This is a genomic window from Cognatishimia activa (assembly GCF_001458335.1).
Classification (GTDB): domain Bacteria; phylum Pseudomonadota; class Alphaproteobacteria; order Rhodobacterales; family Rhodobacteraceae; genus Cognatishimia; species Cognatishimia activa.
This window is the reverse complement of record NZ_CYTO01000010.1, coordinates 21,156-78,419: the sequence shown is the minus strand read 5'-3', so window position 1 is coordinate 78,419 and position 57,264 is coordinate 21,156. Positions and strand designations below refer to the sequence as shown.

The window sequence follows — 57,264 nt, the reverse complement described above, 5'->3', positions numbered from 1 at the left end:
GCCACCACCTCTGCCGTCATGGCAATGGTGCAGACCGAAGTGCTCCCTCAGACGCTCGGTATGGGCCTAAACCACCCCGCCACTTGGGCCATCACCATTGTCGTTGGCCTCGCTGTTGGCACACTGGTCGGCGCATTTCACGGCTGGATGGTTGGCTACCTAGCGATCCCGGCCTTTATCGTTACTCTGGGCGGCTTCCTCGTCTGGCGGAACGTGGCTTGGTACCTGACCGATGGTCAAACCATTGGCCCATTGGACGGCAACTTCCTGATGTTTGGCGGCACAAACGGTACGCTCGGCACCACCTGGAGCTGGATCATTGGCATCGTCGCCACCGTGCTCGCACTGCTGACACTTTGGAATGCGCGCCGCGCGAAAGCCGGTCATGGCTTCCCCGTGAAACCCATCTGGGCAGAAGTCACCTTTTCCTTGGTCATCTCTGGTACAATTCTGGGCTTCATCTGGATCCTGAACTCTTACAACATCCCATCCCGCCGTTTGGCACGCATGTTTGAAGCACGCGGCGAAACAATGCCGGAAGGTCTTGTTGTGGGCTACGGCCTGCCACTGTCCGTGTTCATCTTGATCGCCGTTGCGGTTGTGATGACGGTCGTTGCACGCCGCACCCGCTTTGGTCGCTACATTTTCGCAACTGGCGGCAACCCAGATGCAGCTGAATTGTCAGGCATCAACACTCGCATGCTGACAGTGAAGATCTTCGCTTTGATGGGCTTCTTGTGTGCACTGTCTGCTGTCGTGGCCTCTGCCCGTCTGGCAAACCACTCTAACGACTTGGGCACATTGGACGAACTTCGCGTGATTGCGGCGGCTGTTATCGGCGGCACGGCACTCTCTGGCGGTATCGGCACCATCTATGGCGCCATCCTTGGTGCTCTGATCATGCAAGCGCTGCAGTCGGGTATGGCGATGGTTGGCGTGGACGCGCCGTTCCAGAACATCGTTGTTGGCTCAGTTCTCGTTCTCGCGGTTCTGATCGACATCATCTACCGCAAACGTCTTGGTGCGAAGTAAGGGAGGGCAGAGATATGACCAAATCACCCAAAGAACTCCGTGCTGAAGGCGCAACGCCTCTGGTGGAAATGGATGACATCTCCATCTCTTTCGGCGGCATCAAAGCGGTAGACAGCGTTAGTGTTGATCTTCAACCGGGCGAAGTTGTGGGCCTTCTGGGCCACAACGGGGCCGGTAAATCGACACTGATCAAGATCCTGTCTGGCGCATATCAGAAAGACTCCGGCGAAATCCGCATTGACGGTAAGCCGGTCGAGATCACCAACCCGCGGGATGCCAGATCCCACAATATCGAGACCATCTACCAGACCCTAGCCTTGGCGGATAACCTCGATGCGGCGTCGAACCTCTTTTTGGGACGCGAGTTGGTGACCCCCACAGGCCTGGTGGATGACTCTGCCATGGAAGCGGAATGCCGTAAGATCTTTAAGCAGCTCAACCCGAACTTTCAGAAGTTCAACGAGCCGGTATCCGCCCTTTCTGGGGGACAACGCCAATCTGTGGCCATTGCACGCGCTGTTTATTTCAACGCGCGCATCCTGATCATGGACGAGCCAACAGCGGCGCTTGGCCCGCATGAAACGCAAATGGTTGCAGAGCTTATTCAGCAACTGAAAGCGCAAGGCATCGGCATCTTCCTGATTGACCACGACGTGCATGCAGTCATGGAACTTTGTGACCGCGCGAGCGTTATGAAAAATGGCCAACTTGTAGGCACGGTGGACATCGAAGATGTCACCGACGACGACCTTCTTTCCATGATTATTCTTGGAAAAAAACCAGGAGAAGCAGCGGCATAACGCTGCTTCCAACCCTTAATCTTGCCACCCACAGCATCCCGTGGGTGGCAAGAGAGCTGAATTCATCGCAGCTCGAAACCCCGGAGACTTAAGATGACTATGTTCGAAACTTTTCAGACGGTGACCTATGAAGGGGCCGATAGCGACAATCCCCTCGCCTTCCGTCATTACGACGCGAAAAAGCAAGTCATGGGCAAATCGCTTGAAGAGCACCTGCGCTTCGCCGTGGCCTATTGGCATTCCTTTGCTTGGGAAGGCGGCGATCCATTTGGTGGGTCTACGTTCCAGCGTGATTGGCATCCGCAAAACAGCATGGAAAATGCATTCAAAAAGGCCGATGCCGCATTTGATTTCTTCCGTGTTTTGGATGTGCCTTATTTCTGCTGGCATGACCTGGACCTGCGCCCAGACCAAGGCAATTTCGCCGACAACCTGGCAACCCTTGATCAGATCACCGACTATCTGGGTGAGAAGATGGAGCAGGTTGGCACCAAACTGCTCTGGGGCACCGCGAACATGTTCAGCGAGCGTCGCTGGATGTCTGGCGCGTCCACTAACCCTGACCCAGACGTATTCGCATTCGCTGCGGCAACGGTGAAAAGCTGCATGGACGCGACCCACAAAATGGGTGGTGAGAACTATGTGCTTTGGGGTGGCCGTGAAGGGTATGAAACCCTGCTGAACACCAATATGGGCCAAGAACTGGACCATATGGGCCGCTTCTTGAACATGGTTGTGGATTACAAACACAAGATCGGCTTCAAAGGCGCGATCTTGGTAGAGCCAAAGCCACAAGAGCCGTCCAAACACCAATATGACTTTGACGCGGCAACCTGCATTGGCTTCCTGCGCAAATACGGTTTGGAAAACGAGGTCAAACTGAACCTTGAACAGGGTCACGCGATCTTGGCGGGTCATAGCTTTGAGCACGAAATCGCTGTGGCAGCGGCGGATGGTATGCTGGGGTCCATCGACATGAACCGCAACGACTATCAGTCCGGCTGGGATACCGACCAGTTCCCGAACAACACCCCTGAAGTTGCGCTGTGCTACTACCATATCCTCAAGGCCGGCGGTCTGGGCTCTGGCGGGACCAACTTTGACGCCAAAGTGCGTCGCCAGTCCCTGACTGCAGAAGACCTGATCGCGGCACATGTCGGCGGCATGGACATCTGTGCCCGTGGTCTGGAAGCCGCGGCGGCAATGCTGGAAGACGGTGGTCTAGAGGACGCCCTGTCCGAACGGTATGCCGGCTGGGAAACCCCAGAAGCGCAAGCCATGTTGGAAAGCGATTTCGAAAGCATCGCGGCGCGGGTTGTGGCGGAAGATATCCGTCCAGAGCCGAAATCTGGTCGCCAGGAAATCCTTGAGAACTACGTAAACCGTTTCGTCTAGATCCTAAATTTAGACTGGTGAAATGGGGCCCTTTCGGGCCCCATTTTTTTGTGCCGTCCACCGGCGGCAGACCACAAATGTTTTCCTTTTGTTCTCACCAATGGTAGTCTCATCCAATGATGCGCGCTGCCCTGCCATTTTTTCCGTTAAGCAAAGGTCGCACCCATGAAGTCTGCGGTGCGGGTGCCTATGGCTTTGCCTTCTCGCTGGCAGCACATCTAGGTGAGAATTTCCTTTGGATCCGAGAGACTTGGGAGCCGACCCAGCTCAACCCAAATGGAATCACCGCCTTTCTCGATCCTTCCAAGATCCTGCTGGGGCACACCAAAGATCAGCTGGAATCACTGGCCGTGGCGGAAGAAGCACTGCGCTCTGGTGCCCTGCCCCTTGTGGTGATTGCGCTGAGCAAACCCATTGGCCTGACTGAGGGACGTCGCCTGCAACTGGCTGCCAGAGATGGAAAATCCGTCGGCCTCGCCATTATCCCCGAAGGCATGGGCAGCAATGCAGCAGAGACCCGGTGGCAATGCCGGCCGGCGTTTTCGCCCCATGCCTCACCCTATGACTCGACTCTGAACCGGTGGGAACTTATAAAGAACAAATCAGGAACATTGGGTGTCTGGCATGTTCGATGGGATACAGCGTCGCGTCGTCTCGATCTGGTTTCCGCGTCTGGCGAGTGACCGGTATCTGAGGGCTTGCCCGATTGAAGCCCCCTTTGCGCTGACCCTGAAACAGAACAATGCAAACCGGATTTATTGCCTCAATCAAGCGGCCACAGATCAGGGGTTGGAACGGGGCATGTCCTATTCAGACGCCCGCGCCTTTTGCCCCAGCCTGCAAAGCTCGCAGGCCAAACCCGAACAGGATGCAAGGTTTCTCAATATTTTGCGCCGTTGGGCTACACGCTATTGCCCTTGGGTGGGGCTCGAAGGCGAAGACGGGCTGATTTTGGATGTCACCGGTTCCACCCATTTGTTTGGGGGCGAAGAGGCACTGGTCGCCGATCTGCGCGCGCGGCTCGGCAAAGCCGGGCTGGGGGCGCAGATCGGCCTTGCGGATACCCGTGGGGCCGCTTGGGCGCTGGCCCATTTCGGCGAGGGTATCGCTCCAACGGGTGACATGCTGAGCGCGCTGAAATCCCTGCCCATTGCAGCGCTGCGATTGCCGGACGACACCTCCGTTGCTCTTCAGCGCCTCGGCCTGCGCAAGGTGGGGGATCTGGCCGACACGCCCCGCGCGCCTTTCGCTCGGCGCTTTGGGCGCGACCCGCTGATGCGGCTTGATCAAGCGCTTGGAAAGCAACCGGAAGAGATCACACCCCTTGCGGAACCACCCCATTACGGGGTGCGGATCACTTTGCCAGAACCTATTGGGCTGCTCAGTGATGTCATGTCCGGCACCGAGCGACTGCTGACGCAACTCTGCGCCAAGCTGAAATCCCAAGAGATGGGGGCACGGCAGCTTTGCGTGACCCTCAGGCGGGTGGATCAGGGCCACCAGCAAGTTGAACTCCGCCTGGCGCGACCCTTACGCGATGCCCAGCGCATCCTGCCTTTGTTTGAGCGCGGCATGACCGAAATCGATGCCGGTTTCGGCATTGACCAATTGCGCCTTGAAGCCACCCAAGTGGAACCCCTGCCCGTTCAGCAGATCAGCCATGTGATTGGCAAGGATAAGAACAAGTTAGACGATCTGGTCACCCGCCTTGGCACCCGCATTGGGTTGGAAAACATCACCCGGCTTTTGCCCGCTGACAGCCATATCCCTGAGCGGAGTTTTATCACCTCCCCCGTGGCCTATAGCGAACCAGACAGCAGCTGGCCTCATACCCATCCACGCCCGGTCTGCCTGTTTCCCCCGGAAGCCATCGCCGCATCAGGCAATCAACCACCGGAACGCTTCCGGTGGAGGCGCATGTCGCTTGCCTTGGGCCGTGCCACAGGTCCCGAGCGCATCGCACCGGAATGGTGGTTCTCTGATGACAACTGGCGGGCGGGCGTGCGGGATTATTGGCGCGTGGAAACCACTCAGGGCCGCCGCCTGTGGATGTTTTATACCCCCCAAGACCCGGGTTGGTATGTGCAAGGGGAGTTCGCATGAGCGCCAAACACAAACATCCCCCCGCCTATGTGCCCTACGCCCCTTTCGCGCCCACAGAGCCCTATGCCGAACTCTGTGTGACCAGCAATTTCACCTTCCTTACCGGGGCCTCCCATCCCGAAGAGCTGATGGTGCGCGCTGCCGAACTGGGGTTGTCGGCCATTGCCATCACCGACCGCAACTCCCTTGCAGGGGTTGTGCGCGCATGGAGCGCCCTGCGTGAACTCAAACGCGAGAGCCAAGACGCCTTGCAAATCCGGTCTCAGCAGCAAATCGACTCTTCCTCGCGTCAGCCGATTGGTCCCAAAGACGACATCGCCAAGCCCGACATCCTCAGCCTACCCAAACTGATCGTCGGCAGCCGTTTGGTGCTGCAAGACAGCCCGGTCCACTGGGTCGCCCTGCCCCGGGACCGGGTGGCCTACGAGCGGCTCACCCGCCTGTTGACCCTTGGCAAACGCCGGGCCGAGAAAGGCCAATGCACGCTTTACACCAAAGACTTGCTTGGCGGCTGTAAAGGTATGATCCTCATCGCCCTGCCCCAAACCCGGCTGACGGCGGCCACAGGCGATATCCAAACCATGCGCCGCACCTTCCCAAACCACGTTTTTCTGGGGGCCGCGCCGCGCTATGATGGCAGCGATCAGGCATACCTGACGGCCTGCGCCAAGCTTTCGCAAAAAACCTCTGCCCCCATGGTGGCGGTTGGCGATGTCTTGATGCATCGCGCCAATCGCCGGCAGGTGGCCGATGTGCTGACCTGCATGCGTGAACACATCACCATTGATGAAATCGGCACCCGCGCCCTGCCCAATGGCGAACGCCGCCTGAAATCCGGCGCGGACCTTGCGCGGCTTTTCCGCAAACACCCCGCCGCCCTGCGCCGCACCGTCGAAATCGCCGATCGGTGTAGCTTTGATTTAGGAGAGTTGTCTTACGAATACCCCCACGAGGAAACCGAAGAGGAAACCCCGCAGGACCGGCTAGAGCGGCTCGCCCACGAAGGATTGCAGCGCCGCTATCCTGATGGTCCAACACCAAAGGCGCTGGAACTCATGGAGAAGGAGCTAAAGCTCGTCAAAGATCTTGATTTTCCAGCCTATTTCCTCACCGTGCATGACATTGTGCAATTCGCGAAATCCCAAGGCATCCTCTGCCAAGGGCGTGGATCTGCGGCCAATTCCATCCTGTGTTATCTGCTGGGTATTACGGATGTCAGCCCGGACATGATCACAATGGTCTTTGAACGGTTCGTGTCCAAATACCGTGGTGAGCCGCCGGATATCGACGTGGATTTCGAACATGAACGCCGCGAAGAGGTCATTCAGTGGATCTATCAAAAATACGGCCGCCACCGCGCCGGGCTTTGCGCCACGGTCACCCATTTTCGCTCGCGCGGGGCGATCCGTGAGGTGGGCAAGGTCATGGGCCTGTCCCAAGACGTCACCGCCGGGCTGTCCAGCCAGATCTGGGGCATTGGCAATGGGGGCGTCGAAGAAGAACGCATTCGCGAGCTGGGCTTGGACCCGAGCGACAAGCGCCTGATGCAGACCATTCACCTGATTAAAGAGATCATCGGCTTTCCCCGGCATCTGTCTCAACATGTGGGAGGCTTTGTCATCACACGCGGGCGGTTGGACGAACTTTCGCCCATTGAAAACGCAGCGATGGAAGACCGCACGGTCATTGAATGGGACAAGGATGACATCGACGCGCTGGGGATTTTAAAGGTCGATATTTTAGGGCTTGGGATGCTCAGCTGCATCCGCAAGGCTTTTGCACTGATGTCCGAGCATGATGGCCAGAACCTGAGCATCGCCAAGGTCCCGCAAGAGGACAAAGCCACCTATGACATGCTCTGTCAGGCGGATGCGGTTGGGGTGTTTCAGGTGGAAAGCCGCGCGCAGATGAACTTTCTGCCCCGCATGCGCCCCCAGACCTTTTATGACTTGGTAATTGAAGTGGCGATCATTCGCCCCGGCCCGATCCAAGGCGATATGGTGCAGCCCTATATTCGGCGCAGGAATGGGTTGGAAAGCCCAGAACCTTTTGGTCCTGAACTGGAAAAAGTCACGGAACGCACCCTTGGCGTACCGCTGTTTCAGGAACAAGCCATGCAGATCGCCGTGGTCGGGGCCGGTTTCACGGCGGAAGAAGCGGACCACCTGCGCCGGTCGCTGGCATCATTTCGGCGCATGGGCACCATTGGCAGTTTCCGTGATAAGTTCATCCAAGGCATGCTGAAGAAGGGCTACACCCCGGAAATCGCCGACCGCTGTTTTTCCCAAATCGAAGGTTTCGCCGATTACGGCTTCCCGGAAAGCCATGCGGCGGCCTTTGCCATGCTGGCTTATGTCTCTGCTTGGATGAAACGCCACCACCCGGCGATCTTTTCCTGTGCTTTGCTGAACTCCCAACCCATGGGGTTTTACGCCCCCGCCCAAATCGTGCGTGATACGCGCGAGCATAACGTCGAGGTCCGCCCGATCTGTGTGAACCATTCCACTTGGGACAATACACTTGAACGGCGCACGGACGGCGCTCTCGCCCTGCGCCTTGGGTTTCGCCAGATCAAAGGGTTCAAAGAAGAGGATGCCGGTTGGATTGTCGCCGCCCGTGGCAATGGCTATCCCGACCCCGAAGCGCTCTGGCTACGTGCAGGATTGCGCCCCGATGCGCTGACCCGTTTGGCCGAAGCGGATGCGTTTTCTGATATGGGACTAACCCGCCGGGATGCGCTTTGGCAGGTGAAAGCCATTCGCAGTCAGAAACCCCTGCCGCTGTTTAACGACCCAATCGATGGCGAAGGCATCCATGAACCCCGCGTAGATCTGCCCACCATGCAGCTTAGCGAAGAAGTGGTCGAAGACTACGTCTCTACCCGCCTGACCCTGCGCAGTCACCCGATGGAGCTGCTGCGCCCCCTGATCCCTGACCTCACCCCCCACGCGGCGCTGTTTGATGTGCCGCTCGGCCAACACAGCGTCTGCGGCTTGGTGATCACCCGACAACGACCCGGCACGGCCTCTGGGGTGATCTTCATCTCATTGGAAGATGAAACCGGGGTCTGCAATGTGGTTGTCTGGCCGAAAATATATGAACAATTCCGCCGGATGGTTATGGGGGGACGGCTGCTGAAAATCTCGGGTTACCTGCAGCGGGAAGGCATCGTTGTGCATCTGATTGCGCAACATGTGGAGGATCTGTCTTATAAGCTCTCAGAGCTGGCACACCCGATGCCCGAGGCGCTGAGCACCGAAGCCGCTCGCACGGATGACACGCCCAAAACTGCGCGCTATCCAGCACGTGCAATGCATCCAAGAGAGCAAGCAAAACGGCTCTTTCCAAGCCGAGATTTCCATTAGATCCTGCGCCCATGAAGGACCTTATCTTCGCCGCATTTGGCCGATAGGGAAAATCCAAGCTAAAATAGCAAGAAACAAATGCAGAGCAGCTACGGATAAACAGCGAAAATGGTCATTCGTTTTCAAACACTTGCAGGCCTAAGATGAGCGGTGCCTCACCCCAAGCCTACCGCCCCGAAATCGACGGGCTGCGCGCCATCGCGGTGATCTCGGTGGTGCTTTACCATTTCGGGGTACCGCTACAGGGCGGCTTCACTGGGGTGGATGTGTTTTTTGTGATCTCTGGTTTCTTAATCGGCGGCATCCTTTGGCGAGAGCACCGCGATACCGGCCGCATCCGTCTAGTCGCATTCTACATCCGCCGCTTCCGCCGCCTGGCACCCGCGTTTTTCACGATGCTTTTTGCAACATTTGCGTTGGGATGGTTCATCCTTCTCCCCTTTGAGTATCGCGAATTTGCGAAATCCGCGATTGCGGCCACGGTTTATCTGTCCAACGTGCTGTTCTTCCGCAGCGCCGGGTATTTTGACACGGTGTCCGAAGAAAAGCCCCTGCTCCACACGTGGTCTTTGGCTGTCGAGGAACAGTTTTACATCGTCCTGCCGCTGCTCTTTATTGCCCTCGCATGGGCGCGCAAAAGCTTCCTTCTCACGCTTGGTATTGTGTGGATTGGCTCCCTGATCGCATGCATTGTCTTAACGCCAAACCACCCCACAGCGACGTTCTTCCTGTTCCCATTCCGCGCATGGGAACTGCTGTCAGGCGTTCTATTGGCAATCTATGTGGCAGAGCGGCGAACCCCGATTGAACTTCCAGCAAGCGTTTCAATCTTGGGTCTTATCTGCCTCATCGCATCATTTGCATTGATCCCCGCCGGCGAAAAATTCCCAGGATACCTCGCGGTCCTGCCGGTATTTGGCACCGTGCTTTTGTTACTCAACGGGGCTTCAAACAACGTCGTAAACGCAACTCTTTCGCGCGCGATTCCGGTCTTTTTTGGCAAGATATCTTATTCGCTTTACCTCTGGCATTGGCCAATCCTCGTCCTCGCACTTTATCTGCGTGGCGAATTCGGCGGCCCCATAGAAATCGCTGCCTGGCTGCTGGTGTGCCTTGTCATCGCAACGCTCAGCTGGCGCTTTGTCGAGTTGCCGGTACGCAAAAGCCAATCCATCAGCGGCAGAATGATCTTTGGTGGGACGGTCGTGGCCTCTGGCCTCGCGCTCGCGATTTCCGCGGGTGTTTTCAAACAAAACGGCATCACCACGCGTTTTACTGAAACCGCGCAGACCCATATTGGGGCAACCGCGGACTTCTTGCAGGATTGGAGCAGATGCGAGGTGCATGCAGATGGTCCATTCAAAGGGTTGGAGCTTTGCCCAATTGGACCCGAAGGTGCGCCAAAACTGCTCGTCTGGGGAGACAGCCATGTGCGTGCTTTGCGCGAGGGGCTAGATCTTGCGAGCCATGAAGCGAACACCCCCGGTGTCATCATCTGGCGCGCAGGGTGCCCACCACTCTTTGGGCTTGAGAAAGTCGAAAACAGCGCGACCCCGTCTCAGAATTCTGCCTGCGGTGAAGCGAACAGACAGATTGATGTCGCTTTGTCTCAGATGCCTTCGCTCGAAACCATCCTACTTGTCGGGCGCTGGACCTATTATTGGTCCGGAACAGGTGACGGTCTGGACGAGCATAATGAGATCACGGTCATGGCAAGCGCGGATCCGAACCAACCGCAAACCGAAGCGCTGCACGAAGCCGCCAAGACAACGGTCGAACGGCTCATGTCTTCCGGCAAAAAGGTCTTTGTATTTGAGCAACCTCCAGAGGTCGCCGGATATGACAGCCGGCTAGCAGCGCGCCACCATGCGCTAAGCACTGTGCCATTTTCGAATACGAAAACCATCGACACAGACATGAACCTCAGCGACGTGGCTGACAGGCAGGATGGTTTCAACGGTGTTTGGACTGCATTGGAAGCAGACGCAAAAATCAAAATCATCCGCAGCTGGGAGCAATTCTGTGACGATGCAACCTGCTCGGCGATACATGACGGTATCGGCCAATATTTCGACAACAATCATTTGACCAACAGCGCCGCTCTCAGAATTCGCAACGTTTTTGAGCCGATCTTTGAAAGCAACGCGCAATGACGCATCCATTTGCACAGCAGAAATGGGACGTCATCGTGATTGGCACTGGAATGGGCGGCGGCACCATTGGCCGAGCCTTGGCCGAGGCAGGGAAAAAAGTGCTTTTTGTCGAGTTCGGGCGCGCGGGCAAGCGGTCTGAGGCCAACGGCCTCTCCGAAACCATTTTACCCAACGCACGATTGGCACGTGGACTGTGGCCGCAGCCCATGTCGGTTTCCCTGAACGGAAACACTTCAGAGTTTTTTGCGCCAATCGGGGCTGGCGTTGGCGGATCGTCTGTCTTTTACGCAGCAACTCTAGAGCGCCCCGAACGTCACGATTTGGAAACCACCGAAGCCATGGCTCACCCGACCGGGGGATGGGCCGTTGGATTTGATGCCATGCGCCCATGGTATGATGAGGCCTACAAACGATTTCAGGTGTATGGCGCACCGGACCCACTTTCAAAGGAACCCGCTGCCGCACTTAGGACGCCACCCGCTTTCAATGACACTGAAAACGCGCTGGTTGATGGGTTTCAACAGGCGGGCGCACATCCTTATCATGCGCATACAGCTCTGGTACCGGGCTCAAACTGTCGCGATTGCTTGGGCCGTAAATGCGCAAACCCCGAATGCAAGATGGATGGGCGCTCTGCAGGCGTGGAACCGGCCCTAAAAACCGGAAATGCCGCGCTTTTGACCGGCGCTAAAGTGACCCGTTTGTTGGGATCTAACCCCTCGATTGAGGGTGTCGAGGTCCTTCACAGCGGTCAAACCTTCAATCTAACCGCCGATCAATATGTGCTTGCCGCCGGAGCGTTGAACTCTCCCCGTATTCTCCTCGCCTCAAAGAGCGAGGCTTGGCCCGACGGCCCTTGTAACGAGAATGATCTGGTTGGACGGAACCTTATGTTTCACTTGAACGAGCTCTTTGCCTTTTGGCCTAAGGGCAAAGTCGAAACCCCAAAGCCGACCAAAGCGATTTCCGTACGTGATTTCTATGCCAGAGATGGCCAACGCTTTGGCACCCTGCAAGCCATGGGCATCAAAGCGTCCTATGGGGAAATCCACCACTATCTCTGTCTGATGATGGCACGCAGTCGGTCTGGGTCTTCTCGGTTGACCCGCGAACTTGCACGCATTCCTGCGGCGCTTGCGGAAAAACTCTGCGGCCACGCGCAAATCTTTGTGGGATTGATGGAGGATCTGCCTTACCCCGAAAACCGGGTCTTGTTCGACCAAGCTGCCCCGGATCAGATCAAGGTCGAATACCAATTTCATGATGAGCTGCTGAAACGTCGCAAAGCCTTTCGACGCGCCATTTTGAAGGGCACGAAGGGTATGCGTCGCGCGCCAATCAGCTTGGGAGCGGACCTAAATTACGGGCATCCAAGCGGAACGTTGTGTTATGGGACCGATCCAAAGAACAGCGTCTTGAACCGTGATTGCCGCGCTCATAACATCAAAAACCTATGGGTTGCCGACGCCTCTTTCATGCCCACATCGATGGGCGTAAATCCGAGCCTCACGATCGCCGCAAACGCTCTGCGGGTGGCTGATCGGCTGATGAACACCAAGGAAGACTGACATGAGACTATCACCTGATGAGGGAATTGCCGTTGTCACCGGTGGCGGATCAGGACTTGGACGTGCGTTGGTGATTGAACTAAGCCGTGCGGGCTTCACGGTGGTGGCCATCGGCAGGCGCTTGCCGGCAATTGAAGAAACCGCCAGCTTGGCACCGGGGTCAGTGCTCCCAGTCCAACTTGATGTGGCCGATGCCTCTGCCGTCACTAGCGCCTTCGAAAAAATCATCGAGGAACATGGCCCCATCGCGCTCTTGATCAACAACGCCGCCGTATACCCACAACAGGACATTTTGGACGAAACGACCGAGAGCTACTTTGAGACCCAAAATGTCAACTTTGGCGGTGTCGTGGCCTGCAGCTTAGCGGCGCTGAAAGACATGACGGAACGCGGAAAAGGCCGCATCCTCAACGTCGCCACATTTGCCGACCTGAACCCACTTCCCGGAGCCTCTGCCTATTCAGTTTCAAAAGGCGCTGCGCGCATATTTACCCGGGCGTTGATCGCCGATCTTAGTGACCGGTTTCCGGGCATCGTCATCAACGACTGGATGCCCGGTATGCTCGCCACCGAAATGGGCATTCCCAATGGTCTCGCCCCCGATGCGGCCGCAAAATGGGGCGCAGAGCTCGCGCAGAGAATGGAACCGTCCTACACTGGAGCGACTTTTGAGATGGATACAGAGATCCTGCCGCCTCGGGGATTGAAACAAAAACTCAAAGACCGACTGTTCATGCGCGCGCGGGCACCTCGCCGGTTGAGCTAGCTTCCAAACCGATTGTCCTCAAGCCGTTTGAGGCGACGGGAACGCATCAATCACATCTTTGGCTTTGACCAAACTGCGGCCTTCGCAAATGACGGTACCATCTTCCAAAATGCAGCTCGCCCAAAGATCAACGAGGTGTTTGTCGGCGCGTAAATCGGTGATCTCGACCTTTGCCGTGAGCGTCGCATCCAAAGGCGCGGGAGCTATAAATTTCAACTCTTGCTTGAGGTAGTTTGTGCCGGAACCCGGCAGTTTCACCCCTAATAAGTAGGAGAACAGCGCTGCAATGAGCGGTTCTGGAATCTCGGTGACCCGAACGCCACTAAGCTGTTCGTAAGTTATGAAATCGCGTTCTGAAAACGTGCGCGTAATCTGCGCAGATTGTCCGACCGTTAGCATAAGATCTCAGCCTCCCCGACAAGACATTCCGCTCCATCGTGCATCCGCGTGACACGCATCTCAATCACATGAGGCGTCTTTTGAATAAGCTTTAGAATAAGTTTCTCTTCAGCGAAGGCTGGGTTGGGGAACATGAGTTTTTGAGTCACAAATTGGGCCTGCGGCATGTGATGTTTCAATACGCCCCAAATCTTCGTGTAAATCAGCATTCCATGGCTGACTGTCCGACCAAATGCGGTGGTTGTGGCAAATGCAGGGTTCACGTGAATTGCGTTATCGTCGCCGGAAACCTCTGCAAAGCGATCAAACTCAGACTGGGTTGGGATCCAGAATTCTTCCAGGTCAATCATTGGAAAATGCCTCTCTGAGATCGGGTTTGCACACTTTACCTGCTGCAGTCCTAGGGAAGTCATCAACAATGCGAAGATGCGCGGGCACCTTGTAGGCGGCCAATCGCTCTCGACACCACGGGCGCAGGGTTTCTAGATCAACTGTCTCACCCGGGCGCAGCATCAGATAGGCCGCGCCAGTTTCACCCCATTTTGCATCGGGAACACCAATGACAGCGGTTTCTAAAATCGCCGGGTGGACATTCAGGACGCGTTCGACCTCTGCAGGATAGACGTTTTCGCCGCCAGAGATGAACATATCTTTGATGCGGTCCACGACGAAATAATATCCATCCCCGTCACGCCGCGCGACATCGCCAGTTGCCAACCAACCGTCATCCGTGAAGGTTTTGGCGGTGGCTTCAGGATTGCCAAAATAGCCTGGAGTGATCCCGGGACCGCGAAGCTGGACTTCGCCCGCACCTTCTTGACCATCTCTCACGCCATCTAGGCGCACTTCGACAAGGCTGCGCGGTTTGCCAATGGAGCCAATCTTTTTGGTCGCGTTCTCAGGGTCCATTAGGAATACCGTCGGTCCAGTTTCTGTCATGCCCATACCGTTGAGCACCTTTGCCCCCATGCCAGAAAACTGCAGGATCAAGGGTTCAGGCAGTGGCGCGCCACCACAGCCACAGCGGATGTTGGTCCAATCAATGGCCTCGATATCTGGCCAGAGAGAGAGCGCCTGATAGACCGCAGGAACCGCAAAGAACTGACTGATCTTGCCGGACGATAATAGTGCAACCATCGTCTCGGCATCAAAATTTGGAATAATTGTCGAGGAGCCACCCGTGAGGAACAAAGGCATGGTGTAGAGATTTATTCCTGCGGTATGGAACAATGGCAGGAAGCAAACACTCTGGTCTTTCGATGTGATCTCAATTGCTTGACCGATATTGACCAAATTTGCCCATGCCATGCGCGCGGTTTGGATAACTGATTTCGGGAGGCCGGTGGTGCCAGACGTGAACAATAGATACCAAGGCCGTTCGGCAGGTATCGCTTCATTCAAAGAGGGCCCGCCCGTTTCGATCCAACTAGCAAAGTCTTCTGCAAGGCTCACGAGCGGCGACCTGATGGCTTCAGCAACTGCCTTTGCGGTTTCCTGATGTGCAGCATCTGTCAGCAATAGCGAAACCCCAACCTGTTTCACTGTCTCGATCAACTCAGCAGCGGGTTGGCGCCAGTTGAGTGGACACAGGATCACGCCGGTCTTTTGGCAGGCAAAAAGCGCGACGAAAAATTCTGCGCAGTTGTGGCAAAGAATGGCGACACGATCCCCATCCGCAAGGCCAGAGGAAGTAAACCCGGCTGCGACCGCGTTTGCGGCATCGTTGATCTCAGAAAAAGTCCAATCCCGCCTCGACGTCGTATCGTGAAACGCCAAATTGCTTGGCGTCAGCTCCGCTCGTTTGGCGGCCATATCTGGGATTACATCAAACATCACACCTACCCTGCCGTTTGCAGAAACCCTTCCATGCGAGAAAGTGTTTCCTGGCGACCAATCAGGTTTTCAAATGCCGAAGTCTCTGCCCCTAGCCCCTGCTGTACCTCCGCAAGCGTGCGTGCGTTCCAAAGCAATGATTTTGTTGCCAAGGCAGACCCGACATCCAATTGATCCAGCAATGTGAGCGCCTGAGCATCGGGATCACTATCCACCGCCTGCACCAATCCCAACTCATGTAATTTGGCCGCGTTGTATCGATGGTTAGACATCAACCACCCTCTGGCATGACCGGTGCCGATCAACTTTGGCAACACGGCTGTCCAGCCTCCATCTGGCGCAAACCCGACGGCACTGTAGTAAGGTTGCATGAATGCGTCGGGAGCAGCGGTCGCCAGATCAGATCCAAAAACCAGGCCAGCGGCACCTCCGGTTACGGCCCCACGTATTGAAACAGCAATAATAACGGGCATTGAAAGCATTCGAAGAACAAGATCTTGCAGCGCCGGAACAACGGATTTGGCGTATTGTTCAGCATTGCCATTCTGCGCGGCCTCATAAAACCGACCAACGTCACCACCTGTAGAAAAGTTGCGGCCACTGCTCAGCAAAACTTTGGTGACCCCAGACCGTTCAATCGCATCAAATGCGCCGCGCAATTCCGACAGCAATCCCGGCTCTAATGCGTTTGAACGTGGCGCATTCATCTTGATGCGAAAACACGGCTCAAGCCCCGGTAAGATCATCTGTTCGCACGCGACCCCGCTCATGGTGCCAGCCCCTTGCAAATGAACCGGTGAGCCTCTTCCACTACGTGGTCTAGATCAACATCATCGTCCCATAGGACAAACCGTTCGCCCAGCGCTTTCGCAGCCCCCATCAATGCCCATGCGCGAACCTCGGCATCGCCCGGAGAGATCTCGCCTTTCTCGACCGCTTGATCAAGTTGATCGGCATAGGCCTTTCCAAACTCTGTGTAATACTCACGGTATGCGTCAGGGTCGACAAAACGTGCTTCCTCAACGATGCGATATTGCATTGGGCGATCACGCACGACCGTAAGATAGGCCAATAGCCCGGCTCGTTCCGCTTCCAGGCGGTTCTTTGCGCCCGCAACTTGCTCCGCAGCTTGGGAACGCGTGGCGTGCCCCATATCCTGAACCAACTCGCGGAACAGTTCATCTTTGCTAGCGAAATAAATGTAAAACGTTCCCAGCGCCGTTTGAGCAGCGCGTGTGATATCGGCAATGGATGCCGCCGCAAAACCTTGTTGACCGATCACTTGCTCTGCTGCCGCAAGAATTTGGGCGCGTCGTTCAAGTCCACGTTTGGTTTTTGGTTTGGCGGATGCTGGTTTGTTCATGACTTCACTTCTTGCTTTGGCGCGATTGCCGCCAAGTTATTTTCCTTAACGAAGTCACACAGGGCCTCGCAAAACGCATCGGGCTCTTCCAAATGAGGCGAGTGCCCGGAATGTGCAAAGCGCTTTGCAGAAGCATATCGCGCCCGTTCAACCAGCCATGTCGACGTTTCATCAGCATAAAGACGGCTCTGCGCACCGGAACAGACCAGATACGGGATGTCAATTTTCGCGATTGAAGCGCGCATATCCATCGCCACCATGTCGTCCCAGAGTGGGCGCAGATGGGCTGGGTTCTGCGACAGCAACAATTGGAGCGCTTCGCTGCGGCTCATGACGGGGGCACTGCCCGGCGCGAACATTGTATGGGCGATGCTTTCAGCCAGGCGTGGCCACTTGGGAATTATTTTCTCTGATGTCGCATAAATATGTTCCGCTGATTGGCCGCGCAGGCCCAGATCCCAGTCCGTATCCGGTACCATTCGTGGACTCATATCGACCGTAACAAGCGCACGAAGTTTGGCCGCGCCATGTTTCGCCAAATAGCTCCAGGCCACCGCCGCTCCCATCGACCAGCCGACAAGAATCGGCTGATCTAAGCGATCAATCCAATCTTTGGCCAACGCCACACATGCATCGATTGACGCGTCGTCCTCACAGCGAGCACCATGACCCGGAAGATCGGGCATATGGCACTCAAATGCAGGGCCAAGACGCCGGGATAGGTCGTTAAAGACTGCTCCTTGCATGGCCCAGCCATGGAGAAAGAGGACCGGCACACTCATGCGCGGCGGCTCTCGCGCAGTCGACCTACAATTCCGGTTGGGAAAAAATACACGCTGAGGATAAACAAGATACCCAGCCACATCAGCCAACGATCCGGATCTAGTAAGTCAGGGATCAATGGCAGTGCCGACGTCGCCTCTGACGCGCTGCCCATCAGGTTTTGCAGGTATGTCTGCGCCAGAATAAACAAGGTCGCCCCAATCACTGCACCATACATTGTCCCCATGCCGCCGATGACGACCATCAACAGGATGTCTAGCATAATCTCAAAGCTCAGCGTTGTATCGGGACCAACGTAGCGCAGCCAAATAGCAAACAAGCTGCCTGCAAGCGCGGCAGTCGCCGCAGAAAGGCATGTCGCTGCTGTGCGATACCAGACCACGCGGTAACCGATGGCCTCAGCGCGGAAATCGTTTTCACGGATCGCTTGCAGCACCCGCCCGAACGGTGAGTTCACGATGCGCAGAAGCAACAAGAACAAGATCAAGGTCGCCGTGAACACAAGGTAGTAGTTCAGGATCTTGCCGCTGATCTTCGTGCCCATGAACTCACCCATCCGGTTTGCGGATGTCAGCACGCGTGGGATTTTGTAGGTTAGCCCGTCTTCCCCCCCGGTAATGGCAGAGAATTGCGAAACAAGAACAGCCACCGCAGAGGCCACAGCCAAAGTGATCATCGCAAAGAAGATCGCGCGAACGCGAAGACTAAAGAGGCCGATCAGCAGCGCCAAAACAACCGCGGCAAGCGCTCCTGAGATCGAGCCCACCAAAAGCGCATCAAAGCCGCGCCCCATGTGGATTGATGCAAGGGCAACCCCATAGGCACCGAGGCCAAAGAACATCGTGTGGGCAAAGCTGACGATACCGCCATAGCCCAACAAAAGGTCATAACTGGCGACAAGCAGAATAAAGATACAAATCCGCGCAGCTGTATCCAGCGGTCGCACCCCGTCAAAGATGAACGGCGCGCCAGCGAGGCAAATCAGGATCACCAAAAGGATCGCAGTAAGGATTGCTGAGCGAGGTTGATCGCCAGAGAGGAGTTTCACAATCATCTTATTTCGCCTTCACCACGGGCATCATGCCTTGCGGCCGCCACATCAGAATTGCGGTCATCAGCGCGATGTTGGACACAAGCGCCAGTTTTGGTTCCAAAAAGGCGACGTAGTTCTGCAAAAGGCCAACCAGAAGCGCCCCGATGAAGGCGCCCTCGACGGAACCCAGCCCACCAATAATGGCGACGATAAACACCAGAACCATCATCTTCTCGCCCATACCAGCAGTGATGACTTCTTGATAAAGCCCCCACATGACACCGCCCAATCCAGCCAACGCCGAACCCGCGATAAACACACCCACGAAAACCATGCGCAAGCGGTAGCCGAGCGCTTCGACCATCGGTCCATTCTCGACCCCTGCCCGTACGATTAGGCCAATTTTAGTGCGACGCAGCACCATGCGCATGGCGATGAACAGAACGAGGCCGATACCTACTGCGAGCAGACGGTATTTTTCCATTGCGGCCCCAGCGAAGGTCACCGCGCCTTTCAGCGTCTCGGGGCGGTTGATGAAAATCTCATCAGGTCCCCAGACCACGTGGATCAGCTGTTCGATGACGATCAAGCCACCAACGGTTACTAGGATTTGCTTGAGGTGGGCCCCGTAAACGGGTTTCACGATCACCCGCTCAAAGCCCCAGCCAAGTGCCCCGGTCACCATCATCGCGGCGACCACTGCTAGAAAAATCGCCGACATGTTCAACAGCAGCGAGGCTGCGCCAGTCCAGTCGCCCAGCGCAATCAGCACTGAAACGCCTACGAATGCGCCCACCGAAACAAACGCTCCGTGGCCAAAGTTAATGACATCCATCAAGCCGAACACCAAGGTCAGCCCAGAGGCCATGATGAAAATCATCATACCCATGGCGAGCCCTGATACGGTCAAAGTCAGCCAAGATGACGGCGATCCAATTGCGAGGAAACCAAGCACCACAAGGATCGGGATCAAGAGCATCGGCATGGCTTCGTCCAGCCGTTCCGTTAGGCTCAAATTGCTAAAGGTGGGTTTATGATCAGGAGCTGCGGTCATGTTAATGCGCTTCCATGCTCAGACCCATCAGACGTTCCTGAAGGTCTTTGTTTTCAGAAAGTTCAGCCATAGCGCCGGTCCAGATCACCTTGCCGTCGTCCATAACAGCGGCGCTATCGCCAAGCGCTCTGGCGACAGAGAAATTCTGTTCTACCAATAAGATCGATGCCCCTTGCGCTTTGAGCTCGCGCAGGGCCTCCGCCATGGTTGAGACAATCGCCGGTGCGAGACCTTTGGTCGGTTCATCGATCAGATAAAGACGGCGATCCTCAGCCATCGCACGCGCGATGGAGAGCATTTGTTTCTGGCCACCCGACAGGTTTCCTGCCTCGCTGTGCCAGAACGTTCCCAATGCAGGAAAGGCGCTTAGCAACCAGTCTTTACGTTTGGGATCAAGCGGCCCTGAGCTGCAGCCCAAGACCATGTTTTCTTCAACGGTCAGATCACGGAAAATACCCATGTCTTCAGGAACGAAACCGATCCCGGCCCGTGCGCGAGCCGAAACGGGCATGCGCGCAATGTCTTGACCGTCGTATAGAATTTCCCCGCTTTTGGCCGTCCATTGGCCCATGATGGTTTTCAGCGTGGTCGTCTTGCCGACCCCATTTCGCCCCAACAGCATAGTGACCTGTCCGCGCGGCACGTTGAGGTCGACCCCTTGCAGGATGTGGTACTGCGCAATGTCAGTGTAAACTGCGTTTAACGACAGGATCGGGTCAGACATGGTCCAGCTCCTTACCCATATAGGCTTCTTGGACAACGGCAGACGCCATCACCTCTGCAGGAGGCCCATCCGCCGCCAATGCGCCGTTGTGCAGCACAATAATTCTGTCAGCCAAACTGCGGATCACGTCGAGTTTATGTTCCACCAGCAAAACGGTGCGACTTGTGTCGGCTTTGATTTCGGCAATCAGATCCAGAATGACTGGCGCTTCATCGACGCTCATCCCTGCAGTCGGCTCGTCAAACATGTAAACTTTGGGATCAAGCCCAATCAAAAGCGCCACCTCCAGCTTGCGTTGGTCGCCATGAGACAGCTCGGAAACGAGTTGTTCTTTTTGGCTCGCCAAACGAACACGCTCTAGGATTTCCATCGCGGCATTGGTGAGTTCAACGTGACTGTCGGCCATCGAAAACAGTTGAAACCCTTTTTCGGCGCGCGACTGTATAACCAAACGCAGATTTTCGAGCACCGAAAGGTTCGGGAACAGGTTGGTCAATTGAAACGCCCTTCCCAACCCGCGGCGGCAGCGTTCTGCGACCCCCAATCGTGTGATGTCTTTTCCCAACAAGGTCACGTTGCCCGCACTCGCGGGGATCTGGCCAGAGATCAGATTGAAGTAAGTTGTCTTACCTGCGCCGTTCGGCCCCACAATCGCGGTCAGCTCACCGGCTTTGAAACTACATGACACGGCATCGACAGCCACATGGCCACCAAAGCGCACGGTCAGTGCGTCTGTTTGTAAAAGCGTTTCTGTCATTTGTATATTTCCCAAACTCCGGGGCAGCATCCCTTGCCCCGGAGCGGTGAGGGAACTTTCCGAATGCTACTTGTTGCGAACCGGAATGTTCATCTCATCCATGGTAATTTCACGGACGAGAACAGGGACACCGTAGTCTTTCCCGTCCTGAATCTCAGTGCGGAAGTGGTACATGCTCTGCATGGCTTGGTGATCGTCAGCACGGAATTGCATAGGACCTTTCGGGGTCTCCCATGTCATCCCTTCCATGGCAGCCACCAATGCTTCTGTATCATCCGCGCCGCCGGCTTTTTTGATCGCTTCAACGATCGCCAGCCCTGAGGACATGCCACCCGCAGTGAAGAAATCGGGTGGGCTGTCAAACCGTTCAAAATGGGTTTTTACCAGCCAGTCATTCACCGGGTTCTGTGGAATTTCATAGTAATAGTAAGTTGCGCCTTCCATTCCTGGCAGTTCTTTGTACGCCTTTAGCGCCGCCAGAATGTTGCCACCGGTCGCAATCTCAATGCCAAAGCGTTCTGGCTCCATCGCATTGATCTTGCTCATCGGGTTGCCGCCACCGGCCCAAATGATGAAGAGCTTCTTTTCGCCCTCGACGTCGCCCATCTTGGTAAAGATGCGCTCCGCCGCAGCCGTAAAGTCTGTCGTATCAGTCGGCACGTATTCTTCGTGCGCAATCGTCGCGCCGGTTGCTTCTAGCGCTTCTTTAAACGCTGCAACGCCATCGCGGCCAAAGGCATAGTCTTGCGCCAATGTGGCAACGGTCACGCCCTCACCACCCAAAGCAACCGCATTCGCAATCGCGTCTTGTGAAGAGTTACGGCCAGTCCGGAAGATATATGGGTTCCAGTTCTCACCCGTGATGGAATCCGCCACCGCCGGTTCAACAATCAGAACACGCTCATATTCTTCGGCGACTGGCAACATAGCTAGCGCAACACCAGAACTAACCGGACCCACAGCGATATGAACATCATCGTCGCCGTAAGCTTCTTCGAGCTGAGCGCGACCGATGTCGGGCTTAAGCTGCGTATCTTTTTCGATCAATACGATCTTCTCGCCGTTGATCTCCATGGTCCCGCCGGTGGCGTATTCCAGCCCCAGTTTCAAACCATTGTGTGATTGAGCCGCATAAGCCTCAAAAGGGCCTGTCTTACCGTAGACATGTGCAATTCGAATTTCTGCAACCGCCGCCGATGCCATCAATGCACCGACCGCCGTTAAGGCAGCAAAGCGTACCATTGGGGGATCCTCCCTGATTTTCTCCCTGCAAAATATGAAACATGAATCATGATTCATGTCAATAATGTTTCGTTTCGAGACTTAGAACGGGAAGAAACCGAAAGATCGCCAAACAAAAAACGCCGGTGAAACACCGGCGTTTTCTTTATTCTCAATTGGTTGGGGCGCGATGCCCAAATGTAATTTAGATTTTGTCCAAACCAAGCTGAGCTTTCAGACCGCCAATAAAGGTCGCGTCGTCCAGATTCTTGCGGTTGGTCAGCAGTTCCTCAGCGTCCGCGCCGGCGCGGTAACGCAGGGTGTCAGTGCCATCGGTTACAGCATTCCAGATCACTTCGGCCACAACGATTGGCTCAGAGCCCTGGATATCACCTGACCACGCACCGAACAGCGCCTGGACGACAGGTTGGTACTCAGTCATGCTCTCATCATTGACCATGTCAAATGAGCGACCCGCGAAATCAGTGTTGATCATGCCTGGCTCAACAATCTTGGTCTTGATACCTGCCGCTGCCAGCTCGTAATGCATTGCTTCCGAGATACCTTCGACCGCAAATTTGGTTCCGTGGTAGAGGGTACCCAGCGGGAAGGTCATCTGACCACCGATGGAGGAAATATTGACGATCGTACCAGAGCCCTGCTTACGCAGGTGTGGCAGTACCGCTTTGGTGGTTTCCAGCAGGCCAATCACATTGGTGTCAAACTGGCGACGGATACGATCCATTGGGAACGCTTCAAGCGGTCCGTATGCACCGTAACCCGCGTTGTTCAAAAGAGCGTCGATCTTGCCGAATTTCTCGATACCTTCGGCGACAGCCGCTTCGATGGACGCACCGTCTGTCACATCCAAACGAGTGACCAGAACGTTATCAAGCGCCGCAAGCTCGGCACCGTTTTCCGGTGTCCGCATAGTCGCAATGACGTTCCAACCGCGAGATTGGAATAGCTGCGCTGTCTCTTTGCCGATACCAGTGGATGCGCCGGTGATAAGAATTGTCTGTGTCATGGGATATTCCCTTTCGCGTTTATCGTTTCGTTGAAGTGGAGATAGGCCCCGGCTGGCACATTTTCATTAGCAGATGATGCCAACAAAATGGTGAAACGCGCCAATCACACTTCAACTATAACACGGCGGTTCAAAAAAAGCCGCGCCCCTGAACGGGGCGCGGCCGTTGGATCGGTTATTCAATTGAAATCGTTCAAAAATCCTTAGAGACCGACGCGGGTCCGTCCAACTTCAACCAGTTTCTTTGCCAAGCTCATATCGGTCGCATTTGGGTTCGGCGACTTCAGAGGCCATCCGCCATTGCGACATTCCTTGTCACGGTAGAGAACGCTGGACTGGCTGAAATAGGCACCGGAATGATTTGGCGCATCATCAGACAGCAGCACGTGAAGTGATGTCTGTGCAGACTCTTCATTGCTGTCGCTCATAGAGCGGGTCAGCGGACGCGCGAGCGCCATGACTGCGCGCATCCACAATGGGCCGCCTGACCCGAAGTTCGACCGCGCCCAGCCGGGGTGGATCGATGCGGTGGTTACGCCGGTGCCTTTCAGGCGTTCATCCAACTCCATTGCGTAAAGAACGTTGGCAACTTTCGCTTCGGCATAGGCCGCAAAAGCGCTGTAGTCGCGAGACTTCCAATCCAGATCATCAAAGTTCAACGCTGGACGGTTCTTCGGGCTGCCCGCATGAACAACGGAGGATAGGATACCGATCCGCGACGGCGCAGAGGCTTTCAAGGTGTCCAGAAGTAGTTCAGTCAGCAGGAAGTGACCATCAAAGCTTGCCGCCATAGTCAGTTCCAAACCGTCTTTGGTGTATTGCGCTTCCGAGCCCATGATCACCGCACCCGCATTACACATCAGACCGTCCAAACGATCGTGACGCTCTTTGAAAGTCGCAACAAAATCACGCACGGTTTGCAGATCGCCAAGGTCGCAACGGATCACCTCGTAAGAGCCCTTCAGCCCCGCGAAGCTCTTTGCGACGTCTTCGCCCGCCTCAGGACGACGACACGCCATGACAACGTGGCCCCCTTGGGTCACCAACTGACGGGTCGTCTCAAGACCAACACCAGAGTTTGCACCGGTTACGATGTAAATTTTGCCAGAAACGTCTTTGGCGCGGGTATCCGCGTCGATCCAATGCTTGTGCCGTTTTGCCATTTGCTTTTCCTTTCAGCTCTTGAAGTGGCGTCGGGCACCACTTCAGTTCCGTTGAAAACAAGTTAGTCAGCACGCGGCTGGCTTTAAATGACAATTGATGCCAATTGATTGCCAGATCGTGCCAAGCCTTAATTTAGCAACCGACTACGGACGTCGGCCGGTGTCTGACCGGTCCAGCCATGGAAAGCGCGATAGAAAGAACCCGGGTCCTGGAAGCCTAATAAATACGAAATCTCAACAACACTTACCTCGGGGCGCTTGAGGTAATGATGAGACAGATCCGTGCGCGTTTTATCCAAGATCTCTTGGAACGTCGCACCCTCATCTTTCAGCTTCCGCTGCAGCGTGCGCTTGGACACATAGAGCCGCCCACATACATCATCCACGGTGTTGTGCCCGGAAGGCAGCGCTTCAAGCAATGCATTGCGCACGCGGTCGCTCATTGTCAGCTTCGCACTGCGATCAGCCAATTTCTTGCGCAGGTCTTCTTCAAAGCCGGCCCACATTTCCTCATTCTGAGTGATCAAAGGCAAGGTTGCGTCCTGCAAAGAGAACGTCAGGTGGAACTCGTTGGCTGGTTCAGGGGGCACGCCAAGGAAATCATGCAATGGCTCCCAGTCTTCCGAATTGCCCAGCTGACCAATGGCCAGCGGCACAATATGTTCACCGGTAAAGATGCGAGAGCACTCTAGGAAGTAGACGGCTTCGAACCGTGCCAACAAAGGCGGGATTGAAATATCAGGATCCACCGAACGGTAGGTGACTTCGACCGCATCCTCACGGCGCACCACATCCAGCGTTAAGGGGCCCATCAACGGCTTGAACTGCGCCAAGCGCGAAAGGCCCATTTCGATATTCGGGCTGCAAGAGAATGCGAAGATCGGTGGCACAAATGGCCCCCGCGCCATCGCTTGACCCAGCTTCATTGCTATGTCCGGTTGGCCATACTCAGCCTCGCAAGCTTCCCAAACGGCAAACCATTCCCGCGCAGTAACACCACGAGTTTCAGAAGCCAAATAATCCGCAGGCAATCCTGCGCGTCTCAGAACCCGCTCGGTCGATATGTTCAGCATGCGGGCGCTGGCTTTTAGGCTGGCGCTGATCAGATATCTTTCTTTCGGTTTCATTGCAGACCTATCGTCTTCCTTCATGTTCCTGTCACAACCTCTTGGTTCGCGATCCGTAAATCTAGAGGCGCAGATCTCGTTGGCGCCATTAGGCACTACTTTGGCGCGGTTCCCCAATGATGCAAGGTGCTATCGGGGTTTAAATCACCAAAAAACAGCACATCGGAGAAAACAGATGCTGACCAAACTTGGGTTCACAATCCGCGGCGCAGTCATGACGGGTGCCGACCTTTTGCTCGTCACCGGTATCCTGCATATGGCGGCATTTGCTATCCACGAAGCAAACCCGGACACCATACGGTTGATCCCTTATGGCGCTATCTACTTCGCCTTGGGCGCACTGATCCGCTTCGGCCATCAGGCAGCGAGAACATGGTCGCTTATCGTTGTCGCCATCGGCCTGTTCGGCGCGCTGATCACTTTCGGAGGCAACATTCCCACGTTATTGCAAATTAGCTTTATCGTGATTGATCTCGCTATTCTGTTTTTCCTCGGTTGGGCTCGGCTAAACAGGCCTGAAGAGAGCTAAACTCCACTTGCTCCAAAGGTGCGGATAAGGCGGCTCCGCCCATCTAAGAAGCGGTGCCGGTTTGCCTGTGCGCAACGGGCTACGCGTGTCGAATGCTCGACCCGTTTTATGGCATCCATGAAGGCTTGCAGCACCGGCTCCAGCGCTTTGCCACAGAGGGTGCGACCACCCCAAAGCCCATGTCAAATCCATGTCCTTGAGGTGGTGGATGCGAGCCTCGTGGCCTTCGACAAACGCGGCCTTTCCCTAGGTATTTGCAAGACTGCGCGTTAGGGGTTCATCGGCCGGCGGCCATCCAAAGTCAGGATTTACGAGCCTTTTTTGAACGCTCCTTAAAGCTTGCGTTCCAGCATGCCGGCATCCAGCATTTGCTCGAACATATCTTCCATGGTTGTCCGCAGCGGACGGTAGCTTAGGCCCAGCTCGCGTTTCGCTTTGGTGTTGTCAGCACGCCAAGGAATGTTGAAATTACGCGCCACCAAAGCACGGGTCATACCTCCGCCCAGCATTGGGGCCATCAGCCATGCCATCCATTTTGGCACCGCGCCGCGCGGCAGTGGGTATTTGGCATACTTTTGCTTCAGCTCCTGGGACATCGCATATACATCGGTTTCATGTGCCGAAATGATGTTGCGGCCATTGGCGTCCGGGTGGAAGCCAGCAGCAATATGGGCGGTCGCCAGATCGCGCACGTCAATCACGCCAAACGCCCAACGCGGCGCGCCCATACGCATCGTGCCATCGCCCATCTGCTTAACTATGGAGAAGCTCTCAGATGTCGGACGGTCCTGTAGCGCGGGTCCCGCCACAAGGCTTGGGTTCACAACAACCAGTTTCCAACGGTCCTGAGACTTTGCGATCTCCCAAGCGGCCTTCTCTGCTTCTGTTTTTGAGAAGGAATAAGCGTTATGAGACAAGTTCGAGGACGTGTTCCAAACGCTTTCATCAAGACGCCCATTTGGCGCTTTGGCAACGTCGGCATTGTCCCCATAGATCGCGGCACAGGACGAAGTCAGAACCACGCGTTCCACACTGTCGGTTTTGTTCGCCGCATGCAGGACGTTGATGGTGCCGTTCACCGCTGGATCCACCAGCTCTTTCTGCGGGTCTTTTACGTCGACTGTGAACGGAGAGGCTGTATGGAAGACCACACCGCAGCCAGCGATGGCTTCGTCATAAGACCCGTCATTCAAAAGGTCCGCAGCGAAGTATTTGATTTCGCCGGTGGAATTCGCGGCAATCTCGTCCAGATGTTTTATTTTTTCTGCCTTGGAAGGGTCTCGGACGGCAGCGTGCACAGTGCACCCGGCCTCTAGCAAGCCTTTGACAACCCAACCGGCGACAAAGCCAGTGGCGCCGGTTACGAGAACGGGTTTGGATGTATCAATGTCAAACATGTTAGTTCCTAAATTTCGTCATAAGAGACACAGTCACTGACCGTGTCTCAGGTTTCAGAGAAGAAGATTTATGGTTCTGGCCGAGAGGCTAGAAGTCTTTACGGCGCAGGCCATCTACGACCATCTGACCGGCTAGTTTCGCAAATTTCCCCCAGCTTTGATCTACCGAGAATTTAGAGGCGTTCACCAACAAGTGGTCGATCTGCTTACGGTTTGTCAGCGCGAACGTGTCTGCTGCAAAATCGTCAATGATCACGGATTTCTTAATGTTTTCAAAGTTCAGACCGTTGCCAAAGTTTCCAACGCCAGAAACGAAGTTTTCAGTGGTTTCGCCACAACCGCCCCAAGTGAGATAGCCGTTCAGCCAGATGTTTGGTGGAATGTTGTTAACAGCGATGCCGCCATAGTTCAGCTCGTTCACCGCCTGATGAACGCGGTCTTCATTGGCTTTTAATGTGGTGTTGTCCACCAGCAGCATGCAGCCCAGAGTGCCCAGCAGCTTGTCATTGCAGAAAACGGTTGCTTTGGTCAGGAAGTCCTCCGCGGTGTTTTCCGTGTCCAACGGCAATTCGCTAAAGATCTGACAGAAGGCTTCGTTGGTGACCGCAAAGTCATCTTCTTTGATCCCCGGGATCAAAACGAAATCGCTGGCAGGATGGGCGCCGCCTTCAGGCTGCAGGATTTCCGCAGTTGGCTGGTTCTTAAGGAAACGTTCCTTGGTTTTGTCGACGCCCGGATAGTAGGTCGCCGTGCCAAAAGTGTCTTCCGCAATTGCTTTGCGCAGGGCGGCGATAAACTGTTCGCGCTGTGGCCAGTTCTTAGACGTAATGATGGTCTGAGGACGGCCGCACACTGCGCCACCGTTAAGTTTCCCTGCAGATGCAATCTGGATTGCCCAGTGTTCCATCTCTTTGTCGGTCCACTCGCCAGGCACAATCAAACATGGGTTGTTGCCGCCGCATTCAGAGACCAATGGTGCGCTCGCCGCGTCTTGGATGGCATGCGCCACACCTGTAGAGCCGGTGAAGTAGATGGCGTCCAAACCTGCCAACGCGGCCATTTCGCGGCCCTGATCGCCATCAATGAACGCCAGCGCTTTCATATCCACCAGTGGCGCGAACACCTTCGCCCAGACGTCATCAGAGGCTTGGTTCAGCGCGTGCGGTTTATGGATCACCGCCTTATTTTCAAGAAACAGCGCCATCGCCATCTCAATTGATGAACTGTAGTTGCCAGCACCGGAAACGGCGATCACACCAGCTGGTTTGTCCAACGGGTTCACTTGCTTCGGTGCGCCCTCCACATGCAAGAAACCGCGGCCCTTACCTGCCAAAAGCTTGTCCTTTCGGTGGATCGGGTAAACGTCGACCTCGTATAGGCCCTCGCCAATCTCGCGGCTGCCATTCGCCTGAGGCATCTCACCATGCACAAGAGACTCATACATATGACGAATGCCCATCATGGTGTTGCCCATGGCATTCAAAGTCGTTGCGATTCCTTCGGCTTGGGACACCGCGCCATTGCCGGCCAGATCGTTCTTCATGGCAGCATCGGCATCGCCCAGCTCTTCGGCGAAGGTCAGCATATTGTCCTGAATGGTTTCAATTAGAGCCAGCCGTTCGACCACCCCCACTTTTGTCCAAGCTTCAGGGTCCAAGGTCTTAAAAGCATCTACAGCAATCATCGTACATTTCCCTAATGTGTTGCTCTGAATTCAACTTAGACCACCCAGGCAACTCCCCCAATTGCGAAGCGCGCCAATCAATTTGCAAATCGCGCCAACAGTAATGCGGATTTCGCGAAATTGCGGCATCCCATCCCAGGTTATTGAAAAAAGAAACAAAAATGTGCTGATTGCGGCATCAACACCTCAACTTGCCGTAACTTCGAAACTATCGCTTCCGGCTTCGGGCGCTTGTTTGCCATTCTTGATCCTCCGCTTTCTAAACATAGGGGCGGACCAGTTCAGCTAGGGAGGCTCAGAAAGCCTGAGTTAAATTTACGAGACCAGAGAGCGTACGACTCTCAAATCCCTATTTCAGGAATTTATGAGCAGCATCTTTCCGGCTAGAAAACACTCGGTACACCTTATCTGAAGACGTGATGAACATTGTGGTCCCGTCTGTTCCGCCGAAACAAAGGTTTGATGTCTGCTGCGGCAAAAGGATTTTCCCGATCAGCTGGCCGTCTTGGGCAATGCAATGAATACCATCTAAAGCGGAACTCCAAATATACCCCTCGTGATCGACACGAAACCCATCTGGGACGCCCGGAAAAATCTCTGTAAATGTGCGGCCGTTACTAAGGATGCCATCCTTTACATCAAAGACCCTTATGTGATGGGGTCGATTGTAATCGATCCCCTCAAAACTTGCGCCTCGGATGGCGCCAGAGTCAGCAATGTAAATTTGGCTTTCGTCGGGTGAGAACGCCAACCCATTGGGCTTGTCGAAATCGGTAACGACGGCCGTCAAGTTTCCATTGGGTTCAAGCCGGAAGACATAGCAGCCGTCTTGTTCTGGTTCAGATAGGTAACCTTCGATGTCGGAGTTTATCCCGTAAGGCGGGTCAGTGAACCAAATACAGCCATCACTGGTGACAACGACATCGTTAGGAGAGTTTAATCGCCCGCCCTCGTATGTATCAGCAATGATCTCACTTCCATTCGGGTCATCCGGATCAAAGCGACGCAAGACACAGCGCCCACCGTGTTCGCAGCTGATCATATGGCCGTTTAAATCCAGCGTGTTACCATTTGCATAATTGTTATCAGCAATGGCAATCTCTGTGCCGCCTTGCTCGGTCCAACGAAACATGCGCTTGGTCGGAATGTCATTGAAATAAAGACGGTCACTCAGCCAAACAGGACCTTCCGTCCAAATGAACCCAGTCGCAATAGCTTCGGGTGGGCGGTCGAGGTCAAGCATCGTTGCAAAGAACGGATCGTAGACCTCATATCCTACGTCTGTTGGCAATGTGGTCTCTGTCATGGTTAGCCCCTTTTGCGCAACGTTTGGAACAGCAGCATCGCGAGGATGATGACACCAAACACGATGCTACGCCAAGCGTCTGAAATCTGCATCACCGATAGGATTGAATTTAGGATGGTGATGAACAATGCGCCGCCGATGCTGCCAAACAAGCCTCCGCGTCCACCAAGGATAGATGTACCCCCAATCACAACAGCCGCAATAGTTGGAAGAAGAAAGGGATCTCCCATGGATTGGTAGGCCTGATTGGCGTAGCCCGCTAGCATCACACCGGCAAACGCTGAGCAGACACCAGCAATCATGAAAGCTCCCGTGACCACGGTTTTGGTGGAGACCCCAGACAAGTAAACTGCGCGTTCGTTAAATCCGATAGAGCGGAGGTAACGACCGTAGCCGGTGCGCATCATCAGCAACGCAAGCGCCGTTGAAATCGTCATCCAAACAAGAAACGCCACCGGAATGCTCGCGACAGTTCCCGATGCAAGCCATGACATGGTTGCGCTACTTTCACCCTTTGGATTGAAACCGCCAGTATTGAGAACCGAAATTCCCAACAGAATGGAGTTCATGGCCAGTGTCCAAACCATCGACGGGATGCGCAGGATCGTGACACCAAGGCCATTAATCGCGCCCACAACCGCCCCGAACAAGAGGGCTGCTGGAATAGCACAGGCAATCAATATCTCATTCCCCGACCCGGCCATGGCAGTGGCGACAATGGCTGCGCCATTCAGTGTCCAAGGGACAGAAAGGTCAATATGGCCCAAAAGGATTACGAGGGTCGCGCCTGCGGCCAAGATGCCAAGGAAAGCGGCGATCTGAAGCTGTTGGCTTAAGTAGTCGATACTAAGCACCTGTGGGAAGGTGAAGCTGGCGCCAACGATCAACAGGATGGTTCCGATATATGGCAACAAGCTTTCAATATTGACCCACGCTGGCAGTTGCGACGGTTTTACTAAAGTCGTCATCTCCCAAAGACCTCCAGACGGTGTTTACTGCGCAGCACATCCGCGGCCCCGACCGCAATGGCAACTGCGAGGATCAGGCCTTCAAACAAAGGCTGAGCAAGCGAGGGAATGCCTGAAAAGAACATAAGCGAGGCAATCGTTTTTAAGATGAAGGCCCCGATCAATGCGCCAATTAAGGTGCCGGTGCCTCCCCTAAGAAGGACGCCGCCAAGCACCACCGCTGCGATGGAATTCAGGGTGAAGTTCGGTGCAATGCCTGCGTCACCAGTTGTTGTTACGAAAGTATAAAAAAGCCCGGCCAGACCTGCAAAGACGCCAGCAAGTGTAAACGCCGCCAAACGGATGGTTGCAACGGGCATGCCAGATTGAAAGGCCGCTTGTTGGGAAGAGCCGACCGCATATATTCCCAACCCCAAACCGGTCCGACGGAAAGGGAGCCAAAAGGCAAAAATGATGATGGCGATGAGCACCAGCGCTGTCGGGATGCCAAACAGATCAAGCGTCATCGCATCTGCGATATCATAGTTCACACGGCCACCAGGGGTGGGTCGTAGGATCAGAGCAAGCCCGACAAAGATAGAAGCCGATGACAGGGTCACAACGATGGGTTGAATACGCCCGTAGACCACAAGTAAACCGTTGAGCAAACCACATGCGGCGCCGGTGGCAACAACGACTATGACACCAAAGGCTAAGTCGATACCGGTACCGGAAAGTAGATGTGATCCAACAACATTGGTCAGCGCCATGATCGCACCAACAGAAAGGTCGATCCCTCGAACAACAACGGCGAAAAACTGGGCGATTGCCACGAGCCCCAGGATTGCACATTGGTTCGCCCAGATGGTGAGCACGTATGTGGACGCACCTCTCGGGTGTGTGATCAGATAGAAAACCAAAAGAGCGGCTAGAACCGCAGCGGCGATCAATTCACGGCGGTAGGCAGTCACAAAATCACGCATCTGCAATTCCTTTATGATCTGCAACATCAGGAATATTCAAAGATGCACCGATGATATTCTGGGCGGACAAGTCCTCACCCCGCAGGCTTCGGACGATCCCTCCGTCATAGAAAATATGGGTTTCATCACAAAGGTGTATGAGTTCTTCGTAATCGGTGCTCAAAAGCAGAATTGCCGTACCTTGCTCTGCCAGCTCACGAAGCAAGGCGTATATCTGTGTTTTGGTCTTAACATCGATGCCACGCGTGGGGTCGGCCAACAATAAGACCTTTGGCGCAAGCGCAAGCCACTTCGCAAGCACGACCTTTTGCTGGTTGCCTCCGGATAGCGAAGAAACAGGCAAATCAAGTCCGCCATGCTTCAGCTCCAATCGATCGAGCGAAGGTTTGTATATGTTATGATCCGTCGCGTTCAAATCTGACCGACCAAGCGCGGCGAGCTCGAGATTTTCGTTTATGGACTGTGCTTGAATGAGCCCGTCAGCTTTGCGGTCTTCGGGGATGTAGGCTAGGCCAACGTCGCTTTGTTTTGCAGCGAGCGGGCCGGATTTGGGCGCGTCAGACCCGTTGATGAGGATTGTCCCCTGAGTACCTTTCAGCAGACCAAAAATACCTTGCAAAAGCGTGGATTGACCTTGGCCATCCAGCCCGCCAAGACCAATGATCTGACCTTCTTTAATGGTGAACGAAGTTGGTTTTACTTTCGGCGGCCAGGCAAAATCTCGCAATTCTAGAACGGGCTCAGCGCCTGCTTTCGGGATGACTTTCGGTGGAAAAAGCTCATCAATACGCTGGCCGACCATCATATTGATGATTGTGCTGTAGTCTTGATCCCCATTCCTAAAGGTTTCAACACGCTGTCCATTACGGAACACTGAAATCCGATCTGCAAGCGCTTCAATTTCGTGAAAGCGGTGAGATATGAACAGGATCGCAACGCCAAGATCCCGCTGGGCACGAACAAGGTCGAACACTTTGTCGACAACCGAAGAGTTCAATGCAGAGGTCGATTCATCCAAGATTAATAATTTTGGGTTTCGGATTAAGGCTTTGACCACTTCGACTTGTTGGCACTCTGCCAATGTCAAATCGGAAACTTTACTACCAAACCTGATATGTTCCCCATCAATTTGGTCGAGCAGCTCGCGCGCTTTCGGCAAAGCGCCCCCTTTCAACCGTCCAAGGCCAGAACCCGGCGCGCCAAGCAATAGATTCTCGCGCACGGTGAGGTCAGGTACCAGTGACAATTCTTGGTACATGCAAACAAAGCCGACCGCCATGGCATCGGCAGGGCCTTTGAAGGTAACCGGTTTGCCTTGAGCGAACACGGTGCCGCTTGTGGGTGCCAGAACCCCAGAGATGGTTTTCATAAGGGTGCTTTTGCCGGCACCATTTTCGCCCAACACAGCATGGACTTCACCGGGGTAACAGTCAAAATCGACGTCCTGAAGCGCGATCGTTGCGCCAAAAGACTTCGTCACGCCTTTGATAGACGCGATGGGTAAATTGGGTTCAGTCATGTGTTCTCTCAAAAAAGAAGAACCGCGCGGCGAAATGCCCGCGCGGTTCAGTCGTATTAGGACTTACTTGTTGTCAGGAGACTGACCGAGCAGCTCTTCTGGTGTGAATGGCGCAAAGCAATCCACATACCCCGTTCCGGTGTTGAACGATTTCGGAAGATCCGGGAAGTAGTTCACCCCAGCTTCCAGGTCCGCTGCCGCGACTTGGGGAATGGGGAGAAACACGGTTTGAGGCAATGTGTTGCCTTCTAAGAGTGCAACGGCAGCCTCAAGTGCAACAGCAGACATGGCGGGGGCCTGACTTGCAGATACACCGGGGATGCCAAGCTCATCCATTAAGATGCGAACCCCATTTTCGCCATCGACACCCATTGGAACAATTGGGTGGCCTGCGGCTTGAAGTGCGTTGATTGATCCTGCAGAACCATGCTGAGAAACAACCGCGTCGAATTGGCCATGTGTCGCCAGAGCATCCGCAACGACTTTCTGGCTGGTACCGGTATCCCAATTTCCAACAACTTCAACAATTTCCAGACCATCAACCTTTTCCAAAACGCTCATCATACCAAGACGGCGATCGCGGTCAGTTGCATTGCCGGGAAGACCGTTGACCATTAGGATTTTTTCTGCGGACCCGCCAAGCTCTTCCATGACGGAGGTCGCTTTCAACGTGCCCAGAGCCATCTGGCTTTCGTTGATTTGAACAACCTGATCAGTGTCCAAAACATTGTCGAATGGAACCAGAACCGTGCCGGCGCGATTTGCCCGACGGATCACCGGTTCAAATGCTGTTGGGTTCACGGCGATAAAGGTAATCGCATCGTAGCCAGCGGCAATGAAGTTGTCGATCGCGGCAATTTGCGCGGCGCTGTCGTTACCGACTGATACAACGTTGAACTCCGAAAGTTTGCCCGCATTGTCGTCACGCGCGGCCCAGGCTTTTGCCGATTGGATCGCCTGAATGCGCCAATCGTTGCCCGCAAAGCCGTTCACAAATGCGATTTTGTAGGGACCTTCTTTGGCATCGTAGGAAATGGTGGATGTCCCAGGCGCCGGTGCAAAGCACTCTGGACGGTGCGTTTCTTCTGCCGCAGCAAAGGTTGTGGTCAAGGCGCATAGAGTCGTGCCGAGTAGTAATTTTTTCATTTTTAATTCCTCCCAGTTTGGAATGAGCCCTCCAGCTCAAAAAATGTATACGTATTCATTTGATCGTGAGTATGTTTACGTAAACATGTACCGCCATGCTTAGATGATTACGTAAACATTTGTCAACAACTGTGGGGATCAAAAATCCGAGAACGTTGCGAAGTCTAACCGCGCGCCCAATGTGCCTAATGCTGCGAAGCGATGCTATGAAAGCAATGCGCAGGAACCAGTTGCCGAGAAATCTTTGGATGGCTCATCGCGGAAAATGAGGCGGATACCAGTTTGCTTGCCAACTGACTGACTTACAGAGCGGTCCGTCTAATTGGCCGGGACACTCTCGTAAGCTACTTAATGGCAATTGCTAAAGCGGCCGTACGAAATTCTCTGATCAACTTTAAGCGGGCGCGATCCTTGGGTGCGACCAGCCACGTTTGGTGTTCTTGCTGAAAATCTCGCACCGGAATTTCAACCAAATCATCATAGATACCGCTGCTGTTCTTTAAGAAAATTGCTGCACCAAGGCCCTGCCTGACAGCTTCGCACATGACAGGGAATGTGGTCATAGTAATAAGTTGAGGGAGCGCGATCCGCTGCTCTTTAAGTTTCTGACGCACAACACGCTGCGTTAGTGAACCATTTTCTGGAAGTATAATGGTTTGATCCACAAGATCCTCTAAACCAACAATTTTCCGCGCAGCCAAAGGGTGGTCAAAACGGCAATACAGGACATAGCGCGATTTTTGAAGGAAAACGCGATCCCAGTCGTCACGCTCTGGCGCATCTGTAATCAAGCCCACATCAGCCACGCGATCTCGGATAAGTTGGTTGGCCGTTGTCCAGTCGCAAAGGCGAAAATCAATGTGAACATTTGGAAATCGATCATTAAACGCGGCAATGACTTGCAAAGCCGGTTGGGGGGCATTTGCAATTACCTTGAGGCGACCCTCATTTAATGAAGAGTAGCCCTGCAAGCGCTCCCCGATTTCGCTGTCCAGAGCGACAAGGCGATCCGCCAATCCGAAGAAATCTCGACCCGTAGGCGTTAGCGAAACGCCGTCACGACTGCGAAGTAGGAGCTCTGAACCCACAAGCTCTTCTAGTTTTGAAACATGCTGCGTCACGGTGGACTGAGTTACCCCGAGACGACGGGCGGCAGCTGAAAAACTTCCTTCGCGCACCACATAGGAAAAGGCGATAAACTGATGATGGTTCGGCCGCATTGGTTTTCCTTTCGTTATTCCGGTACCAGCCATCGGTTTCACTAATATGACGTCATAGGACTTTCGCCTTCGCCTATTAGGTCTTCCGCCAACTGATAGGGGAATCAGATGGCCGATCTACAGATTGATCATGTCACCAAAGCCTTTGGGGACACGCAGGTGCTCAAGGGGATATCCTTGGATATCGCTGACGGAGAATTCGTGTCACTTGTTGGCCCATCCGGCTGCGGTAAATCAACCTTGCTGCGCATCATTGCTGGGCTTGAAGGCCAGACTTCGGGTGCAATCCGCATTAACGGGCAGGACGTATCCGGTATTCGCGCGGCGGATCGCAACCTGTCTATGGTATTTCAGTCCTACGCGCTTTACCCGCATTTGACCGTTGCCGAAAATATCTCGGTGCCTCTGAAAATGCGCCAATTGAGTGCATCGCAGAGGCTTCCGGTGATCGGGCCGTTTATACCGGGCGCGCGTAATAGAAACGTCGAAATTGCCGCTGCTGTCAAACACGCTGCACAGACGCTCGAGATTGATAATCTTCTTGATCGAAAACCTGGTCAGTTGTCGGGAGGCCAGCGTCAGCGCGTGGCTTTGGGACGCGCTTTGGTTCGGGAACCCGCGGCTTTTCTACTTGATGAGCCGTTGTCAAATTTGGACGCCAAGCTTCGCGTTCAAACCCGTGCCGAAATTGCTGAATTGCACCGTCGTCTGGGTGCGACCTTTGTCTATGTGACCCACGATCAAGTCGAAGCGATGACGATGTCGAGCCGCATTGCGGTTATGATGGGCGGCGAAATCCTGCAATGCGACGCGCCAGACGAAGTTTACAACAATCCATTGGACATTCGCGTTGCTGAATTTATCGGCTCGCCGAAAATCAATATCCTGCCAGTGGAAGCGTCGGATGGGGCACTAACATTCGACAACGTTGTTTTGCCGACCTTGGCCCCTAAAAATCTGAGTGGCCCCGTGCGTATTGGATTGCGCCCCGAGGCATTGCGCCTTGCTGGCGAAGACGCGGTCCTTGCGGGTCAGGTCGTCCACGTCGAAAACCTTGGTTCCGAAATCTTTGCACAAATCAGTCTTGCAGGACATGACGGCCGAGTTACTCTGCGGGCCGCCCCCGAGCAGCGCAGCTCTTTGTATATTGGTGCCAATGTTGGCTTGGCCTTTGACGGGAGTGCTGCTCTCTTGTTCGGCTCTGACGGCAAACGTATCTTCAACCCGCACACCGTCCCTGCGCAAAGCGAAGTTGCTTAGCATGGCCGTTGCGGAAACCAAAATGCCTGTGATTGCTTGTGCGGAAACCGCACAGCGGCGCACGGCGTGGTGGCTAACAGCACCTGCGCTTGGATTGATGGTCTTGATCCTGTTGATCCCGGTTGTGATCGCCGGCGTCTTGTCTTTCACGGATTATTCACTTGGCAACGATACCTTCAATTGGGTCGGTGCGAAAAACTATGATCGCCTCTTTTCTCGCTCGACATATGAAAAGATGTTCATCGCCACCTTTACCTATGTGGTCACAGTGGTGCCATTGTCCGTCGGTTTGGGTCTCGGCGCTGCGCTGTTGATTAACTCCATGGGCAGGATCGGAGACATCTATAAAACCATTTATTTCCTGCCCGTTATGGCGACCTTGCTGGCAATGGCAATCGCGTGGGAATTCATGCTGCATCCGTCGATTGGCATGGTCAACCGTACGCTGGAAATGTCCTGCGGGACAATTCTTGAAATCATTCCTTTCCTGAAAAACGGCTGTGCAGACCGCTTCCCACTTTGGCTCGGGGACAAAGACTACGCGATCTGGGTGATCTGCTTTATCGGCGTCTGGCAAGGGTTTGGTTTCAATATGGTGCTGTATCTTGCTGGTCTGACCGGCGTGCATCGCGAGCTGTACCACGCTGCCGAAATGGACGGAGCGAAATCCGGTTGGGAACGGTTCCGCTTGGTGACATGGCCGGCACTTGGACCGACAACTGTTTTTGTTGTGACCATTTCCTGCATCCGGGCCTTCCAAGTCTTTGACACGATCGAGGCTTTTTGGCCGCAAGGCGGCGGGCCGAACAAATCGACCTATGTGATGATGTTCGCGATCTTTGAAAAAGGCATCCAACAGAACCTGATCGGCATTGGTTCCGCGATCACAGTTCTGTTCCTGATCTTTGTGATGTTCCTAACGCTGATCCAGCGCTGGCTGGTGGAACGCAAGGTGCACTACTGATGACACGCGATCTTTGGAAACATCTAATCCTAATCCTCGGCGCACTCATTGTGATCGCCCCATTTTACATGATGGTCAGCTATTCGTTCAAATCGCCGGGCGAAATTGACAGGGGCGAAGGTGGCTTCTTTGGGCGGCAAGAAATGATGGTCGACGAACGCTGCGTAAAGCTGCGCGACCCAGACCGTGATGACGTCGCCGCCGCTGCACCACGCTTTCCGAACCAGACCGACAGCCAAATTCGGGATGCTTTGGTGGCCGAAGCGGTGGCCGACTGCCAGATGCGCCCGATTGCTTTCAACTACACCAAAGCCTTCACAGAAGCGCCTTTGCTGCGCTACCTGCTCAACGGTGTGATCGTAACCGCGTCGATCTTTTTGATCCAGATTGTGGTTGCCTTACCCGCGGCCTACGCACTTGCAAAGCTTAAGTTCTGGGGGCGCGAGGCGGTTTTTTCCCTAGTGCTGTTCTGCCTGTTGATCCCTGTGCACGCCATTGCCCTGCCGCTTTACATTATGCTGGCCAAAGTGGGGCTCACGAATACATATGCCGCGCTCGTTGTGCCGTGGACGATCTCTGTCTTTGGTATTTTTCTGATGCGCCAATTTTTTATGACCGTGCCGGATGACTTGATTGATGCGGCGCGTATGGACGGCATGGGAGAATTCGCCATCGTGTGGCGCGTCATGCTGCCCACCGCGATCCCAGCACTTTTGGCCTTTGCGATCTTTTCTGTTGTTGCCCATTGGAACGACTATTTCTGGCCGCGCATCGTTGTGACCGGCAATCGCGACCTTTTCACACCTCCGCTAGGTCTGCGCGAATTCAAAGGCGATGGAGACGGCAGTTTCTTCGGCCCCATGATGGCCACCGCCACCGTGATCGTCACACCGCTGATCGTCGCCTTCTTGGTAGCACAGCGCCGCTTTATCGAAGGGATCACGCTTTCTGGAATGAAGTAAGCCGGGCTTAAGCCCGGCCTACCAACGCAATCCCAACAGGGATGACTTGAGAAGACCGCCGTAGTCGCCAAACCAAAGGCGGTCAACAATTGGAGAGAGAACATGAAATTCACTACTTCTGCAATGGCGTTGATCGTCGCTGCCTCTGCTGCAACCGCAGACGACATGATCACAATCGAATTCGCATACCCGTATAGCCACCTCTTTGACGTGACTTACGAAGCGATGATGCCAGGTTTTAAAGAAGCGCACCCAAACATCGACGTAAAGTTCCGCGCGACGTATGAATCCTACGAAGACGGCACAAACACCATCCTGCGTGAATCCGTATCTGGCAACCTGCCAGACGTCACAATGCAGGGCCTGAACCGTCAGCAGATCCTTGTTGAAAAAGGCATCGCGCAGTCTCTGGAGCCATTCATCGCGAAAGAAGCGGACTTTGAAAAAGACGGCTACCACGACGCAATGCTGTCCTTGTCCACTTTCGGTGACAACGTGCACGGCCTGCCGTTCTCTGTGTCTTTGCCAGTGGGCTACTACAACATGGACGTTCTGAACGCGGCAGGCATCGACAAGATGCCAACCACTTGGGACGAAGTGATCGCGGCTTGCGAAACCATGAACGCAAACGGCGTTGACAACCCAGTCTTCTGGGGCTGGAACATCACCGGCAACTGGTTCATGCAGGCGCTGATGTGGTCTCAGGACAAAGCGATCGTCGAAAACGGCAAGGTCACTCTGGACAGCCCAGAAGCTCTGGTTGCGCTGGAGCAGATGCAGGAAATCTTCACCAAATGTGAAATGCAGAACCTGGAATGGAAAGCGGCGCTGTCGTCTTTCTCTGCTGGTGAAATCGGAATGATGTTCTGGTCTACATCTGCGCTGGGTGCGGTTGAGCGCTCCCAAGGTGACTTCGTACTGAAAACTGGCCCTTTCCCGGGTCTGGGTGACACACCAAAAGGTCTGCCAGCAGGTGGTAACGCTGCGATGCTGACCTCCACCTCCGAAGACCCCGCGGTACAAGAAGCAGCTTGGACATTCCTGAAGTACATCACGTCTGGCGATGGTGCGGCGGAAGTTGCGAAAACAACCGGTTACATGCCGCCAAACAAAGCGGCCAACGAAATCATCCTCGCTGATTTCTACGATCAGAACCCAAACAAGCAAACAGCTGTGGATCAGCTGCCTCTGCTGCGCGACTGGCTGGCTTACCCAGGTGACAACGGTCTGGCGATCACTCAGGTGATTTACGACAGCATCGAGCGCATCGTGACTGGCGATGCAACCGACATGAAAGAGCTGCAAGAAGAAATGGTCGAAGAAGTCAACGACCTGCTTCCAAACAGCTAATTCAACACTGCGGCCGCCGGTGACCAGCTGGCGGCCGTTCTTATTCTTAGGCCGAGCACCACCATGAAAATCATCCATATCTCCGACATCCATTTCACCATTCCGGGCGAACGCATGGGCGGTCTAAACCCGCATAAACGTTTGGCCAAGGCGTTGGCAGACGTGAATGAAAATCACTCTGATGCCGCGCGTATTGTCATCACTGGGGATCTGACCCATTGGGCCGAGCGCGAGGCCTATGACGCCTTGCATGAGGTGCTGGCCAAGCAAACCGTGCCGGTGAGATTGATGATTGGCAATCATGATGACCGTTCAATCTTTTTGTCTGTTTTTTCAGACCAGGCAACAGACGAACTGGGCTATGTTAACCATTCCGAAGTTGTCGGCGATAGCACATTTATCTACCTTGATAGCACGCAGCCCTTGACCCATGCGGGTCACTTTGGCGCGGATCGCTGTGCTTGGCTGGAAGCGGAACTGCAACAGGCAGAGCATGCGCGTATCTTCCTGCATCACAACCCGATGGAGATCAAACTCCCAGCTGAGGACCAGATTGCACTGGTGGCGGAAGATCGGCTTTTGTTCAAAGACCTGCTGAACACATATCGTGATAGGATCGACTACATCCACTTTGGCCACGTGCACGCGCCGATTCACGGCACCTATTGCGGCATCCCGTTTGCAAGCGTGCCATCAACCTGCAATCAGTCTTATCCTGATATGAAAGAAGCTAAATTGCTAGCCGGAGGTCCGATGGAACCTGCCTATCATGTGCTGTTGATCGAGGGACGCGAGACAATTATCCACCAGATCCCATTCAACTGGGACGGCCCACTTTTTGCTTCCGGCGCGGAATGGGAAGACTGGTCAAAACCTGTGGCTGCAGAGTGAGTTTATCCTTCGCGCAGTAAAGTCGCGGCATTACTCCTGAAAACCCATTCTTGGTGACAAGGCTTGAAGCTGAGTTTTTTGAGGTTCGAATGGTCCGATCCGCCTTCCCGATCACCTGCCCGAAGCGCAATTCATTTTCGCCGCAGTAGTATCACACTTCGCGATCTTGTGAGACTTGGGAATTACTTCAATTGCACCTTCATCACCCGGTCCAAGCGGTGTCAAAGCGATCGACACATTGTCGTCATGATGGAGTTTCAGCGTTCCTGAGGTCATATGACTCAGGTCTCAAGATCGACAATCACTTTGATTATGCCACCGCGATCAGCCGAGAGGCCTGCAAAACGGTCAGGCAAATCCTTCAATCGGATCACTTCGGAACACAGAGCATCTGTATCTATTGAACCATCGCGGATGGCACTCATGACCCAATCAAAGTCACCGCTCAAAGCGTTGCGGCTGCCAATGAGGCGCATTTCGCGTTTGTGGAACTCCGGGTCGCTGAAGGTGATGTCTTCTTTTACGACGCTCACCAGAATGTAGCTGCCACCATGTGCAACGAGACTAAACCCTGCTTCGATCGCAACCTTATGGCCCGTTGCATCAAAGACCGCGTCGTAGCCTTCATTGGCGTCCAAAGCTGTTGCGATGTCCGAATAACAATCGGTGAATCCAAACCTTTCTTTAGCGAGGTTCAACCGCTTTGGATCAAGATCAAGCAGGGAAACGTCAGCCCCTGAGCCTCCCCCACTGAACTGGTCCGCGCCTAAGGTTAGGAAACGGAGGACCAAGAATGGCAAACAAGCGACCGAAGCCGGAAGAGATAGTTTCGAAGTTACGGCAAGTTGAGGTGTTGATGGGGCAAGGCATGTCCCGTCTTGATGCGATCAGACAGATCGGTGTTGTTGAACAAACCTATTACCGCTGGCGAAAGAAATACGGTGGAATGGGCGTAGATCAATTGAAAGAACTGAAGCGGCTTCAGAAGGAAAATGAGCGGCTCAGAAGAGCTGTATCGGATTTGACGTTAGACAAATTAATCCTGAAGGAAGCTGCACGGGGAAACTTCTGAGCCCCGCTCGTCGCCGGTCCTGCATTGATCACGTACGCAGCCAGTTCAAAGTCTCTGAGCGCCGAGCCTGCCGCGTATTGGGGCAACATCGTTCGACACAAAGGCATGTTCCCCGAGGTCGCCCAGATGAAGACAGGCTGGTTGCGGATATGATTGAATTGGCTCGTCAGTTTGGTCGATACGGGTATCGTCGGATTGCCGCTTTGCTAAGAGAAGCCGGTTGGTCAGTCAGCGATGGTCGTGTTGAACGACTATGGCGACGAGAGGGGCTTAAGGTTCCAGCGAAACAACCAAAGAAGGGCCGGCTTTGGCTGAATAACGGCTCATGCGTAAGGCTGCGGCCTGAATACCGCAACCATGTCTGGTCCTATGACTTCGTTCATTGCCGGACAGATGATGGCAAGGTCTTTCGCACGCTGAACATTCTTGATGAGCACAGCCGTGAATGCCTGGCAATCAAGGTGCAGCGCAAATTGAACTCTGCAGATGTCATCGACGCCCTGACGGATCTGTTCATCCTGCGAGGCGCGCCGAAGTTCATACGCTCCGACAATGGCCCAGAGTTCGTCGCTAAGGCCGTCCGGGATTGGATCTCCGCTGTCGGTGCGAAGACGGCCTACATTGAGCCGGGATCACCCTGGGAGAATGGATATTGTGAAAGCTTCAATGGACGGATGCGAGATGAACTACTCAATGGTGAAGTATTCTACAGCCTGCGTGAAGCTCAGATCCTGATTGAAGAATGGAGGAAGCACTACAACACTAAGAGACCCCACAGTGCATTGGGCTATCGACCGCCAGCCCCGGAAACCATCATACCGATGGATCAGAGGCCAACGATGCACTAACAATCAAACTGGACCAGTCAGATGAGGCTGCTCATTTCGACCTTTAAATATTCATATTTCTGAGAACAAACAGCTTTAGCCCCGCAGGCTTTCGCGAGTGCTTCAGCCGTTGCTGCATGTTCATCCCATCCAGGAAAATGTGGCCAACGTTTATCGTTCATGGCCTTCTATTTTGGGGCTTTGGAACGGGGTAAATAAGATCTTCATACGCGGTGATCATATCTACAAGACTGTCTAACTCGTCGCCGTTGGGCGTGCCTGGTTCCGCACCCCAGACGACATCAACACGTCTGAGCGCAGCAGTCAGATCCCGGTTTGTGTCTATCGAGCAAATTTTCATGCCTGGTTTCCGTTAGTTCCTGTCCAAGGGTTGAGTAAACGAACACCCGTCTCAACAAAATCTTTCTCATTGCGGGTCGCTACGATCATATCATGTACCAGTGCTGTTGCAGCTATCAAGGCATCGCGCTCAGACTTTCTATCAGGAACATGGAGCTTGGCGCATTGAATCGCGACAACATCATCAATGGGAACTATCCGGCCATCAAAAAATGGGATGACATGCCTATCAAGCCAGGTCCGCAACATTTGGCCTTGCACAGCGTCTTTGCGCTCCTTGCCCCTGACACCGATTTCCAATTCCATCAGAGATATTGCTGAAATGTAGAGGCTTTCCGGTGCGAGACCCTCAGCCCACGCGGTCACATTGGTATCAGCTCTGCCGTCAGCTGCCTTGCGAAGCTCGGACACAACATTTGAATCGAGCAGGAAGATCACGAAAGATCGACCGGCTGAGCAACGATACGCGACTTTTGTGGTTCGAAATCTATGTCGGCCAAGCCTGGCATAGAAAGCGCTTCAACAATGCTGATATTCTCGGATGTGATCTGCTGATATTGGGTATAACTGAGCAAAACATGCGACGGCTTCCCTCTGTCCGTCACAAAGACGGGTCCATGCAGGGCATCTTTTTTCGCTTTACTGATACTGTGGTTGAACTCTCTGCTGGTGAAATGGGTCACTGTAGCTCCTTTCTTGTAGTTACGTAACTACATAAGCATAGTTGAAGCTCCGCACAACCCGTTAGATCATAGGTGAAATTATCGCTTTGCGCGTACAAATGCTGGTCGCGTAATGAGAGTTATGTTAAATAAGTCAGCAATGCTGACATAAAAATCAGGTTTTCTCAGTAAAAATGTTCGTATAATGTTCTCATCTATGATTCAGAGAGCGCCACCCCAGAAGAAGACCGATAACTGTAGCGACCTGCATTTATAATTGGCTCGACCTGCAATCATCGCGATTTTCGACCGAATTATTTGCATCTATCGAAGGGGCCAAACCCGGATTATCTGCGAATGAACCCACATTATGTGCGACCAGCCTGCAATCATCGGCCCAAACCCAGAATAAGTGCGAACAGGGATCAGCCGACCTTCGCCGCATGGCGCACGAACCGGTAAGATGCGGGACGGAGTGTGCTTTCGCTGCGGCTGCGCCAATGGCTGCTCTTGAAAAACCTTCCGAACCTACCCCTTCCTCTTTTGCAGGTCGCGCAGCGTGATCCCTTCTGTGATCGCGAAGACTGCCTCGTCCACTCTGCGCTGTTCAGTAGGCGCAGTCTTTGCGGAGAAAACGTGGTTCGTGAACATCCGCTTCTTTCCGGCTGTAAGCTTATCCCATTGCGCCAAAGCCGCGTCATCCGTGTTCAAGGCCGCTTGCAAAGCGCCAGGCACATCCACGTAGTCCTGATCATCGACCCTGAACCGCATTTCGACCACATCACCAACGTCCAGACCCGTGTTGGCTTTGATGTCAGGTGAGACAATGAAGTAGCGCCTGCCGTCGCCCACAGGCATCCATGCGCCACGCACCGGGACATCGGCAATCTCTCCCTCGACCCTCAAGCGTGGATAAGTCTTAAAGGGCAGCTCAGCCTCAAAACGCGGCGGCATGAACAAAACCTTATAGGTAATGACCCGTGACTTCCCCACGCCGTGCAAAGCGTGGACCTGTCGCGGTTTGATGCCGCTTCGAGTACTCATTTATGCGGCTTTTCTTTCGAAAGCCAAGGGGCTTTTCCAGCCTAGGGCAGAGTGTTTTCTGCGGGCGTTATAGAAGCCGTTTATATAATTGAAGAGAGCCAATTCAGCCGCCCTGCGCGTTGGCCAGGACTGGCGCCAGATCAGCTCTGCCTTGATGGTTTTGAAGAAAGTCTCGACCGCTGCATTACACGCCTGGCTTCTTCTTGTACCCGATCTGTGCCTGAACACCCGCAAGGCGGGCCAACCGGGCAACGCGGTTCTCTGAGACGGTCTCACCCATGTCGATCATGTCGTCGTAGATTTTGCGATAGCCATAGATCTTGCCGCTGTCTTTCCACGCCTTCTTCACCAGCTTGGTCTGACGTCGATCTTCCTGCGTACGCTGGCTTAACGGTTCTTTAACCCATGCGTAGAAGCCGCTCGGGTGGACGCTCAGCATCTTGCAGAGAACACGGACAGGATGTTGCTGGCGATGCGCGTCGATGAACGCGTACCTCACTTTGCATCTCTGGCGAAGTACGCGGTGGCCTTTTTTAGAATGTCGCGCTCCTCGGTGACGCGCGCCAGTTCTCTCTTGAGCCGCCTGACCTCGGCCTCCTGATCGGTCTGCCTCTGCGGCTTCGAAAATTGAGCCATCCATGTGTACAGCGACTTGGTGCTGATCCCGAGCCGTTCAGCCACCTCCTTGACCGAATATCCGCGCTCCGTGACCTGCGCCACCGCGTCGATCTTGAACTCATCTGAGTAACGAATTTGCCCTGACATTTGCGTCGTCCTTTGCTTCCAAAATTACCAAGCAAAGCGTCTACAAATCTAGGGGCACCTCACCCCTTTGGAAGTGCCATATCGTCTGTCATACTTGCCCTTCCGAGATGATGACTAAGGGCCGGGCATCGACAGAGATATCCGACGCCAAGAGGGCTGCAAGTCCTGATGCGCCTGACGGAGTCGTTCTAATATCGACTGCCGCCAGACTCTCTGTCGCCAGTTGTGCTTGATGATCCGACACTGTGACAAAGCTGTCTGCCATTTGGCGCAAGACCTCCAAGGCGAGCATCGATGCCGTCTTGCAATCCAAGCGCCCCATATTTGATACCGGACCAACGACAGTGACAACTTGGCCCGCTTTTACACCATCGCGCAGGCACGGCGCGTTTTCGGGTTCTACGACAGTAATTTTTGGTTGGACCGGCCAGTTGGCTCGGATCATATAGGTGATTGCTGCAGCCAAGCCACCGACACCCGCTTGCAGAAATACATCTGTCGGCCAATCACCAGTCTCGACAAAAGCCTCTCTCAACTCTTGCGCAATAACGGTATAGCCCTCCATGACCAAACGCGGTGGTTCCATGTAGCCCTCCCAAGACCCATCCGCCAAATGAATATCGTTGTTATCTGCGGCGTCCTTGATCGCACATCTCACGCTTTCTTCGTAGGTTGCAGCCGAACGCACTACCTGTGCTCCCTGTTGTACCAATCGTTTTTCAAAGACCTGGGGAGCCGTCTCGGGCAGATGAATGCGGGCCTTCGCACCAAAGATGCGGGCACCCGCAGCTACGGCCATTCCATGATTTCCTGCGCTCGCACAAATGAATGTCATCGTACCAGCTTTTTCACGCATTTCAGATAAGGGCATATCCTGCGACCCACCAGGCCCTATGATAATTTGGGCGACAGCATAAACACCACCAAGTGCCTTGAATGCGCCAAGCTCCATGCGCTGTGTCTCGTCCTTAAGAAGAACATACTTTGGTCCAAAAAACCGGTGAAGTAATGGCGAAGGTTTATAGATCGGGCAGCGATCCAGTAGGTGAAGGGGGCGTTCAAACGCGAGGGTGAATGACAATTTTTTCATTGCACGATGATACCGGTAGTTTATGATGGAATCGCATCATAAAGATGCGCTTATTGAAAAATTATTTCATAAATGAAGGATTAATGATCGATGGAGATGGATTGGGCTGACAATCAAATCATTAACACGCTTCAAGAAAATGCGCGGACAAGCTTGGATCAATTGGCCCATATCACTGGGCTGTCATCGGCAACTGTGCAACGGCGCGTAAAGGCACTGCGCGATTCAGATGTGATCCTGCGCGAAATTGCTGTGATCGATCCATCCAAAGTCGGTCAGCGAATGAGTTTTGTCATCATGGTTGAACTTGAGCGCGAGCGCCCTGATCAGATCGACATATTTGTCCGACGCGCGATGAAAGATAGGCAGGTCCAGCAATGCTATTATGTCACCGGTGAAGCTGACTTTTGTCTTATCTGCACCGCTAAAGATATGGAAGACTTTGAAAAATTGACCCATCGGCTGTTTTTCGAAGATAGCAATGTTCGCCGATTTAGAACCTCGGTTGTCATGGGCCGTAAGAAGGTTGGTTTGGGGGTTTTCCTTGATGATGAGAGGTAGACATCTGTCCTGTCCCGGCCTTCCGTTAATACGCCAACGAATCCGTAGTTTAGTGTCGTGGATATTTAGGGCTATCGCCTGATATATGAGTTCTTTGAATGTTCGTCTTGATGAATTCGATCAGTAATTGTACGCGGCGGGATTGTGTTGCTTGGTTCGGAACAACAACAGACAATGGGTGGTCCTTTTCTTCCGTCCATTGCGGCAAGAGCGAGATAATTGTTCCTTTATGCAGTTCCTCCTGAATCGCAAAGTCCGGCAGTAAACCAACTCCGGCACCTGCGATGATCGCTAGTTTCGCTGCCAATCCTGCATTCGTTGAGAACACAGGCGTGACCTCAATTTGTTTTTTTGTTCCTGAGCGATGGCGTAAACGGAGTTTCCCGGTTGGGGTGCTTAAGCTGGTCTGAACCCATGGCACATTGCAAAGATCACCAGGTGATTTAATCTCGGGGTTTTGCTTCACCCATTCTTGAGCTGCACAGATCAGGATGCGGGGTGTCGGCAACTTAATCAATCGCAGACGCCCGTCATCTTTCCATCCGGTACGGACTGCAAGGTCAAAACCTTCTTCAACAACATCGGCCATGCGGTCTTCGAGGATCATTTCTATCGTGATCTCCGGGTGGTTTCGCTGAAACTCTGCAAGCATGCCGGAAAACACTCCAGTCCCCAAATTGACCGAGCAGGTCATTCGAATATTACCCGCCGCCTCCGAATGTTGCGCATCCAGACGCTCCTGCACAACCTCGATTTCACGCGCGATGCAGCCACAGCTTTCAAAAAGGATCTGCCCCTGTGACGTGAGTGAGAGGGATCGCGTAGACCGAATGAGCAGTTTCATATCAAGGTTTCGCTCAAGCTGGCTGACATGGCTGCTGACGACGGAACGGCCTATGCCAAGTGCGTCAGCAGCGGCGGTAAAACTCCTTGTTTGCGCAACCTTGGCGAAGACCATCATGTGATACAGATTTTTTATCATTGTTTGACATTATCAAACACATATGACTGATTAAAGCTATATATTCGACCAATGCCTCTATGTAGATTGTGACTTGAATACAAAAAGAGGCCGAAATGCAGACGACTCAATCATCAGGGCCTTTGGCCGGAACAATTATCCTCGATCTGACGACTATGCTGTCAGGGCCGATGGCTACGATGTTGCTGGCTGATCAAGGCGCCAGTGTTATCAAGGTCGAGCGGCCGGGCGAAGGCGATTACACGCGCCTAATCGGGCGACGCAATCAAATCATGTCTGCGATGTTCTTGAACAACAATCGCAACAAACAATCCATTGCTGTAGATCTGAAATCGGAGGCAGGCATTGATGTTGTCAAAACTCTTGCCCGAAAGGCGGATGTTTTGGTCGAAAACTTTCGGCCCGGCGTTATGGCGCGGCTTGGGCTGAGTTACGAGGAAATGCGCACCATCAATTCCAAGCTGATTTTCACGTCCATCACCGGGTTCGGAAACACGGGGCCGTGGATGAACAAGCCGACCTATGATCCACTTGTCCAGGCCGCGTCAGGGCTGGCAACGATTCAGGCGGGTTCAGATGCGGCCCGCCCTAAGCTGGTCCGTACGATCCTCGCTGACAAGGTGACAGCGCTCACCGCGAGCCAAGCCATCGTTGCAGCGCTTTATGCTCGAAAAAATTCCATGACCGGACAGCATGTACATATTTCAATGTCAGATGCGGTCCGACAGTTTCTTTGGGCCTCCGATATGAATGATCACACATTCGTTCAGGATGATGACGCGCAGCCACCGACCGAAACCAAAGCCAGTTTTGTCGACCTGATCTATGAGGTGAAGGACGGATATCTGACAATTTCTGTGATGACTGATGCACAGTGGTCGGCCCTATGCCGCGTATTGGATCGTTCAGATCTGCAGGATGACCCTAGATTTTCGACCGCAGCGTTGCGTGAGTTGAACGTCGATACACGACTGCAGATGACGCAGGAGGCTATCATTGATTGGCCTCGTGACAGGTTGTTGAACAAGTTGGAAGCCGCACATGTTCCCTGCGCTCCCGTTCTCACCAGAACGGAGTCCTACGCTCACCCCCAAGCCATCGCCACAGACGCGACCTATGAGTTGGATGAACCCAACATTGGCCGCATTAGACAAGCGAGACATGCAGCCGCGTTTGAGAAAACCCCTGCGGATCAACGCAGATCAGCACCTTATCTTGGCGCTGACAGCGTTTCGGTTTTGTCTGCCATTGGGTATTCGCAGCAGGAAATATCCACACTGCTGTCACAGGGTGTCGTCACGGCACAGGTCAGCGGAGCGGACCAATGATTAACCTGTATTATGATGCCACGCCAAACGGTCGCAAAATCCTGATGATGCTGGAGGAAATCCAGATCCCGTATCAACTTAGGTGGGTCGAAATCGACAAAGGCCAGCAGTTTGATCCATTGTTCAGAACGCGTTCCCCAAGCGCAAAGATACCTGTGATTGAAGACAGTGACACTGGCACAACGGTATTCGAATCCGGTGCAATCTTGATGTATCTCGCTGAAAAAACTGGCCAGCTCCTGCCTGCCGACGAACCGGCGCGCAGCGACGTAATGAAATGGCTTTTCTGGCAAACCTCCACTTTTGGACCAATGGTCGGGCAGGCCACACATTTTCACAGCTATGCAAGCCAAATACAGGTCGCGGACAGCTATGCGAGCGAGCGATACGCAAAGATCGTCCGGTCGCTGTACGAAGATCTGGATCGCAGGCTGGCAACGACCGACTACGTGGCAGGTGAATTTTCGATTGCCGATATCGCCCTCTATCCGTGGGTGCGCGTGGCCAAGGGGCACGGTGTAGACACAGCCAACTTGGCTAACGTGAACCTTTGGGCAAAAGAAATTTCCAAACGGGCTTGTGCAAAAGTGAAGCCACAACGCCCTGACGGTTCTGGCGCATTCAAGACGTTTCGAGCAGACAATACGTCTGTGTGGGATGCCCTGTTCGCGAACCAAAAATCTCCAATTCAGAAGGATATTACCAATGAGTGAAGTTATCACGCTGCTGAGCCAACTGGTGCGCATAGACTCTGTCAATCCGAGCCTCTCGGATGGGGGGGCTGGCGAGTCGCAAGCTGCGGATTTTGTCGGTGAGTGGTTTCAAACCCGTGGGTTTGATGTCACCCGACTGGAATCCACGTCAGGACGCCCGAGTATTGTCGCCGTCGCAAAAGGAACTGGGGGTGGGAAAACACTCATGTTCAACGGCCATCTCGATACGGTAAGCGTCGAAAGCTACGACGGCGATCCGTTTGACCCAAAGCTGGCTGATGGCTGGCTTTACGGGCGCGGTAGTGCAGATATGAAGTCAGGCGTCGCGGCCATGATGATTGCAGCCTCGCGCGCCGCACAATCCGGTCTGGCCGGAGATATTATCGTTACCTGTGTTGCTGATGAAGAACACGCAAGCCTTGGTACACAAGAGGTCATCGCCGCCGGATATCACGCGGATGCAGCTGTTGTACCGGAGCCAGTGGGCCACAAAATCGTCGCCGCGCATAAGGGGTTCATTTGGTTCGATCTGGTGTTCGAGGGGGTAGCGGCGCATGGCTCCAACCCAGACAAAGGCGTTGACGCCATCGTCAAGGCAGGAAAGTTTCTGGTCGCTTTGGAGAATTATGCCGCTGAGTTGGCACAACAGGCCGTACATCCTCTCGTTGGTGTACCATCGGTGCACGCCTCCCTGATCAAGGGCGGTGTCGAAATGTCCAGCTATCCCGCTCAGTGCAAACTTTCTATTGAGAGACGTACCCTTCCAAGAGAAACACCAGATGAAGTTGAAGCTGAGATTGAACAATTGCTGAATAACTTGGGTTCAGCCGATCCCGCTTTCAAAGCAACGCTGAAACGGGGGCTGGTGCGGTTACCATATGAATGTGTGCAAGGCGCCGAAATTATTGATGTTGCTACGCGGTCAATTTTGAACGCGACAGGCAGGCCCGCCGAAATCGCCGGGATGAATGGCTGGACAGACTGCGCACTGCTTGGTGAAGCTGGTATCCCTGCAATTCTGGTGGGGCCAGAGGGACGTGGAGGGCACAGCAAATGTGAGAGTGTTTCGATCCAATCCGTTGAAACCCTGACCGACATCTTGTTCCAGATTGCGACAGATTTTTGCGCGACGGAGGCATAGGGCATGAGCGAATACAAATTGTATTGTTTTTCTAATTCAGGGAACTCATATAAGGCCGCTCTTTTTCTGGAGATGGCTGGTCTGGATTGGGCACCGGTCTTCGTAGACTATTTCAACGGTGCAACACATGAAGACATGTTTCGCGGCACCTTGAACAAGCAAGGTGAATGTCCCGTACTGGATCATCAGGGAAAGGTGCTCAGCCAATCTGGTGTCATTTTACAGTATTTATCCGATCAAACAGGCCTGTTCGCGGCCGAGACCCCTGATGAAGCTTACGAAGTCTTGCGCTGGATGCTGTTCGACAACCATAAATTTACAGCAAGTATTGCCAGTTACCGTGCTGGACACTTCGTCAGGCCAGGTGCTTTCAAACCCGATGTCATGGCATTCTTAAGAAACCGCATGTTGGCGGCCTTCGACATCCTCGAAAAACATCTGCACCAGAGTGAGTATATTGCCAGCAAACATAACCTTACCATCGCGGATTTCTCCCTAGCAGGCTATCTCTTCTATCCCAGCGAAGAGTTGGGTGTCGTTATTGCCTCGGAGTTCCCAGCGGTATCGGCATGGCTGCAGAGAATACGCGCGCACCCGGGCTGGCGCGAACCTTATGATCTTATGCCCGAAGATCATTCCTAATTTACCTGGTGAGCCTGCCCTCTCAAGAGGCAGCATCGCAACAAATCGGACAACGATAATGAAATTGAAATTCAGCAATACTGAACGCGCCAGCGTACTAATATCAGTGCAATATGAAAAAGGAGTCCACTTGGACGACTTGCCGCTCTCGGATGTAGATAAGGCGCTTATGACTCGCGCGCTTTCTTTTTCTAGTTTTGAGCAGAAGCACGGGCAGGATTTGTGTGTCTACACGGCTCAAAATGACGATATTGCGGCCCTTGTCTTTATAGGTGCCGGAAAAGTGGAGGAAAACACGGACCTCACTTATCAGAATATCGGCGCGCATGTTTACAAAACTCTCTCTGCCATGGGAGTGGTTGATGCAGTCATACGTCTCACAGCTCCGCAGATCGCCGTACAAATAGCATATGGAGCCACATTGGCTGCTTACCGCTTCGATCAGCATAAAACGGTCAAAACCGCGGCTGTATCGCAGTTGGAGGCTTTAATCGTAGACTGTGATGGGGCGGAGGCATGCTTTGAGCCGTTGGGCGCTTTGTCACGAGGCGTATTCACGACAAGGGATCTCGTTTCTCAGGCGTCAAACATCCTTTCACCTCCAGCATTCTCCGAACAGATTTGTCGCCTTGAACGGGATGGCCTTGAAATTGAAGTCTTAGGGGAAGCCGCTCTATCGGCTCATGGTATGCGCGCCCTTTTGGCAGTAGGCGCTGGCAGTCACCAGGAAAGTCAGGTTGTGATCGCAAGATGGCCCGGAAGTGATCCGATTGATCGTGATCCGCTGGTTTTAATTGGGAAGGGCGTCACCTTTGACTCTGGTGGTATATCAATCAAACCCGCCTTCGACATGGCTGATATGACTGGCGATATGGGCGGTGCAGCTGCCGTAATAGGGACACTTCACGCCTTGGCGAAGCGTAAAGCACGTCGACACGTGGTCGGAATTGTTGGGTTGGTTGAAAATATGCCTGGTGGAAATGCAATGCGACCGGGGGATGTCGTGCGCACAGCGAATGGACAAACCATAGAAGTGCGTAATACGGATTGCGAAGGCCGGATGATACTGGCCGATTTGCTTTGGTTGGCCCAGTCACGTTTTAAGCCAGATACAATTGTTGATCTCGCCACCTTGACTGGCTCCGCCGTCAGCGCACTCGGGAACGAATTTGGAGCAGTCCTGAGCGACAATGATGAGCTGATCGACAGCTTGATCCTTGCGGGGATGCAGAGCGGCGAGAAACTTTGGCGTTTGCCTTTAAGTCCAGAGCTGGATCAAATGTTAAACTCTGATTTCGCGGACATTAACAACACGCCCGGACGCAGCGCCGGGGCCAGTACTGCAGCGCACTTCATAAAGCGCTTCGTGAACCCAGACCAGAAGTGGGCACATATTGATATGGCTGGAATGGCTTATAAATCCAGCGGTCGCAAACCCACAAATCCTACTTGGGCAACCGGGTTTGGACCACGCCTGCTCACCCAGTGGATTGACGCCTAGGAAAATTGGGGTTGGATAATCGATATTTTATACCTGACTGATTTTTGCCTTCGCAACTTTAGCCTTTGCTACGTCCATCACACTGGGCCCAACCAATCTCATGTTCATAGCATTCGGGGTTACTTTCGGATGATGACGCAGCTTGCCCTTTGCCGTTGGCACAGCATTTAGTTTTGTTGTCTTAGTCGCTACTGTAGGGTGCCCGTCCGTTGAACCCGCTCTTTTGAAAAGTCGCGAGGCCTGTTACGCTGCTTGAGCAGCGTAACGCCACGGGAGGAGCTCGTCGAGGCGTGTGATCTTATGATCGGCAATTTTGGCAAGGACCCATGTGAGCCAAGCTTGCGGATCAACTTTGTTTAACTTTGCCGTTTCGATGAGGGTAAATGCTATTGCCATGGCTTTGCCGCCGCCTTCTGAACCTGCAAACATCCAGTTCTTCCGGCCAATGGCTACAGGTTTGACGGCGCGTTCGGCTGTGTTGTTGTCGAGCTCTAGGTGGCCGTTCTCAAGGTATGGCCGTGCCTTTGGCATCCGGCCAAGGGCATAGCGGATGGCCTGGGCCAACGGTGACTTGCCCGAGATTTTGGGTAATTGCGCGTGCAGCCAGGCTTCCAGATCATCGAAAACAGGTGTGGCCCGCGCTTGCCGCAGCGCGACACGCGTTTCGGGCGCTTTGCCGCGCGCATCCTTTTCCAGGGCATACAGTTCGGCAATCCGGCGGATGGCTTCTTCGGCAATAGCGTTGCCCTGCGACGCAAAGACATCCACGAACTTGCGGCGTACATGGGCCATGCAGGCCATCTCATCAGCCTTGTCGTGGCCGAACAAACCGTTGAAGCCGGAGTATCCATCGGCATGGACCCAACCCTTGTAGCCTGCAAGGTGGCTGACCGGATGTTGGCCTTTGCGATCGACTGTGAACTGGTACCACGCGCAGGGCGGTGATGATCCCGACCACGGTCGTTCATCGCGCACATAGGTCCAAACCCGCGCCGTTTTGGTCTTCTTCTGCCCCGGCGCTTGCATCTTCACCGGCGTATCGTCAGCAAACAGCGCATCTCCACGCCGGACCATCCGCCCGATCTCATCGGCCAATGGCTCCAACAGCGCCGTCGAGCGACCAACCCAATCTGCCATGGTTGAGCGGTCGAGGTCGATGCCCTCGCGGGCATAGATTTGGCTTTGCCGATACAGCGGCAGGTGATCCGCGTATTTACTGACCAGAACATGCGCCAAAAGGCCGGGACCAGGCTTGCCGCGCTCGATGGGGCGTGACGGCAGAGGTGATTGCACAATCGCTTCGCAGCCCCCGCAAGCTTTGCGCGGGCGGACAATCCGATTCACCACAAAGCGCCCCGGCACATACTCCAGTTCCTCGGTGATATCCTCTCCAAGCGTCTTCAGCTTGCCGCCGCAGCGGGTGCAATCCTCACCTGGCGATAGCACTTCTTCATGACGGTCCAGATGATCAGGCAACGGCTTGCGGCTGTGCTGGCGCGGAGGTTTGTCTTCAACGGACGGCGTCTCAGGTTGGGTCTGTTCAGATGCGGCCTCGGCAATCGCCTCATCTTCTTCGAAGGTCAGATTGAGCTGATCCATGCTCTCAGAACGCACACCAAACCGATGACGGTTTTGGCCTGCCAGTTGATGTTTGAGCTTCTTGATCAGCAGAGCCTGCGACTTGACCTCATCCGCCAGAAGCCGGTTCACCGCCCTCAGTTCGTCGGGGTCTTCTGGCGTGATATCAAGGTTCTTCAGCATCGCTGATCCTATAGCGCATCATGGCCACAACGTGAATCCCGAAAGCGCACAAGGCCTTGTATTTGTTGTACTACCCAACCTTCAGCGGACGCCATGTTTTTTGTGGCATCCGCCAATCAATACCTTCAAGAAGCATCGATAATTGCGCGGCCGTTACGCTGACCTTGCCCTCCTTTGCAGCAGGCCAGACAAAGCGGCCTTTCTCCAAGCGCTTGCTGAACAGGCATGCGCCCTGCGCGTCCCACCAAATAATTTTAAGCAAGTCGCCGCGCCGCCCCCGGAACACAAATAAGTGCCCAGAATACGGATCAAGCTCCAGAACCTTCTCGGCCTGGGCCGCCAAGGTGTTGAACCCGCGCCGCATGTCCGTCACGCCCGCCGCCAACCAGACCCGCGTGTTGCTGGGAACAGGGATCAAACCGCCAACCCCTGCACGAGGCTGATCACAGCAGCCAGTGCCGTTGGCCCTTCAACAAGAATGCGCCGACCATCCGACAAGGTGATATCGATCCGACTAGCCGACAGAGGGGCAGATGGAGACGGCATTGGCACATCGATTGACGCCGGGCCTTGGGCGAGATCAGCCTCGATCTCAATCGGCAAAAACGCCGCTTCTTCGTCGGACGCATCAGCCTCCGGCGCAAAGCGCGGATCCTTCAGCCATTTGAAAATAAGGTTCGCATTCACCGCATAGCGACGCGCAACCTGCGCCACAGACATCCCCGGCCTCAACGCCTGCGCGCAAATCTCGCGCTTCTCTTCGTCAGCCCAAAACCGGTTCTTCTTCCTACTCATAGAGTGCCCCTAAGTGTCCACTATCCACGGTGGACACTTAGCTGCCGCCAGCAGAGCGCGTAAGCTCGGGTTCAACGGACGCTTACCATCTTACTAGAAGGCGCTCTGTCTGGACTTCTCACGCTGGCCTTGGGCGCAAAACGCAAAAAAGGCTTGAGTGCAAAAACTCAAGCCATTGATAATATTGAAGAATTAA

At 54.1% G+C, this 57,264-nt stretch carries 54 protein-coding genes and 2 pseudogenes (1 of these 56 cut by a window edge); 22 read left to right on the top strand and 34 right to left on the bottom strand.

The window, feature by feature from the left end:
* From TA5113_RS08170 to TA5113_RS08130, 9 genes are all read left to right on the top strand, one after another.
* A protein-coding gene (locus TA5113_RS08170) for a sugar ABC transporter permease (protein ID WP_058316672.1) crosses the window boundary here: on the top strand, window positions 1-1,032 show its 3' portion. Its footprint begins 267 nt before the window's first position; 1,032 of the gene's 1,299 nt are visible here — the last part of the coding sequence; its start codon lies beyond the left edge, outside the window; the stop codon is at window positions 1,030-1,032.
* A gap of 14 nt (window positions 1,033-1,046) precedes the next feature.
* Window positions 1,047-1,832 (top strand): ATP-binding cassette domain-containing protein, encoded by a 786-nt coding sequence (locus tag TA5113_RS08165; RefSeq protein ID WP_058314565.1) that lies wholly within the window; start codon window positions 1,047-1,049, stop codon window positions 1,830-1,832.
* A gap of 93 nt (window positions 1,833-1,925) precedes the next feature.
* Window positions 1,926-3,227, top strand: coding sequence for a xylose isomerase (gene xylA / locus TA5113_RS08160; RefSeq protein ID WP_058314564.1), 1,302 nt, complete (start codon window positions 1,926-1,928; stop codon window positions 3,225-3,227).
* A 116-nt stretch (window positions 3,228-3,343) separates the two neighbouring features.
* Window positions 3,344-3,910 carry an ImuA family protein gene (locus tag TA5113_RS08155; protein ID WP_058314563.1) on the top strand — a complete coding sequence of 189 codons (567 nt, stop codon included), beginning with the start codon at window positions 3,344-3,346 and terminating at the stop codon, window positions 3,908-3,910.
* Window positions 3,852-5,330, top strand: a complete 1,479-nt coding sequence (locus tag TA5113_RS08150; RefSeq protein ID WP_058314562.1) for a Y-family DNA polymerase — start codon at window positions 3,852-3,854, stop codon at window positions 5,328-5,330. The genes TA5113_RS08155 and TA5113_RS08150 overlap by 59 nt, the downstream gene beginning before the upstream one ends.
* Window positions 5,327-8,695, top strand: coding sequence for an error-prone DNA polymerase (locus TA5113_RS08145; protein ID WP_058314561.1), 3,369 nt, complete (start codon window positions 5,327-5,329; stop codon window positions 8,693-8,695). The genes TA5113_RS08150 and TA5113_RS08145 overlap by 4 nt, the downstream gene beginning before the upstream one ends.
* A gap of 143 nt (window positions 8,696-8,838) precedes the next feature.
* Entirely contained in the window at window positions 8,839-10,848 is a 2,010-nt protein-coding gene (locus TA5113_RS08140) for an acyltransferase family protein (protein ID WP_058314560.1), read from the top strand.
* On the top strand, window positions 10,845-12,416 hold the full coding sequence (locus tag TA5113_RS08135) for a GMC oxidoreductase (RefSeq protein WP_058314559.1): 1,572 nt from the start codon (window positions 10,845-10,847) through the stop codon (window positions 12,414-12,416). The genes TA5113_RS08140 and TA5113_RS08135 overlap by 4 nt, the downstream gene beginning before the upstream one ends.
* 1 nt (window position 12,417) lies before the next feature.
* Window positions 12,418-13,182: an SDR family oxidoreductase gene (locus tag TA5113_RS08130; RefSeq protein ID WP_058314558.1), complete on the top strand. Its 765-nt coding sequence runs from the start codon at window positions 12,418-12,420 to the stop codon at window positions 13,180-13,182.
* Window positions 13,183-13,200: 18 nt separating this feature from the next.
* Here TA5113_RS08130 and TA5113_RS08125 read toward each other — a convergent pair whose 3' ends face one another.
* The 14 genes from TA5113_RS08125 to TA5113_RS08060 all read right to left on the bottom strand — a co-directional run bounded on the left by TA5113_RS08125 (window position 13,201) and on the right by TA5113_RS08060 (window position 25,666).
* A complete protein-coding gene (locus TA5113_RS08125; protein WP_058314557.1) occupies window positions 13,201-13,581 on the bottom strand; it encodes a hotdog family protein in 381 nt (126 codons plus the stop codon).
* Window positions 13,575-13,931 (bottom strand): MaoC/PaaZ C-terminal domain-containing protein, encoded by a 357-nt coding sequence (locus TA5113_RS08120; RefSeq protein ID WP_058314556.1) that lies wholly within the window; start codon window positions 13,929-13,931, stop codon window positions 13,575-13,577. The genes TA5113_RS08125 and TA5113_RS08120 overlap by 7 nt, the downstream gene beginning before the upstream one ends.
* Window positions 13,924-15,414, bottom strand: a complete 1,491-nt coding sequence (locus tag TA5113_RS08115; RefSeq protein ID WP_058314555.1) for a class I adenylate-forming enzyme family protein — start codon at window positions 15,412-15,414, stop codon at window positions 13,924-13,926. Before TA5113_RS08115 ends, TA5113_RS08120 begins: the two co-directional genes overlap by 8 nt.
* A gap of 5 nt (window positions 15,415-15,419) precedes the next feature.
* The gene (locus TA5113_RS08110) at window positions 15,420-16,184 is read right to left on the bottom strand and encodes an enoyl-CoA hydratase/isomerase family protein (protein ID WP_082625842.1); all 765 of its coding nucleotides are present in this window, start codon (window positions 16,182-16,184) and stop codon (window positions 15,420-15,422) included.
* Window positions 16,181-16,777, bottom strand: coding sequence for a TetR/AcrR family transcriptional regulator (locus TA5113_RS08105; RefSeq protein ID WP_058314554.1), 597 nt, complete (start codon window positions 16,775-16,777; stop codon window positions 16,181-16,183). Before TA5113_RS08105 ends, TA5113_RS08110 begins: the two co-directional genes overlap by 4 nt.
* Entirely contained in the window at window positions 16,774-17,559 is a 786-nt protein-coding gene (locus tag TA5113_RS08100) for an alpha/beta fold hydrolase (protein ID WP_082625841.1), read from the bottom strand. The genes TA5113_RS08105 and TA5113_RS08100 overlap by 4 nt, the downstream gene beginning before the upstream one ends.
* Window positions 17,556-18,614, bottom strand: coding sequence for a branched-chain amino acid ABC transporter permease (locus tag TA5113_RS08095; protein WP_058314553.1), 1,059 nt, complete (start codon window positions 18,612-18,614; stop codon window positions 17,556-17,558). Before TA5113_RS08095 ends, TA5113_RS08100 begins: the two co-directional genes overlap by 4 nt.
* A gap of 1 nt (window position 18,615) precedes the next feature.
* Window positions 18,616-19,647, bottom strand: coding sequence for a branched-chain amino acid ABC transporter permease (locus tag TA5113_RS08090; protein ID WP_058314552.1), 1,032 nt, complete (start codon window positions 19,645-19,647; stop codon window positions 18,616-18,618).
* A gap of 1 nt (window position 19,648) precedes the next feature.
* Window positions 19,649-20,371, bottom strand: coding sequence for an ABC transporter ATP-binding protein (locus TA5113_RS08085; RefSeq protein ID WP_058314551.1), 723 nt, complete (start codon window positions 20,369-20,371; stop codon window positions 19,649-19,651).
* Window positions 20,364-21,128, bottom strand: a complete 765-nt coding sequence (locus tag TA5113_RS08080) for an ABC transporter ATP-binding protein (RefSeq protein ID WP_058314550.1) — start codon at window positions 21,126-21,128, stop codon at window positions 20,364-20,366. The genes TA5113_RS08085 and TA5113_RS08080 overlap by 8 nt, the downstream gene beginning before the upstream one ends.
* A 66-nt stretch (window positions 21,129-21,194) precedes the next feature.
* The gene (locus TA5113_RS08075) at window positions 21,195-22,370 is read right to left on the bottom strand and encodes a substrate-binding domain-containing protein (protein WP_058314549.1); all 1,176 of its coding nucleotides are present in this window, start codon (window positions 22,368-22,370) and stop codon (window positions 21,195-21,197) included.
* A gap of 184 nt (window positions 22,371-22,554) precedes the next feature.
* Complete coding sequence (locus tag TA5113_RS08070; RefSeq protein WP_058314548.1) at window positions 22,555-23,376, bottom strand: SDR family oxidoreductase; 822 nt, start codon at window positions 23,374-23,376, stop codon at window positions 22,555-22,557.
* 203 nt (window positions 23,377-23,579) lie between these two features.
* Window positions 23,580-24,539: an SDR family NAD(P)-dependent oxidoreductase gene (locus TA5113_RS08065; protein ID WP_082625840.1), complete on the bottom strand. Its 960-nt coding sequence runs from the start codon at window positions 24,537-24,539 to the stop codon at window positions 23,580-23,582.
* Window positions 24,540-24,667: 128 nt separating this feature from the next.
* Entirely contained in the window at window positions 24,668-25,666 is a 999-nt protein-coding gene (locus TA5113_RS08060) for a helix-turn-helix transcriptional regulator (protein ID WP_165589398.1), read from the bottom strand.
* A 175-nt stretch (window positions 25,667-25,841) separates the two neighbouring features.
* Here TA5113_RS08060 and TA5113_RS08055 point away from each other — a divergent pair, with 175 nt between their 5' ends.
* Window positions 25,842-26,195 carry a hypothetical protein gene (locus tag TA5113_RS08055; RefSeq protein WP_058314546.1) on the top strand — a complete coding sequence of 118 codons (354 nt, stop codon included), beginning with the start codon at window positions 25,842-25,844 and terminating at the stop codon, window positions 26,193-26,195.
* A gap of 332 nt (window positions 26,196-26,527) precedes the next feature.
* On the opposite strand, the gene TA5113_RS08050 is transcribed toward TA5113_RS08055, so the two are convergent.
* The 8 genes from TA5113_RS08050 to TA5113_RS08015 all read right to left on the bottom strand — a co-directional run bounded on the left by TA5113_RS08050 (window position 26,528) and on the right by TA5113_RS08015 (window position 36,430).
* The gene (locus TA5113_RS08050) at window positions 26,528-27,592 is read right to left on the bottom strand and encodes an NAD-dependent epimerase/dehydratase family protein (protein ID WP_058314545.1); all 1,065 of its coding nucleotides are present in this window, start codon (window positions 27,590-27,592) and stop codon (window positions 26,528-26,530) included.
* An 88-nt stretch (window positions 27,593-27,680) separates the two neighbouring features.
* Window positions 27,681-29,276: an aldehyde dehydrogenase family protein gene (locus TA5113_RS08045; protein WP_082625839.1), complete on the bottom strand. Its 1,596-nt coding sequence runs from the start codon at window positions 29,274-29,276 to the stop codon at window positions 27,681-27,683.
* 349 nt (window positions 29,277-29,625) lie between these two features.
* Window positions 29,626-30,582 carry an SMP-30/gluconolactonase/LRE family protein gene (locus TA5113_RS08040; RefSeq protein ID WP_058314544.1) on the bottom strand — a complete coding sequence of 319 codons (957 nt, stop codon included), beginning with the start codon at window positions 30,580-30,582 and terminating at the stop codon, window positions 29,626-29,628.
* 2 nt (window positions 30,583-30,584) lie between these two features.
* Window positions 30,585-31,550, bottom strand: coding sequence for an ABC transporter permease (locus tag TA5113_RS08035; RefSeq protein WP_058314543.1), 966 nt, complete (start codon window positions 31,548-31,550; stop codon window positions 30,585-30,587).
* Window positions 31,547-32,512 (bottom strand): ABC transporter permease, encoded by a 966-nt coding sequence (locus TA5113_RS08030; protein ID WP_058316671.1) that lies wholly within the window; start codon window positions 32,510-32,512, stop codon window positions 31,547-31,549. The genes TA5113_RS08035 and TA5113_RS08030 overlap by 4 nt, the downstream gene beginning before the upstream one ends.
* Window positions 32,505-34,031 (bottom strand): sugar ABC transporter ATP-binding protein, encoded by a 1,527-nt coding sequence (locus TA5113_RS08025; RefSeq protein ID WP_058314541.1) that lies wholly within the window; start codon window positions 34,029-34,031, stop codon window positions 32,505-32,507. The genes TA5113_RS08030 and TA5113_RS08025 overlap by 8 nt, the downstream gene beginning before the upstream one ends.
* Window positions 34,032-34,094: 63 nt before the next feature.
* Window positions 34,095-35,177: a sugar ABC transporter substrate-binding protein gene (locus TA5113_RS08020; protein WP_058314540.1), complete on the bottom strand. Its 1,083-nt coding sequence runs from the start codon at window positions 35,175-35,177 to the stop codon at window positions 34,095-34,097.
* Window positions 35,178-35,521: 344 nt separating this feature from the next.
* Window positions 35,522-36,430, bottom strand: a complete 909-nt coding sequence (locus tag TA5113_RS08015) for a LysR family transcriptional regulator (protein ID WP_245627137.1) — start codon at window positions 36,428-36,430, stop codon at window positions 35,522-35,524.
* Window positions 36,431-36,505: 75 nt separating this feature from the next.
* Between TA5113_RS08015 and TA5113_RS08010 the strand changes: the two genes are divergently transcribed.
* The 5 genes from TA5113_RS08010 (at window position 36,506) to TA5113_RS07990 (ending at window position 41,824) form a co-directional block, all read left to right on the top strand.
* Window positions 36,506-37,657 (top strand): ABC transporter ATP-binding protein, encoded by a 1,152-nt coding sequence (locus TA5113_RS08010; RefSeq protein ID WP_058314539.1) that lies wholly within the window; start codon window positions 36,506-36,508, stop codon window positions 37,655-37,657.
* 22 nt (window positions 37,658-37,679) lie between these two features.
* Window positions 37,680-38,621 carry a carbohydrate ABC transporter permease gene (locus TA5113_RS08005; RefSeq protein WP_370736439.1) on the top strand — a complete coding sequence of 314 codons (942 nt, stop codon included), beginning with the start codon at window positions 37,680-37,682 and terminating at the stop codon, window positions 38,619-38,621.
* Window positions 38,621-39,583, top strand: a complete 963-nt coding sequence (locus TA5113_RS08000; RefSeq protein WP_058314537.1) for a carbohydrate ABC transporter permease — start codon at window positions 38,621-38,623, stop codon at window positions 39,581-39,583. The genes TA5113_RS08005 and TA5113_RS08000 overlap by 1 nt, the downstream gene beginning before the upstream one ends.
* Window positions 39,584-39,685: 102 nt before the next feature.
* Complete coding sequence (locus tag TA5113_RS07995; RefSeq protein ID WP_058314536.1) at window positions 39,686-40,933, top strand: ABC transporter substrate-binding protein; 1,248 nt, start codon at window positions 39,686-39,688, stop codon at window positions 40,931-40,933.
* 63 nt (window positions 40,934-40,996) lie between these two features.
* Window positions 40,997-41,824 carry a metallophosphoesterase gene (locus TA5113_RS07990; RefSeq protein ID WP_058314535.1) on the top strand — a complete coding sequence of 276 codons (828 nt, stop codon included), beginning with the start codon at window positions 40,997-40,999 and terminating at the stop codon, window positions 41,822-41,824.
* A gap of 281 nt (window positions 41,825-42,105) precedes the next feature.
* Here TA5113_RS07990 and TA5113_RS07985 read toward each other — a convergent pair whose 3' ends face one another.
* A complete protein-coding gene (locus TA5113_RS07985; RefSeq protein WP_082625838.1) occupies window positions 42,106-42,624 on the bottom strand; it encodes a zinc-binding dehydrogenase in 519 nt (172 codons plus the stop codon).
* Here TA5113_RS07985 and TA5113_RS16645 point away from each other — a divergent pair.
* Window positions 42,618-43,744, top strand: a protein-coding gene (locus tag TA5113_RS16645) for an IS3 family transposase (RefSeq protein WP_106387463.1) whose coding sequence is annotated in 2 segments (ribosomal slippage) — window positions 42,618-42,882 and window positions 42,882-43,744 — 1,128 coding nt in all. Because the reading frame shifts where the segments join, the coding sequence is not laid out codon by codon here. The two genes, TA5113_RS07985 and TA5113_RS16645, sit on opposite strands and share 7 nt — an antisense overlap.
* Window positions 43,745-43,761: 17 nt before the next feature.
* On the opposite strand, the gene TA5113_RS17085 is transcribed toward TA5113_RS16645, so the two are convergent.
* From TA5113_RS17085 to TA5113_RS07940, 7 genes and pseudogenes are all read right to left on the bottom strand, one after another.
* Window positions 43,762-43,905 (bottom strand): hypothetical protein, encoded by a 144-nt coding sequence (locus TA5113_RS17085; protein ID WP_220387201.1) that lies wholly within the window; start codon window positions 43,903-43,905, stop codon window positions 43,762-43,764.
* 175 nt (window positions 43,906-44,080) lie between these two features.
* Window positions 44,081-44,521 carry a type II toxin-antitoxin system VapC family toxin gene (locus TA5113_RS07965; RefSeq protein WP_058314530.1) on the bottom strand — a complete coding sequence of 147 codons (441 nt, stop codon included), beginning with the start codon at window positions 44,519-44,521 and terminating at the stop codon, window positions 44,081-44,083.
* Window positions 44,518-44,766 (bottom strand): type II toxin-antitoxin system Phd/YefM family antitoxin, encoded by a 249-nt coding sequence (locus TA5113_RS07960; RefSeq protein ID WP_058314529.1) that lies wholly within the window; start codon window positions 44,764-44,766, stop codon window positions 44,518-44,520. Before TA5113_RS07960 ends, TA5113_RS07965 begins: the two co-directional genes overlap by 4 nt.
* 507 nt (window positions 44,767-45,273) lie before the next feature.
* Entirely contained in the window at window positions 45,274-45,789 is a 516-nt protein-coding gene (locus TA5113_RS07955; protein WP_058314528.1) for a YdeI/OmpD-associated family protein, read from the bottom strand.
* Window positions 45,790-45,975 (bottom strand): annotated as a pseudogene (locus TA5113_RS17345) (IS3 family transposase); the annotation flags it as partial. It lies immediately after the preceding gene.
* A gap of 4 nt (window positions 45,976-45,979) precedes the next feature.
* Window positions 45,980-46,554, bottom strand: a pseudogene (locus TA5113_RS16640) (transposase); the annotation flags it as partial.
* An 88-nt stretch (window positions 46,555-46,642) separates the two neighbouring features.
* Window positions 46,643-47,644 (bottom strand): pyridoxal-phosphate dependent enzyme, encoded by a 1,002-nt coding sequence (locus tag TA5113_RS07940; RefSeq protein ID WP_058314525.1) that lies wholly within the window; start codon window positions 47,642-47,644, stop codon window positions 46,643-46,645.
* 90 nt (window positions 47,645-47,734) lie between these two features.
* Here TA5113_RS07940 and TA5113_RS07935 point away from each other — a divergent pair, with 90 nt between their 5' ends.
* Window positions 47,735-48,205 (top strand): Lrp/AsnC family transcriptional regulator, encoded by a 471-nt coding sequence (locus TA5113_RS07935; protein WP_058314524.1) that lies wholly within the window; start codon window positions 47,735-47,737, stop codon window positions 48,203-48,205.
* Window positions 48,206-48,254: 49 nt separating this feature from the next.
* On the opposite strand, the gene TA5113_RS07930 is transcribed toward TA5113_RS07935, so the two are convergent.
* Window positions 48,255-49,187, bottom strand: coding sequence for a LysR family transcriptional regulator (locus tag TA5113_RS07930; RefSeq protein WP_082625837.1), 933 nt, complete (start codon window positions 49,185-49,187; stop codon window positions 48,255-48,257).
* A 95-nt stretch (window positions 49,188-49,282) separates the two neighbouring features.
* Between TA5113_RS07930 and TA5113_RS07925 the strand changes: the two genes are divergently transcribed.
* Genes TA5113_RS07925 through TA5113_RS07905 form a run of 5 tightly spaced genes read left to right on the top strand, consistent with a single transcriptional unit; the run spans window position 49,283 to window position 54,512 of the window.
* Window positions 49,283-50,515, top strand: a complete 1,233-nt coding sequence (locus TA5113_RS07925) for a CaiB/BaiF CoA transferase family protein (RefSeq protein WP_058314522.1) — start codon at window positions 49,283-49,285, stop codon at window positions 50,513-50,515.
* Window positions 50,512-51,228, top strand: coding sequence for a glutathione S-transferase family protein (locus TA5113_RS07920; protein WP_058314521.1), 717 nt, complete (start codon window positions 50,512-50,514; stop codon window positions 51,226-51,228). The genes TA5113_RS07925 and TA5113_RS07920 overlap by 4 nt, the downstream gene beginning before the upstream one ends.
* Window positions 51,221-52,369 (top strand): ArgE/DapE family deacylase, encoded by a 1,149-nt coding sequence (locus TA5113_RS07915; protein WP_058314520.1) that lies wholly within the window; start codon window positions 51,221-51,223, stop codon window positions 52,367-52,369. Before TA5113_RS07920 ends, TA5113_RS07915 begins: the two co-directional genes overlap by 8 nt.
* Window positions 52,370-52,372: 3 nt before the next feature.
* The gene (locus tag TA5113_RS07910) at window positions 52,373-53,011 is read left to right on the top strand and encodes a glutathione S-transferase family protein (RefSeq protein ID WP_058314519.1); all 639 of its coding nucleotides are present in this window, start codon (window positions 52,373-52,375) and stop codon (window positions 53,009-53,011) included.
* 58 nt (window positions 53,012-53,069) lie between these two features.
* A complete protein-coding gene (locus tag TA5113_RS07905; RefSeq protein WP_058314518.1) occupies window positions 53,070-54,512 on the top strand; it encodes a leucyl aminopeptidase in 1,443 nt (480 codons plus the stop codon).
* A 243-nt stretch (window positions 54,513-54,755) separates the two neighbouring features.
* On the opposite strand, the gene tnpC is transcribed toward TA5113_RS07905, so the two are convergent.
* From tnpC to tnpA, 3 genes are all read right to left on the bottom strand, one after another.
* Window positions 54,756-56,273 (bottom strand): IS66 family transposase, encoded by a 1,518-nt coding sequence (tnpC, locus tag TA5113_RS07900; RefSeq protein WP_058314517.1) that lies wholly within the window; start codon window positions 56,271-56,273, stop codon window positions 54,756-54,758.
* A gap of 70 nt (window positions 56,274-56,343) precedes the next feature.
* On the bottom strand, window positions 56,344-56,691 hold the full coding sequence (gene tnpB, locus TA5113_RS07895) for an IS66 family insertion sequence element accessory protein TnpB (protein WP_058314516.1): 348 nt from the start codon (window positions 56,689-56,691) through the stop codon (window positions 56,344-56,346).
* Window positions 56,688-57,068, bottom strand: a complete 381-nt coding sequence (gene tnpA / locus TA5113_RS07890; RefSeq protein WP_058314515.1) for an IS66-like element accessory protein TnpA — start codon at window positions 57,066-57,068, stop codon at window positions 56,688-56,690. The genes tnpB and tnpA overlap by 4 nt, the downstream gene beginning before the upstream one ends.
* Window positions 57,069-57,264 lie beyond the last annotated feature (196 nt).

Bases quoted from the DNA above. Each gene is read 5' to 3' on its own strand.
- TA5113_RS08165 (WP_058314565.1), top strand. From the start codon at position 1,047: ATGACCAAATCACCCAAAGAACTCCGTGCTGAAGGCGCAACGCCTCTG.
- xylA (WP_058314564.1), top strand. From the start codon at position 1,926: ATGACTATGTTCGAAACTTTTCAGACGGTGACCTATGAAGGGGCCGAT.
- TA5113_RS08155 (WP_058314563.1), top strand. From the start codon at position 3,344: ATGATGCGCGCTGCCCTGCCATTTTTTCCGTTAAGCAAAGGTCGCACC.
- TA5113_RS08150 (WP_058314562.1), top strand. From the start codon at position 3,852: ATGTTCGATGGGATACAGCGTCGCGTCGTCTCGATCTGGTTTCCGCGT.
- TA5113_RS08145 (WP_058314561.1), top strand. From the start codon at position 5,327: ATGAGCGCCAAACACAAACATCCCCCCGCCTATGTGCCCTACGCCCCT.
- TA5113_RS08140 (WP_058314560.1), top strand. From the start codon at position 8,839: ATGAGCGGTGCCTCACCCCAAGCCTACCGCCCCGAAATCGACGGGCTG.
- TA5113_RS08135 (WP_058314559.1), top strand. From the start codon at position 10,845: ATGACGCATCCATTTGCACAGCAGAAATGGGACGTCATCGTGATTGGC.
- TA5113_RS08130 (WP_058314558.1), top strand. From the start codon at position 12,418: ATGAGACTATCACCTGATGAGGGAATTGCCGTTGTCACCGGTGGCGGA.
- TA5113_RS08125 (WP_058314557.1), bottom strand. From the start codon at position 13,581: ATGCTAACGGTCGGACAATCTGCGCAGATTACGCGCACGTTTTCAGAA.
- TA5113_RS08120 (WP_058314556.1), bottom strand. From the start codon at position 13,931: ATGATTGACCTGGAAGAATTCTGGATCCCAACCCAGTCTGAGTTTGAT.
- TA5113_RS08115 (WP_058314555.1), bottom strand. From the start codon at position 15,414: ATGTTTGATGTAATCCCAGATATGGCCGCCAAACGAGCGGAGCTGACG.
- TA5113_RS08110 (WP_082625842.1), bottom strand. From the start codon at position 16,184: ATGAGCGGGGTCGCGTGCGAACAGATGATCTTACCGGGGCTTGAGCCG.
- TA5113_RS08105 (WP_058314554.1), bottom strand. From the start codon at position 16,777: ATGAACAAACCAGCATCCGCCAAACCAAAAACCAAACGTGGACTTGAA.
- TA5113_RS08100 (WP_082625841.1), bottom strand. From the start codon at position 17,559: ATGAGTGTGCCGGTCCTCTTTCTCCATGGCTGGGCCATGCAAGGAGCA.
- TA5113_RS08095 (WP_058314553.1), bottom strand. From the start codon at position 18,614: ATGATTGTGAAACTCCTCTCTGGCGATCAACCTCGCTCAGCAATCCTT.
- TA5113_RS08090 (WP_058314552.1), bottom strand. From the start codon at position 19,647: ATGACCGCAGCTCCTGATCATAAACCCACCTTTAGCAATTTGAGCCTA.
- TA5113_RS08085 (WP_058314551.1), bottom strand. From the start codon at position 20,371: ATGTCTGACCCGATCCTGTCGTTAAACGCAGTTTACACTGACATTGCG.
- TA5113_RS08080 (WP_058314550.1), bottom strand. From the start codon at position 21,128: ATGACAGAAACGCTTTTACAAACAGACGCACTGACCGTGCGCTTTGGT.
- TA5113_RS08075 (WP_058314549.1), bottom strand. From the start codon at position 22,370: ATGGTACGCTTTGCTGCCTTAACGGCGGTCGGTGCATTGATGGCATCG.
- TA5113_RS08070 (WP_058314548.1), bottom strand. From the start codon at position 23,376: ATGACACAGACAATTCTTATCACCGGCGCATCCACTGGTATCGGCAAA.
- TA5113_RS08065 (WP_082625840.1), bottom strand. From the start codon at position 24,539: ATGGCAAAACGGCACAAGCATTGGATCGACGCGGATACCCGCGCCAAA.
- TA5113_RS08060 (WP_165589398.1), bottom strand. From the start codon at position 25,666: ATGAAACCGAAAGAAAGATATCTGATCAGCGCCAGCCTAAAAGCCAGC.
- TA5113_RS08055 (WP_058314546.1), top strand. From the start codon at position 25,842: ATGCTGACCAAACTTGGGTTCACAATCCGCGGCGCAGTCATGACGGGT.
- TA5113_RS08050 (WP_058314545.1), bottom strand. From the start codon at position 27,592: ATGTTTGACATTGATACATCCAAACCCGTTCTCGTAACCGGCGCCACT.
- TA5113_RS08045 (WP_082625839.1), bottom strand. From the start codon at position 29,276: ATGATTGCTGTAGATGCTTTTAAGACCTTGGACCCTGAAGCTTGGACA.
- TA5113_RS08040 (WP_058314544.1), bottom strand. From the start codon at position 30,582: ATGACAGAGACCACATTGCCAACAGACGTAGGATATGAGGTCTACGAT.
- TA5113_RS08035 (WP_058314543.1), bottom strand. From the start codon at position 31,550: ATGACGACTTTAGTAAAACCGTCGCAACTGCCAGCGTGGGTCAATATT.
- TA5113_RS08030 (WP_058316671.1), bottom strand. From the start codon at position 32,512: ATGCGTGATTTTGTGACTGCCTACCGCCGTGAATTGATCGCCGCTGCG.
- TA5113_RS08025 (WP_058314541.1), bottom strand. From the start codon at position 34,031: ATGACTGAACCCAATTTACCCATCGCGTCTATCAAAGGCGTGACGAAG.
- TA5113_RS08020 (WP_058314540.1), bottom strand. From the start codon at position 35,177: ATGAAAAAATTACTACTCGGCACGACTCTATGCGCCTTGACCACAACC.
- TA5113_RS08015 (WP_245627137.1), bottom strand. From the start codon at position 36,430: ATGGCTGGTACCGGAATAACGAAAGGAAAACCAATGCGGCCGAACCAT.
- TA5113_RS08010 (WP_058314539.1), top strand. From the start codon at position 36,506: ATGGCCGATCTACAGATTGATCATGTCACCAAAGCCTTTGGGGACACG.
- TA5113_RS08005 (WP_370736439.1), top strand. From the start codon at position 37,680: ATGCCTGTGATTGCTTGTGCGGAAACCGCACAGCGGCGCACGGCGTGG.
- TA5113_RS08000 (WP_058314537.1), top strand. From the start codon at position 38,621: ATGACACGCGATCTTTGGAAACATCTAATCCTAATCCTCGGCGCACTC.
- TA5113_RS07995 (WP_058314536.1), top strand. From the start codon at position 39,686: ATGAAATTCACTACTTCTGCAATGGCGTTGATCGTCGCTGCCTCTGCT.
- TA5113_RS07990 (WP_058314535.1), top strand. From the start codon at position 40,997: ATGAAAATCATCCATATCTCCGACATCCATTTCACCATTCCGGGCGAA.
- TA5113_RS17085 (WP_220387201.1), bottom strand. From the start codon at position 43,905: ATGAACGATAAACGTTGGCCACATTTTCCTGGATGGGATGAACATGCA.
- TA5113_RS07955 (WP_058314528.1), bottom strand. From the start codon at position 45,789: ATGAGTACTCGAAGCGGCATCAAACCGCGACAGGTCCACGCTTTGCAC.
- TA5113_RS07940 (WP_058314525.1), bottom strand. From the start codon at position 47,644: ATGAAAAAATTGTCATTCACCCTCGCGTTTGAACGCCCCCTTCACCTA.
- TA5113_RS07935 (WP_058314524.1), top strand. From the start codon at position 47,735: ATGGAGATGGATTGGGCTGACAATCAAATCATTAACACGCTTCAAGAA.
- TA5113_RS07930 (WP_082625837.1), bottom strand. From the start codon at position 49,187: ATGATAAAAAATCTGTATCACATGATGGTCTTCGCCAAGGTTGCGCAA.
- TA5113_RS07925 (WP_058314522.1), top strand. From the start codon at position 49,283: ATGCAGACGACTCAATCATCAGGGCCTTTGGCCGGAACAATTATCCTC.
- TA5113_RS07920 (WP_058314521.1), top strand. From the start codon at position 50,512: ATGATTAACCTGTATTATGATGCCACGCCAAACGGTCGCAAAATCCTG.
- TA5113_RS07915 (WP_058314520.1), top strand. From the start codon at position 51,221: ATGAGTGAAGTTATCACGCTGCTGAGCCAACTGGTGCGCATAGACTCT.
- TA5113_RS07910 (WP_058314519.1), top strand. From the start codon at position 52,373: ATGAGCGAATACAAATTGTATTGTTTTTCTAATTCAGGGAACTCATAT.
- TA5113_RS07905 (WP_058314518.1), top strand. From the start codon at position 53,070: ATGAAATTGAAATTCAGCAATACTGAACGCGCCAGCGTACTAATATCA.
- tnpC (WP_058314517.1), bottom strand. From the start codon at position 56,273: ATGCTGAAGAACCTTGATATCACGCCAGAAGACCCCGACGAACTGAGG.
- tnpA (WP_058314515.1), bottom strand. From the start codon at position 57,068: ATGAGTAGGAAGAAGAACCGGTTTTGGGCTGACGAAGAGAAGCGCGAG.